This is a genomic window from Psychromonas sp. SP041, from assembly GCF_000470315.2.
Classification (GTDB): Bacteria; Pseudomonadota; Gammaproteobacteria; order Enterobacterales; family Psychromonadaceae; genus Psychromonas.
This window is the reverse complement of record NZ_CBRF02000024.1, coordinates 1-57,671: the sequence shown is the minus strand read 5'-3', so window position 1 is coordinate 57,671 and position 57,671 is coordinate 1. Positions and strand designations below refer to the sequence as shown.

At 36.3% G+C, this 57,671-nt stretch carries 48 protein-coding genes and 1 tRNA gene (1 of these 49 running past the window's edge); 28 read left to right on the top strand and 21 right to left on the bottom strand.

Going from position 1 to position 57,671, the window contains the following annotated elements:
* The 5 genes in view from SP041_RS13705 to SP041_RS13685 are tightly spaced (at most 20 nt apart) and all read left to right on the top strand, a layout consistent with a single transcriptional unit that may run on beyond the window.
* On the top strand, positions 1–1,885 hold the 3' portion of the coding sequence (locus tag SP041_RS13705; protein WP_037048644.1) for a TonB-dependent receptor. 311 nt of this gene lie to the left of the window's left edge; the window shows 1,885 of its 2,196 coding nt (coding positions 312–2,196); its start codon lies off the left edge, out of view; the stop codon is at positions 1,883–1,885.
* Between the two features lie 20 nt (positions 1,886–1,905).
* On the top strand, positions 1,906–2,781 hold the full coding sequence (locus tag SP041_RS13700) for an ABC transporter ATP-binding protein (RefSeq protein WP_170968555.1): 876 nt from the start codon (positions 1,906–1,908) through the stop codon (positions 2,779–2,781).
* Complete coding sequence (locus tag SP041_RS13695; RefSeq protein WP_025563887.1) at positions 2,781–3,824, top strand: iron-siderophore ABC transporter substrate-binding protein; 1,044 nt, start codon at positions 2,781–2,783, stop codon at positions 3,822–3,824. The genes SP041_RS13700 and SP041_RS13695 overlap by 1 nt, the downstream gene beginning before the upstream one ends.
* A complete protein-coding gene (locus SP041_RS13690) occupies positions 3,814–5,745 on the top strand; it encodes an iron ABC transporter permease (protein WP_025563889.1) in 1,932 nt (643 codons plus the stop codon). The genes SP041_RS13695 and SP041_RS13690 overlap by 11 nt, the downstream gene beginning before the upstream one ends.
* 2 nt (positions 5,746–5,747) lie before the next feature.
* A complete protein-coding gene (locus SP041_RS13685) occupies positions 5,748–6,362 on the top strand; it encodes a nitroreductase (protein ID WP_025563891.1) in 615 nt (204 codons plus the stop codon).
* A 370-nt stretch (positions 6,363–6,732) separates the two neighbouring features.
* Here SP041_RS13685 and SP041_RS13680 read toward each other — a convergent pair whose 3' ends face one another.
* Both SP041_RS13680 and SP041_RS13675 read right to left on the bottom strand, forming a co-directional pair.
* Entirely contained in the window at positions 6,733–8,544 is a 1,812-nt protein-coding gene (locus SP041_RS13680; protein WP_025564205.1) for a DUF3413 domain-containing protein, read from the bottom strand.
* A 4-nt stretch (positions 8,545–8,548) separates the two neighbouring features.
* Positions 8,549–8,773 (bottom strand): DUF1414 domain-containing protein, encoded by a 225-nt coding sequence (locus tag SP041_RS13675; RefSeq protein WP_025564207.1) that lies wholly within the window; start codon positions 8,771–8,773, stop codon positions 8,549–8,551.
* A 190-nt stretch (positions 8,774–8,963) separates the two neighbouring features.
* Between SP041_RS13675 and yejK the strand changes: the two genes are divergently transcribed.
* From yejK to SP041_RS13645, 6 genes are all read left to right on the top strand, one after another.
* Positions 8,964–10,040, top strand: a complete 1,077-nt coding sequence (gene yejK / locus SP041_RS13670) for a nucleoid-associated protein YejK (protein WP_025564209.1) — start codon at positions 8,964–8,966, stop codon at positions 10,038–10,040.
* A gap of 108 nt (positions 10,041–10,148) precedes the next feature.
* Positions 10,149–11,015, top strand: a complete 867-nt coding sequence (locus SP041_RS13665; RefSeq protein ID WP_025564211.1) for a 6-carboxytetrahydropterin synthase — start codon at positions 10,149–10,151, stop codon at positions 11,013–11,015.
* Positions 11,016–11,134: 119 nt separating this feature from the next.
* Positions 11,135–11,482 (top strand): HIT domain-containing protein, encoded by a 348-nt coding sequence (locus SP041_RS13660; protein WP_025564213.1) that lies wholly within the window; start codon positions 11,135–11,137, stop codon positions 11,480–11,482.
* Between the two features lie 139 nt (positions 11,483–11,621).
* Positions 11,622–12,221: a penicillin-binding protein activator LpoB gene (locus SP041_RS13655; protein WP_025564215.1), complete on the top strand. Its 600-nt coding sequence runs from the start codon at positions 11,622–11,624 to the stop codon at positions 12,219–12,221.
* Positions 12,222–12,303: 82 nt separating this feature from the next.
* Entirely contained in the window at positions 12,304–13,539 is a 1,236-nt protein-coding gene (locus tag SP041_RS13650) for a hypothetical protein (RefSeq protein ID WP_025564217.1), read from the top strand.
* Positions 13,540–13,625: 86 nt separating this feature from the next.
* Positions 13,626–14,636, top strand: a complete 1,011-nt coding sequence (locus SP041_RS13645; RefSeq protein WP_025564219.1) for an LPP20 family lipoprotein — start codon at positions 13,626–13,628, stop codon at positions 14,634–14,636.
* Here SP041_RS13645 and SP041_RS13640 read toward each other — a convergent pair.
* On the bottom strand, positions 14,614–15,585 hold the full coding sequence (locus tag SP041_RS13640) for a 2-dehydropantoate 2-reductase (protein ID WP_240791473.1): 972 nt from the start codon (positions 15,583–15,585) through the stop codon (positions 14,614–14,616). The genes SP041_RS13645 and SP041_RS13640 overlap by 23 nt on opposite strands.
* 171 nt (positions 15,586–15,756) lie before the next feature.
* On the opposite strand from SP041_RS13640, the gene SP041_RS13635 reads away from it, so the two are divergent.
* Positions 15,757–16,239: a YajQ family cyclic di-GMP-binding protein gene (locus tag SP041_RS13635; RefSeq protein WP_025564223.1), complete on the top strand. Its 483-nt coding sequence runs from the start codon at positions 15,757–15,759 to the stop codon at positions 16,237–16,239.
* Positions 16,240–16,418: 179 nt separating this feature from the next.
* On the opposite strand, the gene SP041_RS13630 is transcribed toward SP041_RS13635, so the two are convergent.
* The 11 genes from SP041_RS13630 to SP041_RS13580 form a co-directional block, all read right to left on the bottom strand.
* Positions 16,419–17,105 carry a M15 family metallopeptidase gene (locus SP041_RS13630; RefSeq protein WP_240791472.1) on the bottom strand — a complete coding sequence of 229 codons (687 nt, stop codon included), beginning with the start codon at positions 17,103–17,105 and terminating at the stop codon, positions 16,419–16,421.
* The gene (gene dapE / locus SP041_RS13625; protein ID WP_025564226.1) at positions 17,102–18,235 is read right to left on the bottom strand and encodes a succinyl-diaminopimelate desuccinylase; all 1,134 of its coding nucleotides are present in this window, start codon (positions 18,233–18,235) and stop codon (positions 17,102–17,104) included. The genes SP041_RS13630 and dapE overlap by 4 nt, the downstream gene beginning before the upstream one ends.
* A gap of 9 nt (positions 18,236–18,244) precedes the next feature.
* The gene (locus tag SP041_RS13620) at positions 18,245–18,595 is read right to left on the bottom strand and encodes an ArsC family reductase (RefSeq protein ID WP_025564228.1); all 351 of its coding nucleotides are present in this window, start codon (positions 18,593–18,595) and stop codon (positions 18,245–18,247) included.
* A gap of 149 nt (positions 18,596–18,744) precedes the next feature.
* A complete protein-coding gene (gene crr, locus SP041_RS13615; RefSeq protein WP_025564230.1) occupies positions 18,745–19,254 on the bottom strand; it encodes a PTS glucose transporter subunit IIA in 510 nt (169 codons plus the stop codon).
* Positions 19,255–19,332: 78 nt separating this feature from the next.
* A complete protein-coding gene (gene ptsI, locus SP041_RS13610; protein ID WP_025564232.1) occupies positions 19,333–21,054 on the bottom strand; it encodes a phosphoenolpyruvate-protein phosphotransferase PtsI in 1,722 nt (573 codons plus the stop codon).
* 47 nt (positions 21,055–21,101) lie between these two features.
* Positions 21,102–21,359, bottom strand: coding sequence for an HPr family phosphocarrier protein (locus tag SP041_RS13605; protein WP_025564234.1), 258 nt, complete (start codon positions 21,357–21,359; stop codon positions 21,102–21,104).
* Positions 21,360–21,756: 397 nt separating this feature from the next.
* A complete protein-coding gene (cysK, locus tag SP041_RS13600) occupies positions 21,757–22,722 on the bottom strand; it encodes a cysteine synthase A (RefSeq protein ID WP_025564236.1) in 966 nt (321 codons plus the stop codon).
* Between the two features lie 135 nt (positions 22,723–22,857).
* Positions 22,858–23,412: a hypothetical protein gene (locus SP041_RS13595; protein ID WP_137297884.1), complete on the bottom strand. Its 555-nt coding sequence runs from the start codon at positions 23,410–23,412 to the stop codon at positions 22,858–22,860.
* An 81-nt stretch (positions 23,413–23,493) separates the two neighbouring features.
* Positions 23,494–24,924 (bottom strand): exodeoxyribonuclease I, encoded by a 1,431-nt coding sequence (sbcB, locus tag SP041_RS13590; protein WP_025564239.1) that lies wholly within the window; start codon positions 24,922–24,924, stop codon positions 23,494–23,496.
* 1,039 nt (positions 24,925–25,963) lie between these two features.
* The gene (gene gap, locus SP041_RS13585; RefSeq protein WP_025563609.1) at positions 25,964–26,956 is read right to left on the bottom strand and encodes a type I glyceraldehyde-3-phosphate dehydrogenase; all 993 of its coding nucleotides are present in this window, start codon (positions 26,954–26,956) and stop codon (positions 25,964–25,966) included.
* A 357-nt stretch (positions 26,957–27,313) separates the two neighbouring features.
* A complete protein-coding gene (locus SP041_RS13580) occupies positions 27,314–28,207 on the bottom strand; it encodes a D-hexose-6-phosphate mutarotase (protein WP_025563610.1) in 894 nt (297 codons plus the stop codon).
* 296 nt (positions 28,208–28,503) lie between these two features.
* Between SP041_RS13580 and malQ the strand changes: the two genes are divergently transcribed.
* From malQ to SP041_RS13540, 9 genes are all read left to right on the top strand, one after another.
* Positions 28,504–30,696, top strand: a complete 2,193-nt coding sequence (malQ, locus tag SP041_RS13575) for a 4-alpha-glucanotransferase (protein ID WP_025563611.1) — start codon at positions 28,504–28,506, stop codon at positions 30,694–30,696.
* Between the two features lie 149 nt (positions 30,697–30,845).
* Positions 30,846–33,059 carry a 1,4-alpha-glucan branching protein GlgB gene (gene glgB, locus SP041_RS13570; protein ID WP_025563612.1) on the top strand — a complete coding sequence of 738 codons (2,214 nt, stop codon included), beginning with the start codon at positions 30,846–30,848 and terminating at the stop codon, positions 33,057–33,059.
* Positions 33,060–35,159 carry a glycogen debranching protein GlgX gene (gene glgX, locus SP041_RS13565; protein WP_081695358.1) on the top strand — a complete coding sequence of 700 codons (2,100 nt, stop codon included), beginning with the start codon at positions 33,060–33,062 and terminating at the stop codon, positions 35,157–35,159.
* 300 nt (positions 35,160–35,459) lie between these two features.
* The gene (locus SP041_RS13560) at positions 35,460–35,744 is read left to right on the top strand and encodes a DUF1315 family protein (RefSeq protein WP_025563614.1); all 285 of its coding nucleotides are present in this window, start codon (positions 35,460–35,462) and stop codon (positions 35,742–35,744) included.
* Between the two features lie 388 nt (positions 35,745–36,132).
* Positions 36,133–36,297, top strand: a complete 165-nt coding sequence (locus tag SP041_RS20880; protein ID WP_170968554.1) for a hypothetical protein — start codon at positions 36,133–36,135, stop codon at positions 36,295–36,297.
* A 271-nt stretch (positions 36,298–36,568) separates the two neighbouring features.
* Complete coding sequence (gene lpcA, locus SP041_RS13555; RefSeq protein ID WP_025563615.1) at positions 36,569–37,144, top strand: D-sedoheptulose 7-phosphate isomerase; 576 nt, start codon at positions 36,569–36,571, stop codon at positions 37,142–37,144.
* A 9-nt stretch (positions 37,145–37,153) separates the two neighbouring features.
* On the top strand, positions 37,154–37,921 hold the full coding sequence (locus SP041_RS13550) for a class II glutamine amidotransferase (protein ID WP_025563616.1): 768 nt from the start codon (positions 37,154–37,156) through the stop codon (positions 37,919–37,921).
* A 220-nt stretch (positions 37,922–38,141) separates the two neighbouring features.
* Complete coding sequence (locus SP041_RS13545; RefSeq protein ID WP_025563617.1) at positions 38,142–39,230, top strand: DNA alkylation repair protein; 1,089 nt, start codon at positions 38,142–38,144, stop codon at positions 39,228–39,230.
* 561 nt (positions 39,231–39,791) lie between these two features.
* Entirely contained in the window at positions 39,792–41,099 is a 1,308-nt protein-coding gene (locus SP041_RS13540; RefSeq protein ID WP_025565411.1) for a dicarboxylate/amino acid:cation symporter, read from the top strand.
* A gap of 303 nt (positions 41,100–41,402) precedes the next feature.
* Here SP041_RS13540 and cueR read toward each other — a convergent pair whose 3' ends face one another.
* Together cueR and SP041_RS13530 are read right to left on the bottom strand one after the other, a co-directional pair.
* Entirely contained in the window at positions 41,403–41,795 is a 393-nt protein-coding gene (gene cueR / locus SP041_RS13535; protein ID WP_025565412.1) for a Cu(I)-responsive transcriptional regulator, read from the bottom strand.
* A 60-nt stretch (positions 41,796–41,855) separates the two neighbouring features.
* Positions 41,856–44,237 carry a heavy metal translocating P-type ATPase gene (locus SP041_RS13530; RefSeq protein ID WP_025565413.1) on the bottom strand — a complete coding sequence of 794 codons (2,382 nt, stop codon included), beginning with the start codon at positions 44,235–44,237 and terminating at the stop codon, positions 41,856–41,858.
* 284 nt (positions 44,238–44,521) lie between these two features.
* On the opposite strand from SP041_RS13530, the gene dinB reads away from it, so the two are divergent.
* On the top strand, positions 44,522–45,628 hold the full coding sequence (gene dinB / locus SP041_RS13525; RefSeq protein WP_025565414.1) for a DNA polymerase IV: 1,107 nt from the start codon (positions 44,522–44,524) through the stop codon (positions 45,626–45,628).
* A gap of 177 nt (positions 45,629–45,805) precedes the next feature.
* Here dinB and SP041_RS13520 read toward each other — a convergent pair whose 3' ends face one another.
* The 3 genes from SP041_RS13520 to SP041_RS13510 form a co-directional block, all read right to left on the bottom strand.
* On the bottom strand, positions 45,806–46,237 hold the full coding sequence (locus SP041_RS13520) for a universal stress protein (protein WP_025565415.1): 432 nt from the start codon (positions 46,235–46,237) through the stop codon (positions 45,806–45,808).
* Positions 46,238–46,944: 707 nt separating this feature from the next.
* On the bottom strand, positions 46,945–47,544 hold the full coding sequence (locus SP041_RS13515) for a MarC family protein (RefSeq protein ID WP_025565540.1): 600 nt from the start codon (positions 47,542–47,544) through the stop codon (positions 46,945–46,947).
* A 236-nt stretch (positions 47,545–47,780) separates the two neighbouring features.
* Entirely contained in the window at positions 47,781–49,136 is a 1,356-nt protein-coding gene (locus tag SP041_RS13510) for a YjiH family protein (RefSeq protein ID WP_025565541.1), read from the bottom strand.
* Between the two features lie 357 nt (positions 49,137–49,493).
* Between SP041_RS13510 and SP041_RS13505 the strand changes: the two genes are divergently transcribed.
* Complete coding sequence (locus SP041_RS13505; RefSeq protein ID WP_025565542.1) at positions 49,494–50,513, top strand: GGDEF domain-containing protein; 1,020 nt, start codon at positions 49,494–49,496, stop codon at positions 50,511–50,513.
* Between the two features lie 173 nt (positions 50,514–50,686).
* On the top strand, positions 50,687–51,247 hold the full coding sequence (locus SP041_RS13500; RefSeq protein WP_025565544.1) for a glutathione S-transferase family protein: 561 nt from the start codon (positions 50,687–50,689) through the stop codon (positions 51,245–51,247).
* A gap of 364 nt (positions 51,248–51,611) precedes the next feature.
* Here SP041_RS13500 and pyk read toward each other — a convergent pair whose 3' ends face one another.
* Both pyk and SP041_RS13490 read right to left on the bottom strand, forming a co-directional pair.
* Positions 51,612–53,042 (bottom strand): pyruvate kinase, encoded by a 1,431-nt coding sequence (gene pyk, locus SP041_RS13495; protein ID WP_025565545.1) that lies wholly within the window; start codon positions 53,040–53,042, stop codon positions 51,612–51,614.
* A gap of 241 nt (positions 53,043–53,283) precedes the next feature.
* Positions 53,284–54,144, bottom strand: a complete 861-nt coding sequence (locus SP041_RS13490) for a MurR/RpiR family transcriptional regulator (RefSeq protein WP_025565546.1) — start codon at positions 54,142–54,144, stop codon at positions 53,284–53,286.
* Between the two features lie 260 nt (positions 54,145–54,404).
* Between SP041_RS13490 and SP041_RS13485 the strand changes: the two genes are divergently transcribed.
* The 4 genes from SP041_RS13485 to SP041_RS13470 all read left to right on the top strand — a co-directional run bounded on the left by SP041_RS13485 (position 54,405) and on the right by SP041_RS13470 (position 57,433).
* Positions 54,405–55,355, top strand: a complete 951-nt coding sequence (locus tag SP041_RS13485) for a glucokinase (protein ID WP_037049933.1) — start codon at positions 54,405–54,407, stop codon at positions 55,353–55,355.
* A 107-nt stretch (positions 55,356–55,462) separates the two neighbouring features.
* A tRNA-Ser gene (locus SP041_RS13480) sits at positions 55,463–55,550 on the top strand.
* A 504-nt stretch (positions 55,551–56,054) separates the two neighbouring features.
* A complete protein-coding gene (locus SP041_RS13475; RefSeq protein WP_025565547.1) occupies positions 56,055–56,498 on the top strand; it encodes a hypothetical protein in 444 nt (147 codons plus the stop codon).
* A gap of 2 nt (positions 56,499–56,500) precedes the next feature.
* Entirely contained in the window at positions 56,501–57,433 is a 933-nt protein-coding gene (locus SP041_RS13470) for a hypothetical protein (protein WP_025565548.1), read from the top strand.
* The last annotated feature ends 238 nt before the right edge of the window (positions 57,434–57,671 follow it).

The window sequence follows — 57,671 nt, the reverse complement described above, 5'->3', positions numbered from 1 at the left end:
AACAGCATTAGTGATGATTGACGGTATTTCATTAAATTCTTCACGTAGTATCAGCCGTCAATTCGATGCTATTAATCCATTTAATATAGCGCGAATTGAGGTTATATCAGGTGCTTCAGCAATGTATGGTGGTGGTAGTACCGGTGGTATTATCAATATTATTACTAAAAAAGGCAGTGATGAAGAGCTCGGCATTCATGGTGAAACTTGGGTAGGTGCAAAGTCTGGTTTTAATAAAAGAGAAGATATACAGTACCAAGTTGCACAATCGATTTCTAAAACAACAGAGAAAATGGATGCACGTTTAGCTATTTCTTATGATCAAGCTGAAGGTATGTATGATGCTGATGGCGACATGATCTTACATGATTTCGCTCAAACACCTTCTCAATTCGTTTCTCAATTAGATATTTTAGGTAATATTGGTTTTGACATTTCAGATACTAAACGTCTTGAGTTGATGGCGCAGTTTTACGATAGTGGTCAAGATAGTGATTATGGTATCGATTATGGCCCGAGTTATAGCTATTTATTCGACCCGAGCAGAGAATTAGAAATGGTTGATGGTTACGACCTGGATGATCAAGCACGAACTAAAAGAATAATGCTAGCTGCGAATTATAGTGACAGTCATTTCTTTAATCAGACGTTAAATGTGCAACTATATTACCGTGAAGAATCATTGCGTTTTAATCCAGCTCCTAACGGTGCTTTCACAAACGTAAGTGCGTCGGAACAAGAAACGTCGGTGATTGGTTCTAAAGTCGTATTGACTGCTCAACCAACGGAACAACTTAAATTAGTGTATGGCGCAGATTTAGAGTTCGAACAATTTGAGGCAACACAAAGTTATTATAATATTGGTACTGCCGCTGCGTCTAATGGATTAGTTTACGATTCAATTGGCGATGCTGGTCGCTATCCTGATATCGATACAACATCTATTGCTGCATTTTTACAAGCTGAATATGAACTCAATGAGTCATGGAATTTACATGCAGGTATTCGTTATCAATATACGCATATTAAAGTATCTGATTTTGTTGATTCAGAGCAGCAGTATGCAGGACTTATAGGTGATACGACTAATTACGATGACATCGAAGGCGGTAGTAATGATTATAGTAATACGTTACTTAATGCAGGTGTTTTATATAAAATAAATGAAAATCAACAAGTTTGGTTAAATTTATCACAAGGTTTCGAAATTCCTGATAGTGCTAAGTATTATGGCCAAGGCACTTATAATGCAGATGGTAGCGTTGCGAGTAGTGTAAACGTTTCTGATAGTCCTTTAGAGGGTGTTAAAACTAATGCTGTTGAATTAGGCTGGCGTTTAAATCAAGAATCGCTTTCTACCCAGTTAGCAGCATACTATTCAATTTCAGACAAAGAAATTGAGCTTCAAGATGACTTTTCAATTGACGTTATTGATAATGATGTACGCATTTATGGGTTAGAAGGGCAGCTTGATTATGCCTTAACGAATGCATTAAGTGTTGGTGGTAATTTTCAATACATAGTAAGCGAAAGCAAGACCGATGGTAAATGGCAAGACTTATCTGTTACGACGGCAAGTCCTTCAAAAGCGACTGCTTATATAAGTTGGGCTACAAATATAACCAATACACGTCTACAAACAACACAACTGTTCGATTATGAAGACGCAAATGATGAAGAAATCGATGGGTATAATACTGTTGATTTATTAACTAGCGTACGTTTACCAGTTGGTAGTATGCAATTAGGTGTCACAAACTTGTTCAATGAAGATTATGAAACACTTTGGTCACAACGTGCAGATGTATTCTACGGATTAACTAATTTAACTGAATATAAAGGCCAAGGCCGTACTTACTCAGTTAACTACAATGTGAAATTCTAACGTTGACTGAATTACTCACTGTGAATAAATTAACTTGTCGCTTAGGCGGCAAGTTAATTCTAGATAATATCTCCTGTGAATTCCAAGAGGGAAAAGTGACGGCGTTAATTGGCCCGAACGGCTCTGGCAAAAGTACACTACTAAAACTTATTGCTGGCTTGGAAAAAATTAACACTGGGGATATTCAATTATCTGGAAAAGGAATAATGCAGTATTCCCGTGCAGACCTAGCACTTAAACTTGCCATGTTACCACAACGACATAGTACGCCAGTTGGCTTAACTGTTGCTGATTTGGTTGAGTTTGGTCGTCACCCACATCGACGTTGGTTTGCACCATTAACTAAAAAAGATAAAGAAAAAATGCATTGGGCAATGCAAGAAGCTGGTGTGCTTGAGTTTGCAGATTTGGCCATTGAAACACTCTCTGGTGGCGAAGCTCAGCGCTGTTGGTTAGCAATGGTATTAGCACAAGATACCGATATTGTTTTACTCGATGAACCAACTTCTTGGTTAGATATTGGTCATCAAGTTGAATTGTTGCATATCGTTAAGCGTCTTAATGAGCAATACGGTAAAACGATTATTTGGGTGTTACATGACCTTAACCATGCACAAGAGTTTAGCCACCATGCAATTATGCTAGAGAAAGGTAAAGTAGTTGCATCAGGGGATATCGATTTAGTATTAACGGCAGAGCGTGTCTCTCAAGTTTATAATACATCAGTCGCGCGTGTTGAAGTGGAAGGGCAAACTTTACTGTGGCCAAGAACTAATGCGGTTAAATTGAATGATGCTAAATTTATTACTGATACCGAGTCTTCTACCAATCTCGATTTCACTACTAATACCAAATCAAGTGCAAAGACTGAGTCAAATGTAAAGAGGGTTGACTGATGTTACGTTGGTTTATGCCTATTGCAATGGCCAGTTTTTTTGTACTACCTCATAGCGCTTTTAGTGAAGAAGTGAAGCAGACGTTTGATCAATCTGTTAGTGAACAATCAGATGAAATAACAAACGTTAAAACGACAACTAAAGTTAAAAATTTTGAAACCATTGACGTTTCAGATGATGTGGCTTTACCTTTATCACTACCCACTACACTGATTAATACGCCTCGAACGGTTGCCTTAAATTGGTCAGCTGCTGAAATGTTATTGTCTTTAGGCATTAAGCCCGTTGGATTGACGTCAATTAATGGTTATCGAAAGTGGCAATCTAATCATCCTGCTCTACCTGAAGGTGTTGCTGAAGTCGGTAATCGTGCTTTTCCTAGCCTACCTGCCGTTATAGAACAAAAACCTGATCTTATTATTGGTTATCCATTCCGCCATGCCCGTTTATTAGATGAGTTAAATGCCATCGCTCCGACGTTATTACTTCAACAATTTTCACGTTTTGAGCAAACTGATTATCGCTATATGAATCAAATGCGAATCAACTATTTACAACTTGCAGAGCGTGTTGGCAAAACGGCATTAGCGAAACAACAGTTGTTGGAAATGGATGCCGAGTTAGCTCGTTTACGTTTGATATTAGCCAGCGAAGGTTTGCAAAATAAGAAAATAGCTTATGGGAAATTTGTGGGAATGGGTTATGGCTTACGTGTCTTTTCTAAACAAAGTTTAGCGGCATCTATTGCGGCACAGCTAGGGCTTGATTATCAATGGGATATTACGTTGCCAGGTAAGGACTTTACCCATTTACAACTAGAGCAAATTAAAATGTTACAAGATACGGCTCTTATTCTGGTGCAAGAAACGGCCGGTAAAGGTGAAAGAATGATGACATCACCATTATGGGCACAACATCAGTTCGTTAAAAATGATGATATTTATATGGTGTCTCCACTGTGGAGTTTCGGTGGTCCTGTTTCTGTTGTAAGAATGGCGCGAGCATTTACTCACACCTTGTTGGAGAAAAATCATGCTCGCTAAATACGCTGAATTAATGAAAGGACGAAGTACTGCTTGGTCACTTATCTCATTACTTATTATCGTTGTCGCTGTATTTAGCTGGCAACATTACCAGCAAACAGTATTGATTAACGATTATGAAATCACTTACTTTTATCAATTGTTACTACCTACTTTATTAATGGCTCTCTTATGCGGTGCTTTGCTGGCTCAATCAGGGGCGGTGGTCCAAACCGCTTTAGGTAATTCATTTGCTTCACCTTCAACCATCGGTATTAGTGCGGGTGCATTATTAGGTGCGATGGTTATTAATCTTTTTATTGATGACCCAAGTATTTGGGAAGTGTGGATCGCTGCTTTTTCTTTTGCTTTAGTTATTTCAATGTTGATTTTATTACTGTCGCAGATTATCGGTGGCGGCAAATTACAGCTTATCTTAATCGGTATGGCGATGAGCCTTGCCGTGGGCGCTTTGTCATCTGCCATTATGATTTATGCAGAACAACGTATGGATGGTTTATTTCTGTGGGGCAGTGGCAATATTGGTCAAAGCGATGGTCAATTAGTCAGCCTAATTTTTATCCCTTCTTTATTACTATTGGCATTACCTTTGTTATGCCACCGCCAATTAGATATGTTGAGTTTAGGTGATGATACAGCCAATGTTGTTGGCTTGTCTGTTAGACGTTGGCGTGCTGTGTTGTTATTGATTGCGGTATTACAAGCATCATTAGTGACAGCGATGGTGGGTGTATTGGGCTTTGTTGGTTTAATGGCACCTCATATTGCCCGTATGCTAGGGTTTAATAAATCACGTCAGCAGGTTATGTGTGCCAGTGTTTTTGGCGCTTTATTAGTGATTGTTGCTGAGCTCTTTTCGCGTTCATTACCTGTTTCAGGTTTCCGTTTACCGACGGGTGTATTAACCGTCTTAATCGGTATGCCATTCTTTTTGTATTTACTGACGCGCAAAAAAGGTGCGATGAGCATGGCGATGCAAGAAAGTGGATTTGGATTAGCGGCATTAATTAAGTTACCTAAATTCTTTGCCATTGCGATCCCTGCTTTTTTGTTGGTATTAACAGCGATGTATTTTTGGCCTAGTGATATTGGTTTTGAATTTACAGCATGGCGTATGGGTGTTGCTGTGATGGCGGGTATTGGTTTAGGAATGGCGGGTTGTACTTTACAAGCGTTGTTTAGAAACCCAATGGCAAGTCCAGATATCTCCGGTGCAACGTCGGCCTCAGTATTATGTATTATCTTAGCTTTACAGGTTTGGCCAGACGCTTCACGTGTTGATCTCTTTTTATGGGCGTTAGTTGGCGCCGCTATTGTGGTGTGTATTTTATTTATCGCAATGCGTTATCAATTACGTGTTTCTCAACTCGCGCTATTAGGGATTGCTATCTCTGCTTGGTGCGGCACCATTGCATCAATGGTACTAACGTTTGGTTCTGGCGCTGCTTCAGTGACCGTGCTTTGGCTAACAGGGACAACTTACGGCGCCGATGCTCAGATAGGTTGGTTACTCTTGGCGGTGACATTACCCTGTTGTTTAGCGTTATTAGCGCTGGCTCGCCAATTGGATCTATTTACCTTAGGTGAAGATTGGGGATTACACCTTGGTCAACCGTTAATGAAACTGCGTTTATTAATCATTTTATTAGTGGTCTTGTTAACCGCTGCTGCAGTGGCAGCAGTCGGTGCGATTGCGTTTGTTGGATTACTCTCTCCGCATATTTTACGTTTGATGGGGCAAACTCGTCATTGGGTATTATTACTTGGCAGTGGTTTGGTTGGCGCTTGGTTATTATTACTGGCTGACGGACTTGGGAGAACCTTAATTGCACCTTTTGAGATTGCCAGTGGTATTTTGGTGTCGATTATTGGCGGGTTGTATTTTATTTGTTTAATTTTATTAGGTTATAAAAGGAATTAAAAGTGTCTGCATTAGATCTTATTTATCAACGTAGTTCATGCCATGTACATGAAATGCAGCATCCTGCACCCGATAGTGAAAAACTAAAACGTATCTTTCAAGCGGTAATGAGCGCACCTGATCATGGCAATATTAAGCCATGGCATTTAGTGGTGGTTGATACAGAGCATGTTCCAAGTATGTGCGAGTCAATGTGCCATGCCTGGCTAGATAATGCGGGTCATATTGAACCTGCGCGCATTAGTCGATTAACTAATTATTTAAAAGATGCACCAATGGTGGTACTCGTTTCAGCTGATATCGTTGAACCTCATGCTGTATCACGACGAGATCAAGTGTTAGCAGCAGCGGCAGGGTGTCAAAATATTTTGTTAGCGGCAGAACAAGAAGGTGTCGCGGCTATTTGGTATAGCACTGATGCTGCAGAGCTAACGCAAGTTCATGAGTTATTTGGCCTAACTAAGCAGCAAGAGCCTGTTGCTTTTATTATGTTAGGGACGAAGAAAGAGCATCGTATTAAAAAACGTTCAGATGTTGCACCACACTGTTATAAATGGCTTGGTAATAACACATTAGCACCGTTATTCGAATCAACGAATGAAAGCCCTCGTCAATAAATAAGTGTTGAATATTTGTAGGTTGGTTTGCATATCGAATCGAAAGTAAAATCAGGTTGTACTAAGTACTGTAGACGTGAATGAGATTAGTTTGAATTGTTCTTAAACTGCTTATTAAATTAACTGATAAGTTATACCAATCACAATAAATAGCTTATCTATTTTACTTGTTAAAACAGCTCACTTCCTCGTTGTAAATTTCGTAAAGGGAACTGCCATTTACGCCTTAAATTAAACTGTTTTTCAAGCACAAAATTTGGAGAGCATATTTAATGTAATCGGTATTCATTTAATATCGTGTTTTAAATACAAAAAGTCGATAAAAAGTATGACTTATATCGGCTTTTTTATTACTTGTTTTTAAACTAAGTTAGTTTTGATTGAAGCGACGTAATGTTGATAACACATCAATTAATAAAGTGATGTTAAACTTATCGTTTTGTTCATTAGATTCGATATGTTGCCCTTGCCAATCAATACTATTGATATCCCCATTACCTGAGAATTGCGTTATTTTACGGTCTTCATAAATAATATAATTATTAATATCACCAGATAGGACATATTGACGGTCATTGTCTTTTAATAAATATTGTCCGCTACTGTATTGATTGCTTTCATTTTCAATACCGAAAACATCTTGCATAAGCGTTGGGATAATATCAACATGACTGGTCATTCTGTAAATATCTCGAGGTCCTTTATTAGGCCAAATCAAGACAAGTGGAACATTAGCACCACTAATTAAGGCATCATTTACATTTTGATCCTTGAACGATTGACCATGCGTACCAGTAATAACAATAACTGTATTTTCATACTGTTTCTGTTGTTTCAATTTATCAATTAAACGCGCTATTTGGTTATCAATAGTACTCACTTGTGACTGATATAAAGCTAAACGTTCCGTTTGTTGTGGGATCGATTTTTTACTGGGTTGATTAAATAAGTGATCATTTTTTTGTTCTAAATAAATATACCCAAACCAAGGGGCAGTATTACTTTGAGCCGTTATCCATTCACCCCATTGTTGAACCACTTGGTTGTTATTTTGGGCTTTTGAATAGTAAACATCATCGTTGTCTTGCAACTGACTAAAACTGCTTTGTAAAAATTTAGGATGTACAAAACCGATACTTGAGAAAAGACCAATACGACGGTTTTCTTCATTAATTTTAGTCATGAAAACAGGTGGAATATGGTTTTCAGTGACACCATACCAATATCGATTAGGTAATCCGTAAAACAGGCTGAATACACCTTGTTCATTATTATTTGCACCGCTGAAATGGTTCTTAAAATTAATGCCTTGATCAGCTAGTGCTTGTAAATTTGGCATGTTTTGAGGGTTTAGCATGTCAGCTCTTAAAGATTCTATATTAATAATTAATATATTCTTATTTGCGCTTGCCATTGGGCTCTTTGAGTAGACTAGTTTCTCAAGTGGATAATCTAGCTCTTGTTGGTTAGTACCTGCTGCCCCAAGCTCTCTTTTTTGTATTGCTTCATCATTTAACCAACCTTGTTTCTTTAAGAAAGTACGTGCGGTCATTGGATAAGAAAGGGGGTACAACGATCTTTGATGTGTTATTGGTCGGTATTGAGTTGCATCTGCCCAAATAAACACAAGATGGCTGGTCACAAAGCTTGCAAACAAGAGTAAAGCAATCGGTTTACCTATCTGCTTTGCTTGTATGTTACGTACTTTTTTCCACAATATTAATGAGAAAAATACTTCTAATGCAAAGGTTATGGGAATCGAAATATAATGCAGATTAATAGAATAAATTTCTTCAACCTGCTCTGGTTTTTGTAAAAACTGCCAGATCAATGGATTAAGATGAAACTCATAAAGCCGGAATATTTGCGTATCAACAATTAGGAAAGTGATCGCCGTGGTGGCGATCAAAATGGAGATTAACCGGTACAATAAATTATTCGAAATGATAAACGCTAAAGGAAATATTAGAATCCCAAACACAACAGCGGAAAGGAAACTAAAATGTCCTAATAAGCTGATGAATTGATAGGCAATACCTAAACCAGAGTCGGCTAATCCTGAATACACAATATAACGTAAGCTAATTAAAGCAATCGCGACGATATTGAAAAACGTAAACCAATGTGCCCATGCTACTTTTTTAGCAACATTATCGTGAAATTTATGACCTGTTTCAACCATCTGTTTATTTATCTTTTAAATTAATAGAGGCGCTTAATGCTTTTACAAACTTATCGCTAATTGCTTTTCGTTGAGAGGTAGGTACTTGACTGTTGATTACATGTGTAATGCTGTTACCCAAGATCATTAAGCTTAAATCAACTGATACTTCATTTTCATGTAATACTTCCATTACTTGATCAAGAATAGATTCGATTTTTTGGCTAGAGTACTTTGATTGAATTGGCATAATAAACTTCTAATGTAAGGAATAATAATTACGTTATGATACCGCACTCATATTATTATACCAATCACTTAACAACGCGAATTTTAAAAGTTGATCAGATAATTAACCTAATATTTCCTGTTTCAAGATGCTTTGCTGTGTGTATAATTTGTAAATTAAGTTCTCTCGCTTCCAACAAGGTCATTTTTCTATGAACGTTTCCGCTACTAACATTATTTTACACTCTTTGAATTACAACAGTGAAGGAGTCTTAAAATGTAAAATGCGCGAAGGTGAATTACCTATTTCTCCTTCTATTGAACAACTTGTGATGGACTTACACCGCAGTTATCAAAGTAAATCTAATAAAGCGTTTGCCTATTTTGCGAATGAAGGTGAAAAATCACAACTCTTCCAACGTGCATTAACTGAAGAATTAAATGGAGAGTTAGATTTCGTTGGCTTTTCTCAACAAGCAGCGGGTCGTTTTGTTGATGAATTAAAAGAGCATGATTTTGCAGAAGAAGGTGTATTACTGGTTAGTAAATATACTTGGACAACCAGTGACTATTTATTAATTGCATTATTACAAAATAATCAATCGATTAGTGTTAATGAAAATTTAGAGTTACAAGTTAGCCAACACATTGAAACAAGTAAAATTCAATTAGTGGCGCGTATTGATTTAACATTATTAAAGCGTGACCCTGAAGCTAATCGTTACATCTCATTTATTAAAGGACGTGTCGGTCGTAAGGTTTCTGACTTTTTCCTTGATTTCATGGGCGCAAAAGAAGGTTTTGACGCAAAAGTGCAAAATGAAGGTTTATTAAAAGCCGTAGAAGAGTTTTGTGAAAAGCAAGAATTGCCAACAGAGCAAAAGCAAACGGTACGAGAAGTCACTTCTAATTACTGTAAAGAGCAGTTAAAAGAAGGTGAGGATATTGATTTATCAACACTATCCGAAGAGTTTCAAAGTGCATCAAACCTAGAAGGTAGTTTTTATGATTTTGTTAGTGAAGATTATCAACTAGAAGAGAACTTTCCGGCTGATAGAACATTGATGCGTAAATTAACCAAGTATGTTGGATCGGGCGGCGGTATGAATATCAGTTTTGATCAAAAACACTTAGGTTCATCAATCAAATATGATGACGCTTCAGATACGCTGACGATTCAAGGTATACCGCCTAATTTACGTGAGCAGCTTAAACGTGATGCTTTAATTGAGTCTGGTGAACTCGTTATTACAGAAGCAATATCGGATGATGGCAAAGCGCCATTTTAATCAACCGATTTAATTCATTATTGTCGTTGAGCTACTTCATTCGCCTAAATAAGAAAGGTTAAGTAAGTAAGACTAAGTAGCTTAACTACAATCGATAAGAGATTTAAAATGAAATTATTTGTACGCGACTTAACGGTTATTGATTCAACTTACTTAGATGCAAAGCGTGGTTTTGTAGGGGAAAGTTATCAAGTTGATGTAGTCTTAGATGGCAACTTAAATGAACAATCTATGATTTTAGATTTCTCATTGGTTAAAAAGCAAATCAAAGCTATCATCGATTCAGAAGTTGACCATAAATTATTAGTGCCACAAATGGCAACTAACTGTACCGTGACATGTGAAGGCGATCGTACGCAAGTCGATTATGTGCTTGAAGACAAAAGTGTTATTCAACTAAAAAGTCCACATGAAGCTTATTGTTTATTAGAAAGTGAAGATATTACAACAAGTTTATTAGCCAATTATTTAGAAGGGGTTATATTAGCAAAGTTACCAGAAAACGTAACGGGGTTAACTATTAGCTTACACCCAGAAAACATTTCAACGCCGTACTATCACTATACACACGGGTTAAAAAAGCATAATGGTAATTGCCAACGCATTGCACATGGTCATCGTTCTAAAATTGATATTTTTATAAATGGTGAATATAGCGAGTTATGGGTTGAAAAGTGGGCTAAACGTTGGACTGACATTTACTTAGCAAGCACCAGTGATGTGATAGAACGCAGTGAGTTATCATTTATCACTGTTAAATCTAGTATACCGATGCATTGCTCTGCTTATCATGCTCCACAAGGCTACTTTGAGTTGTTAATGCCAGCAAGTCGTTGTGAAGTACTTGATAATGATACAACAGTAGAAGAATTAGCCCGTTTTATCTGTGAAACCATTAAACAAGAAGAAGGCGATAACAGCGTAATAGTTTATGCCTACGAAGGTATTGGCAAAGGTGCTATTGTAGAGCTTTAATCGTTTATGTTTTCATCACTTAAATATGGAATCGTGCTTGTGTTGTAGTGATTTGCTATGATGCTTTTATAAGACATTGCTTTACTTGCTAAAATTGAAATTAATACTGAGGTTTTAAAATGCCAGAAGAAACTGTTTTTAGAAAAATAATTGATAAAGAAATCCCATCAGATACACTTTATCAAGATCAATACGTCACTGCTTTTCGTGATATTTCACCACAAGCTCCAGTGCATATTTTAATTATCCCTAATAAACTGATTGCAACCGCGAACGATATTGAAGTTGAAGATGAGTTTTTAATTGGCAAAATGTATACCGTCGCTAAGCAGCTGGCTAAACAAGAAGGGATAGCGGAGTCTGGATACCGTTTAATTATGAATTGTAATAATGATGGTGGCCAAGAGGTTTACCATATTCATTTACATTTATTAGGTGGAAAAAACCTAGGTAAGCTGGTTGTCTAAGTTGATTAGCTAAATTAATTAGTTAAAATAATTACCTAAGTTAATGCACCTCAGCGAATAAGTTAAGTTTAATAGTTTCAGAAAATTTAGAGGAAGGTTAATGCCTTACTTTTATTATTTTTTATAAGTGGAGTTTACGATGAAAATACAATCTAGTTTTTGGCTCGCAGTCGCAGCGACTTTAATGTTGTCAGCTTGTTCTACATCAGTTGAACGTTTAGATGCACAAGAGCAAATTGATTTGAGTGGCGCATGGAATGATACCGATTCACAGCTTGTTGCTCGTGAAATGATTGAAGATTCTTTATCTCGAGCTTGGATCTCAAAATTTGTACAGAGTGAAGGTAAAGATCCGGTTGTGATAGTGGGGCGTGTTAAAAACTTAAGTCATGAACATATTAATACTAATACATTTGTTGCCAATATGGAGCGTGAGTTAATTAACTCAGGTGAAGTTCAATTTGTAGCCAGTGCTGCTAATCGTCAAGAGATTCGAGATGAACGCGCAGACCAAGATTTAAATGCAACAGAAGCAACGCGTAAAGAAGCAGGACAAGAGTATGGTGCAGATTATATAATGCAAGGTCAAATCAACACAATTGTTGATGTTGACGGCACAACACAAGTTCGTTATTACCAAGTTAACTTAGAGTTAATTAGCCTTAAAGATAATCGTAAAGTGTGGGTTGGTGAGAAGAAAATCAAAAAGCTGATTAAAAACAGTAAACTTCGTTTATAAGCATACAGCTAATGTGAAGTGTGTTTAAGCGCACCATCAATAGGCTCTAAAAGGGGCCTATTTTATTTAAAGTGGAATTATTATGCACAAATTGCTTATTGTTCTTTTATTATCATTAACGGGGTGTGTTTCCCAACAAAATAACAATAAACTGGCTAATGAGCTAAGACAAACAACTCCTGAACATATCCTTTCTATCCTACAAGAAAACAAACCTGATACGAGTGACATTGCTCAGTATTACCTTAACCTAGGTTATCTACAATTGTTGTCGGGTGAGTTTACATCTGCCATCGAATCTTTATCTACCGCTAATAATGAAATGCAATTACTGTCTGCTATTTCTATCACAGAAAATATTGCAGCAGGCACTGTCAATGAAACCTTAAGGCGTTATAGCGGCTACCCATTAGATCGTGTCATGGTCCATAATATGTTGGCATTAAGCTACTTATTCAACCAAGATATTGAAGGCGCGCGCATTGAAATGTTGCAAGCAGATGTTGAAATGAAAAAGTTGTCAGAAGGGGAAGAGCTGAGTGGTCAATTAGCAAGTACACATTTGTTATCCGCCATTATTTATGAGCTATTAGATGAACGATCAGACGCATTTATTAGCTATCAATTAACAGAAAATATACTTAATAAACGTCAAATAGTATTACCTGAAGGTCTAAAATTAGGTTTGCTTCGTTCAAGTAAAAAGATGGGAAATGATCAAGAATACGATCGTTATAGCAAATTATACCCTAGCCTTGCAAAGCAAACTCGCTTAGATAAACAAGTCTTTATATTATATTTTAATGGTGTGGTCTCGAATAAAGAGCAACGTAGCATCGTTGTGCCGAGCTTTAATGGTAGACAATTAATTAGGGTATCTGTGCCAGGTTACCCTAATACAAGACCATTACAGCAACAAGCAAGTATCAGTGACGGCTTACATCGAGTCAATAGTGCACTCATTGAGAATATAGATACATTAGCCAAAGAAGATTTAGATAAAGAATACCCTTCTATTTTATTATTGACCACCACTCGGGCTGTTGCAAAATATAAGTTAGTACAAGAAGCCCAGAAAAAAGATCCTTTACTCGGTGCTCTATTAAATTTAGCGACCCTCTTAAGTGAAGTCGCTGATTTACGTAGTTGGAATATGCTACCAGCAACCGTGCAGTTTGGCTATTTAGAAACAAACTTTGACAATATTGCTATTTCAACGAATAACCAAAACGAGAGCCCAGTTAATTTAAACCAAGGCAAACAACACGTTATTTTGGCAACTGGCTTATCTGATAAAATTTTTAATTATCAACAGTAACATTCCGTGTTAATTAATAAGTATTAAAAATTAACCAATAAAAAAGTATTAACGAATCTAAAAATTAAAAAAGCTAAGGAATCAGTATGAAAAAAATAACATTAGCATTGCCTATTTTATTGTCGTTGCTATTACTCAGTGCGTGTGCAGCGCCAACAAATGAAGAAAGAGCTGAAGCAGAGCGACCAGATTGGATTGACCATGCACAGAATAAGTACCCTAGCGAAGTTTATTTAACGGCTGTGGGAGAAGCGTCAAGTCGAACCCGCGCATCGAAGAATGCGATTGCTAACTTAGTTGAAATCTTCTCTGTTAGAGTGAAAGCAGAAACAAAAACACTAACTGAAGCTGTAAAGCAAGAAAGTGTATTAGGCGTGACATTAGAAAGCTCAAGTACTTTGCATAGAAATATTGAAACGGAAAGTGAGCAGGCAATTCAAGGTGTAGAAATAAAAGAAAGTTGGTTAAGCCCTACAGGTGAATATTATGCACTTGCTGTTTTACATCGCATTAGCGCTGCACAAAATTTAACGGAATCAATTATAGGTTTAGACGAGCAAACGGCTGAGTTAATTGATTATAGTATTAATGTTGCACCTAACTCGATTGTCGCAGTTAATGCGTTACGAACGGCTAGAGATATACAAATAACGCGTAAAATGGCGGACTTACAACTTAACTACATGAGTGGTAGCGGTATTCCGATTGATGTTTCAAGCGAGAAAATCGAACAATTAATTAGACAGCAATTGGCATCGTTACAAGTAAGTGTTGATTCAACTTCTTCAGAATCACATGCAGGAACAGTTAAAGCGGGATTATCTCGTTTAGGTGTGACAGTCGTAGAGGCATCGCCATTACAAATCTCTGCAATGATGGATATAACTAAACCTGCTTATATTGATGCTTGGTATTGGTTACGAGGTAGTTACGAGTTGACGATCACTGAAAATGGTCAAGCTATTAGCCGTAAAAGATGGTCTATTAAAGTGTCTGCTAAACAAAAAGAGTTATTAGCCCCTCGATTACAAGATAAAGTAAATAGTCGTATGAATGAATATTTACAACAATTAATTAGCGACTCTCCAACACTTTAATTTGCTGGTATAAGTCACTTAAAATAGGCGTTGCAATGTTATGTTGTTGCGCCTTTTTTATAAGATAACCATTGATATATTCAATTTCAGTCTCCCTACCGTAAAAAATATCCCTATTCATTGATGAATAATTCCCAGCTGTTGCTGTAATGACATTTGAAACAGTCTGTTGTAACTCTGCTAATTCAAAATCAATTCGTTCAGCTTCTGCAATACTAAATACCTCTAATACTAAAGGTTGAATTAAAGCCTCGTATTGCGGTGCTTGTAATTGACCGTTAGTCATTTGATTAATGGCGGTGAGTGGGTTGATAGCAGCATTAATAATTAATTTCAGCCAACATTTATTAAGGATAGATTCACTCCAATAAACATCCGCCATTGCTTTTTGTAAAGGCGCAATATATTCACTTAAATTAATGTTACTAGGATGGTTTTTATTGGCTGTTTGATAAGTGCCAAAGTAACTCGGTCCTAAGCCAGTATGAGTAATATTTAAAGGTTTATTTAATAAACTGGCATTAGCGGTCGTTGCACAAATAATAGGATTACTTGGAAAGTGTTGTTGTACCTCTTCTGCACAGCCGTAACCATTGTGCATCAGTATTATCACTTGATCAGTATTGATATGTTGCTGTTGATCGAGCAAAGCAGTCAGGACTTGTGGTGCCTTAACACAGACTAAAATAGTACTTTGTTGTTCAGCGATACTGGTTGTTAATAATTGATGGCTATGCGAAATAATAAATTGATGTTGCTGGCCTTGTAAGTCAGTAAAATCTAATGGTTGTTGAGGCTGTTTAGCACTCCCGCGAGAAACAATATGACATGGATATCCAGACTGATGTAGTTTTGCCAACCATAGACATCCAATTGCACCTGCGCCAATAATCTGAATCATATATTCCTCTGCACATTTGTTAACTGACTTATTCACTTGTTCGCTCATTTATTAGACCGTTTAGTGGGCTGTTTATGTATCGCGATTAACAAGTCTCTTCATTATGCTAATTTGTATTATAAGATACAAGCAACAAAGTAAGGCTTATGGATAGATGATTGAAGGGTTTTCTGGTAAATTCATCAATAATTATTTTAAACTGTTTATTAAGGAATAAAAATGCCTTCATTTGATATTGTTTCGGAAATTGATTTAGTAGAAGTTAAAAATGCGGTTGATAATACTAGCCGTGAATTGGGGACTCGTTATGACTTTCGTGGTGTAAAAGCATCTATCGCCCTTAACAAAGAAGTGGTGAAAATAGAAGCTGAAGCTGATATGCAAATTAATGCTTTACGTGACATGTTACGCGCAAACCTATCTAAACGTGGTGTTGATACACGTGCAATGGATGCAGAAAAATGCGATGCTTCAGGTAAGTTTTGGTCTCAAAATATTAAATTTAAAGTTGGTGTTGATCAACCAACAGCGAAAAAACTAGTAAAACAGATCAAAGATAGCAAAATTAAAGTGCAAGTTGCTATTCAAGGTGATCAACTACGTGTAACGGGTAAAAAACGTGACGACTTGCAACAAGCGATGCGTTTAGTGAAAGAATGTGATTTAGGAATGGGTTTTCAGTTTAATAACTTTAAAGACTAAAGCTAATTTTTTTGTTGATTGAGATGATTTTTTAATTCGCTTCCTGTCATTCTCATCATACTAATGTGTAGTGTAATGCTACACATTCATTTAGATACTAATCTGTCATGCCACTTTTTATTTTAACGATTGTGTTGAGTGACTGTGCTTTTTATTCAACTCATTATTTACTTCTTTATTTATCTCGCACTAAGGTTGCAAATATACTGATCATAAATAGTCGTTAATTGTGTCTTAATTAACTCTTTCCCTAATATAGGATGAGCTGTTATTGTTTGCTCAATAAGTTCGATCTTTAACTGCTTTAAAAAATCATCTGCCAACGGAAAATAACTAATATGCCAAGGTTCTTGTGCTACTCCACCTTGATCATGTTGGTAAGGACGATAAAAACCAAACTGTTGGATATTATTACCTAACCATTCTGTTAATTCTGAAAAATAACCACCATTTAAGTATTCACTTTTTTGTAATTGTAACGATTGGTTCAGTGGCAGTAATGTCGGATCATAAACATCAATATCCGTTCCCCAATGATGTCGACTTGCAGAGGGGAGGGCGGACCAGTGTAATAATTTATAAAGCTTATCAGTTTCGCTTATATTTTGAATATCGACAGGTTTCTCGTTTTTATCCAAAATAGCCGTGACGCCAGAATACTTATTATTCCAAATGTACATTTGACGCTCAAAGCTGCGAAATGCACTTGCAATATGCAGTGTGAAGCCTTGTTGTTTAGCGGCATGTTGAAGCGCAGTAAAATCAGCAATAACTTGTTTATGTAACAATCGATTTGGTGCAAACTCAACAAGATGAGTTTGCACTTGACCGGTTAATTGCATCGGCGTCATGGCAATCGAGGTCATGCAAGTAGATTCTTAAGGGTTAATTTAAAGATATCTACTAGTTCGTCTAATTGCGCGATATTAGTCGATTCATTCACTTTATGTATCGTGGCATTGATTGGTCCTAATTCAACGACCTGAGCACCTGTAGGCGCAATAAAACGTGCATCAGAAGTGCCACCACTTGTTGACAGTTCTGTTGTGATACCATTAGTCGATAAAATTGCTTGTGCTACTGCATCGGTTAACGAGCCTGGTTCGGTGATAAAAGGTTGACCGTTATAAGTCCACTTAATATCGTATTCAAATTCTGCTTTATTAAGAATGCTTTCAACTTTTTCAGTTAAAATGTCAGCCGTTAATTCCGTAGAGTAACGAAAGTTACATTGTACGATAGCATCACCAGGAACAACATTACTTGCACCAGTACCAGAATTGAAATTAGTAATTTGAAAGCTCGTTGCTGGGAAGTATTCATTTCCTTTATCCCATTCAGTTTGAAATAGTTCGGTCAATACTGGTGTCGCAAGATGAATAGGGTTGTTGACTAGATGAGGGTAAGCAACATGGCCTTGTGTGCCTTTAAAAATAATATCAGCAGTTAATGAGCCACGACGACCATTTTTAATGATATCACCAACATGGTTAGTGCTTGATGGTTCACCGACAATACAATAGTCAATTTTTTCATTTCTAGCTTCTAAAACATCAATAACACGTGTTGTACCATTAATAAATGGGCCTTCTTCATCACTTGTGATCAATAATGCAATAGAGCCTTTGTGATCTTTATGCTCTTCAATAAAGGCTTCCAAACCAATGATGAAAGCTGCAATGCCACTTTTCATATCGGCAGCACCACGACCATATAACATACCGTCAATGATAGTCGGTTCAAAAGGAGGCGTATCCCATTTGCTTTCTGGTCCTGTTGGTACAACATCTGTATGCCCTGCAAAACAGAATAAAGGAGCTTCAGTACCTTTTCTCGCCCATAGATTTAAAGTGTCTTCAAATTCCATGGTTTCACATACAAAACCTAGCTTTTCTAAACGAGCAATAAGTAAGTCTTGGCAACCGGCATCTTCAGGTGTTACCGAACGTCGGCTGATTAAGTCTTCTAATAATGTTACAACAGGCGAGTGAGTCATTGTACTTCCTTATACTGCAAAAAATTGTTGATAGTTTTTAATATTAAATCCGACGATAGCATTACCTTGATGAATAACAACAGGGCGTTTAATTAAAGTAGGGAATTCGATAAATAACGGACAAACAGCCGTTTCATTAAGTGTTTCTTTTTGTTGTTCAGTGAGCGCTCGGTAACTTGTACTGCGTTTATTGAGCAGTTGATCCCAACTTGATGTGACGAACAACTGTGCCAGTAATTCGTTATCTAAACCATTTTTACGGTAGTCATGGAAAGTAAATGGAATATTATTGTCGTTAAGCCATTTTTGGGCTTTTTTTATCGTATCGCAATTAGGGATACCGTACATGATAGTTGTCATAATAAGTGCTTACAAATTGAAATAGAAAGAATAATTAATTGTAGCAAAAAAAGGGACAAGAAGAAAAATTTAAGCGAGGTCTCTAAGCTTGGTCTTTATAAAGTAAAAGAGTCGCATAAGCGACTCTTCAATAACAATACAAGGTATTATTATTTAACGATTTTAAGAACAATATCAGTAGCAACTTCAACAGTGCCTGACATTTTTTGTAGTTCTTTAATTTCGTCCATATTTGAGATAACAACAGGTGTTAAAATTGATTTTGCTTTTTCAGTTAAAAATGCAAGATCAAATTCAATGATAGTATCACCAGCTTTAACTTTTTGTCCTTCTTGAGCAATACGAGTGAAACCTTCACCTTTTAACTCAACAGTATCAATACCAAAATGTACAAATAACTCAATACCAGAATCAGATTCTATTGAAAAGGCATGGTTTGTTTCAAATATTTTGCCTATTTCACCATCACAAGGAGCAACCATTTTGTTGCCTGTTGGACGAATGGCAATACCATCTCCAACAATTTTTTCTGCAAAAACCACATCTGGCACATCTTCAATTGCAATAATTTCACCAGAAAGAGGTGCAATAATATCAATGGTATTTGCTGTTGGTGTACTGCCTGTAACTGCTTTTTTTAGTGAATCAAAAAAACCCATATTAGTAAACTCCAAGTTTTTAATAGAATAAAATACAAAGGTAATATTAGGTTGCTATATTACCTTTGTATCAATTAGTTAACTAATACCTTTAGCATGATTGAAGTCGTTAACTAACGCTTCGATTTCTGCAGCTGTTGCTACAGAAAGTGCTTTGTCTGCTAATTCTTTCGCATCTGCAAAAGTGGTACTACGAATTATTTTCTTAACAGTTGGAATCGAGATTGCACTCATAGAGAACTCATCTAATCCCATGCCTAATAATAGTAATGTAGCATGTTCATCACCTGCTAATTCACCACACATACCAGTCCATTTACCTGCTGCATGAGAAGCATCAATCACTGATTTAATGATCGTTAATACAGACGGTGTTAATGGGTTATATAGGTCTGAAATTAATTCATTGCCACGGTCAACAGCAAGTGTGTACTGTGTTAAATCATTAGTACCAATACTAAAGAATTCTACTTCTTTAATTAAATGGTGTGCAATTGCAGCCGCTGCTGGTGTTTCAATCATAACACCAATTTCAATTTCTTTGTCGAAAGCAATATTTTCTTCAGTCAAATCTGCTTTTAATGTTTCTAAAATGTCTTTCAGCTTACGAATTTCTTCAACTGAAATGATCATTGGGAACATAATGCGAATTTTACCAAATGCTGAAGCGCGTAATAGTGCTCGCAATTGAGGATTCATTATTTCAGGACGGTCGAAACAAATACGGATCGCGCGCCATCCTAAAAATGGATTTAATTCTGTAGGCAAGTTTAAGTACGGTAGATCTTTATCTCCACCAATATCCATCGTACGGATAATACAAGATTTACCTTCCATCGCTTCAACTACATCTTTATAAGCAAGGAATTGCTCATCTTCTGTAGGCAATTGGTCTCTATCCATAAACAGGAACTCTGTGCGGTATAAACCAACACATTCAGCACCGTTACGTTTAGCGCCATCAGTATCTTTAACTGAGCCGACGTTTGAACCTATTTCAACTTGATGACCATCTAGCGTTGTTGCAGGAAGGTCTTTTAACTTAGCAAGTTCAGCTTTTTCATTTAAAAAGTCATCTCGAACTGATTTTGCTTCAGCTAATTGAATTTTAGTTGGATTAATAATTATCTTGTTATTGATTGCATCAAGAATAACCATATCACCATTTTTAACACATTTAGTAATATCATTAGTACCAACAATCGCTGGAATTTCTAATGAACGTGCCATTATTGATGTGTGAGAAGTACGACCACCAATATCAGTAATAAAGCCTAATACTTTATCAAGGTTAATTTGTGCTGTTTCAGAGGGTGTTAAGTCATTTGCAATTAAAATAACTTCTTCTGAGATGTCGCTTAAATTAACAAGTTCGATACCCAATACGTTTTTTAATAAACGGTTGCCGATATCACGGAAATCAGCAGCACGCTCACGTAAATAAGGGTCATCTAATTCTTGCAACATTTGTGCATTTTCTTCTACAACCGCATTGATAGCGAAGTCTGCAGTACACTTGTTGGCTTTCATATAGGTGATGATATCTTCTTCAAGCTCTTCATCTTCAAGCAGCATTATATGCCCTTCGAAGATAGCTTCTTTCTCTTCACCAAATGTCTCAAGAGCTTTTTGCTTGACTATTTCAAGTTGAGCTGAAGTTTTTGCTCTGCCATCAACAAATCGAGTTATTTCATGTTCAATATTGCTCACTTTCTCAGTATTGAGAGAAATTTCGTCTTCTTGTAATAACAACGCTTTTGCAAACGTAATACCAGGGGATGCCAGTATGCCAGATATCATAACCTATCCTTAAACTACTAAATTTAATCTAATAAAAGATATTTGAATTAAACTAATGTTGCCATTAACTCAACTAGCGTATCAACAGCTTTTTGCTCATCAGCGCCTTCGGCTTTGATGTTTACTGAAGTGCCTTGAGTTAAACCTAAAGTTTGTAGTTTGAAAAGACTTTTAGCGCTTGCAGATTTAGTGCCAACTTCAACTGAGATGTCAGATGCAAATGATTTTGCTTCTTTTACGAATTGAGCTGCAGGACGAGTATGAAGGCCGTTTGGAGCTGTGATAGTTACTGTTTTTTGATACATGGTAACACCTTAAATAAAATTGAATTTTTAATGATAGCGATTTTAATTGATATAGATAAAAATTGCTATTGAGTGACATTGGAATTGTCAAAACCAACAATAATAAACACTAAAAATGAGAGGTAGAAATAACATCTAAATGATAATGCTTATTAACTAAAACATTATGCTTCAACTCAAGTAAATCCGTGTTTAACGTGCCTTTTTTGAAAAGCCCAAAATCATATTTAATGATCCTAAATAAGGAGAGGTAGGTCAACGATTTTCTCCTCTTTGAAGGCTAAAACTACGTATTATTGTTGTTTTTGTGCGTTTTTTGACCTTAGCTTAATTTCGACTTTCATTTTATATAAAAAAAGGTACTAAAAAGTACCTTTCTTAAGCCGTTTTTTAGACGTTATGCGAAGTTTTCACCTTCAAAAACACCAGCAAAAAGCGCGGTTGATAAATAACGCTCACCAGAACTTGGCAAGATTACAACAATATTTTTATCTTTGAATTCAGGTTCTGCTGCTAAACGCGCTGCTGCTACAACTGCTGCACCTGAAGAAATACCCGCTAAAATACCTTCTTCTTCCATTAAACGACGAGCCATATTAATTGAATCTTCGTTACTAACTTGCTCAGCTCGATCAATTAATGACATATCTAAGTTTTTAGGAATGAAACCAGCACCGATACCTTGGATTTTATGTGGGCCAGGTTTAATGTCTTCGCCTGCTAATGTTTGTGAAATAACAGGTGAATCTGTTGGTTCAACAGCAACACTGATAATTTTCTTACCTTGAATTTCTTTAATGTAACGACTTACACCAGAAATTGTACCACCAGTACCAACACCAGCTACAAAAACATCGATTTCACCGTCAGTATCATTCCAGATTTCAGGGCCTGTTGTTTCAACATGGATTTGCGGGTTTGCAGGGTTTTCGAATTGACGTAATACTAGGTATTTACCAGTTGTAGAAGCACCAAGTTCTTCTGCTTTGTTGATAGCGCCTTTCATGCCTAATGCACCATCTGTTAGTACTAAGTTAGCACCTAATGCTTTCAATAATTTACGACGCTCAACACTCATTGTATTTGGCATTGTTAATGTGATTTTATATCCACGAGCAGCGGCTACAAATGCAAGTGCAATACCTGTATTGCCACTTGTTGCTTCAACTAATTCAACATCTTTTGTTAAAGTGCCATCTTTTTCTGCTGCTGTAATCATGTTAGCACCAATACGACATTTCACACTGAAGCTTGGATTACGACTTTCAATTTTTGCAAATACATTACCCGTCGTTACATTGTTTAAACGTACTAATGGTGTATTGCCAATTGCTTGTGAATTATCGCTAAAAATCTTACTCATAATATTGTTCCTATCAGTTGGGTGTTTGAATTGTTAATGGATAGTAGCATATCCAATGTGTGTAAATGGGGAAGTGAAATTTTGTTATACCATATAGGTTTTTGAGCTATGTATAGTTTGCAGTGTAGTGAGCCTTTAAAATTGAGACTCAAATCCAATTAATGCCTGGCTATTACCATATCCGGGTAAACTTTCATTAGAAAATAGCACTTTAACTTTACTAAATGGGGATGTTTTAAAGCTAAAGCCTGCACCTAATGCAATTGTACTGTTATAAATATCTAACACATCAGAATTTTCGTTGTATTGATAAAGAACATTATTTTTAGTCATTTCACTTTGAACACTGTATTCGGAGTCAGTTAGTTTACCAAAGACTTCAAACTGAAAATATTCACTATTAGTGGCAATAAAAGGAATTGAAATGATTTCATATTGATTACTTTTCACAAATGTACTGTCTTTAATAGACGTATTGAAAGTAACCGTTCGATAAAAACGACTAAAAGCAGAATTAAGATAATCATAAGTTGCTTCTGGGATTTGGTATACAGTCAAAAAAGGATAATCCAGAAAATCGATGCCCGTCAGACTATTTTGGTAATCAATTTGTAATTGATTTTTAGGTGAATCTTTAGCAAAGCTTGAAGTCATTAACGAGCTTAGTAATATAAAAAAAAATAATCGCAATACAAGTAAACTCCTCATCAGACATTCATGCTCTATTAATAATTAAATAATCGATTAATAATAAAGCATTTATGATGTCTCTTATGTATTCCCTGTCAAAAACTCTAAGTAATGTCCCAGTTTTTGCAATACTTCGATCTTTTCTGGGCTATGTTGATGCTCAATCACTAGCATTTCTAAGCGTGCAACATAATTATCTACATGTTCAATAAGATAAGCTTCTCTGTGTCTACCCCATTTTTGTTGCTCTTCAAGTGATAACATTTGCGGATAATTTCTTGCTTTGTATCGCCACCATAAATTATCAAAATTAGGATCATCAAAAGTAACTTGGTAATTAGCAATTTGTTGTGGCGACAAACTGGTGATCGCTTTTGCTTGATTTTTGTCGTTAGCAGTAGGGAAACCGCCAGAATACAATTTTTGTTCTGGTTGTTGTTCCTTGCTGCTTTTGGATTCAGTGTCAAACACTGCAATCAGTTTCTCAACCAAATGTTTATTTTCTGAGAACGTATCCATTGATTGACGGCATTGTTTTGCATCAACCCCTAATTCTTTTGCTCTCTCTGCACTTAATGTTTTTGCACTTGCTACGATAGGGCATTTATTAATATGGATTAATTTAATAGGGGGTCTATTAATACCCTCTGGTAAATTATCCGTAGCGGTATATAAGTAAGATTGGATATCTTCAACACTCAACGATAAAAGTTGTGAAATATCTTTATTTAAATCAAGCACTATCACTGCATTATTGTTACTTGGGTGTTGTGCGATAGGTAAAATATAAGAACAACAGCCTTGCATCGCAGAAAACATACCAGAGATATGAACTAAAGGTTTAAATGTACCAAGCTTCAGTTCGTTTAATACTTTATTTTTTTGTCTCAAACTATAACAATAGTCATATAGCTTTGGATGTGCTGTCTTAATTAGTTTTGCCATGGCGATAGTGGCATAAACATCCGACATCGCATCATGTGCTTGCTGATGAACAATGTCATTAGCTTTAGTTAATAACTCAAGTTTAAAACTTGGCGCATCATTTTCATCAAATACCCATTCAATACCTTCTGGTCTGAGTGCATAGCAAGCGCGAACCATGTCAATAATGTCCCAGCGAGAGCAGCCATTTTGCCATTCTCTTTGATAAGGGTCATGAAAATTACGATACAAAGTAAAGCGTGTGACTTCATCATCAAAGCGAATATTGTTATACCCAACAACGCACGTGTTTTGCTGTTGGAATTGCTGCAATATATTAAATATAAATTGGTTTTCAAATTCACCATGTTGCAACGCATATTGTGGTGTTATTCCCGTTACTAAACACGCTTCAGGAGCAGGTAAATAATCGTTGGGTGGTCTGCAGTACCATTGATAAGGCTCAGAAATGATATTTAAATCAAGATCAGTACGAATGCCTGCAAACTGAGAAGGGCGATCCGTTCCTGGGTTTAACCCGAAGGTTTCATAATCGTGCCAAAGAAGGCTTGGGGATTCTTGATTCATATTTTTGTACCTATTGCTTGAGTCGTTATATTGTGGCTAATTTGATCATAAAAAGCGAATCAATTGGTATAAATGCCTTTGAAATTAAGCAGATTTTACCAAGTTAGCTTCTTAAACCCTTTAAATATTGTTTACGTCTTCTTTTGACGTTGGTTATTTGGCGTTTGAAGTGGTAGTTACAAGATTGTGAAATTAAAGTTATTATTTTTGATGGGTTGTAACAGCGGTTGTTTCATTTTTTAACTTATAAGAAAGGGAAGGCCAATGTTGCGGCTTTAAATTTAAATAGCTTACCTTTCAGCAGGTTTGAAGGGTTTTAAGTCATAAAGGGCTGTTAAATTAAACCACTTATTTTAAATGTTTTTCTATAAACAATAGTGGAATGATCTTTTTTGTTTTATTGGGAAACATTAATTCATTTTTCTAATAGATAATAACAACTTTACGTTTGTTTAGGTTTTCTAGCACTGCATCATTTTAATTTAGTTAAATTTCGTGTGTTAACTTGGTTCGATTTCGTTGTTTTATCTACCATGCCATCTCATTAAACTTATTTAGAAATAAGGGTTAGTAGATCTAGCACTTTATTTCGTGTGTTAACTTAGTTCGATTTCGTTGTTCTATCTGCCACGCCATTTAATGTATTTAATTTAATGTATTTTATTGCAGGCATAAAAAAGCCTGCACAAGGCAGGCTTCAAATATTCTATTTAATTAAACTTATTTAGAAATAAGTGCAACTAGGTCTAGAACTTTATTTCGGGAGTTAACTTAGTTCGATTTCGTTGTTCTTCTACCATTTAATGTATTTTATTGCAGGCATAAAAAAGCCTGCACAAGGCAGGCTTCAAATATTCTATTTAATTAAACTTATTTAGAAATAAGTGCAACTAGGTCTAGCACTTTATTTCGTGTGTTAACTTAGTTCGATTTCGTTGTTCTTCTGCTATGCCATTTAATGTATTTAATTTAATGTATTTTATTACAGGCACAAAAAAGCCCGCGTATAGCAGGCTTTATAAATTCTATTTAATTAAACTTATTTAGAAATAAGTGCAACTAGGTCTAGAACTTTATTAGAGTAACCGATTTCGTTGTCGTACCAAGATACAACTTTAACGAATTTGTCAGTTAGTGACAAACCAGCTTTTGAATCGAATACAGAAGTTTGAGTTTCACCGATGAAATCTTGTGATACTACGTCATCTTCAGTGTAACCAAGAACGCCAGCCATTTCATTTTCAGAAGCGCGTTTCATTTCTGCACAAATTTCTTCGTATGTAGCAGCAGTTTTAAGGTTAACTGTTAAGTCAACAACTGAAACATCAGCAGTTGGTACACGGAAAGCCATACCAGTTAGTAGACCGTTAAGTGCAGGAATAACTTTACCTACTGCTTTAGCAGCACCAGTTGAAGATGGGATGATGTTTTGAGAAGCACCACGACCACCGCGCCAATCTTTAACAGATGGACCGTCAACAGTTTTTTGTGTAGCTGTAGTTGCATGAACAGTCGTCATTAGACCAGACTCAATGCCCCATTTATCGTTAAGTACTTTAGCGATAGGTGCTAGACAGTTAGTAGTACAAGAAGCGTTAGAAACGATATCTTGACCAGCGTATTCAGAGAAGTTAACGCCGTTTACGAACATTGGAACGTCACCAGAAGGACCAGTTAAAACAACTTTTTTAGCGCCAGCAGTGATGTGCTTACGAGCTGTTTCGTCAGTAAGGAAGAAACCAGTTGCTTCAGCTACTACGTCTACGCCTACTGCATCCCATTTAAGGTCAGCTGGATCACGTTCAGCAGTTACACGTACAGTTTTGCCGTTTACGATTAGGTTACCGTCTTTAACTTCAACAGTACCGTTGAAACGACCGTGCGTTGAGTCATATTTAAGCATGTAAGCCATGTATTCAACGTCGATTAAGTCATTGATTGCAACAACTTCGAAATCAGCACGTTCACATGCTGCACGGAATACGAAACGGCCGATGCGACCGAAGCCGTTAATACCTACTTTAATTGTCATTTTATTGTTCCTTATGGAGGTTTGATTTTTTAAACTTGTCATCATTATAGACGCCAAATGCGCCTAAGACTTGATGTTAGTCAAGTTATAAGCTCACAAAAAACTTTCTTAATTATTTTCTAAAAAAAGATAATGTTTTTTTGAACTAATATCACAGTAATTAAATTACTAAGGCATATTAAGGGCTATTCTTGATAAAATAAAGAAAAACCATCATTAAACTGCTATTTCTCGTTCTATTTTAGCTTTTTACTTAAGTCAATAGCTAACTGTAACTAGTTCCATAACCTTATTTCATAAAATAGATTTTTTTTGTTCGTTTTTTGTGAGTTTTTTTATATTTATGAAAGTTATTGTTTATTTTATAACTGTTTTTAGTGTGTGTGATTGTCCCGCTTTAATCAATACACCTTGTTTTGAGGTAATTGCAGACTCTATACATAGCATTGTTTTATAACCATCATCTGGCATATCAACGAATTTTTTTGCTATTTCTACCCATGGATTCCAGACCACAACAGAATCATTTCCCTCATTATTAATCGTTATTGTTCGTTGGTTACTTTTGTCATTAACTCTAATTTGTTGTTCACCTGCATCATAAATAGAATCAACCGACTCACTAATATTTAAAATCTGATCGCTACTTTTACGTTTACCGTTATCCAGAGAATCTTTATAACTAGGAGCAAGCCCTTCAACTGAACAATGACCGCTGTCAGCTACATGTAAATAAGTATGGAGTGCACCACCATAACTGAAATCTTCATTACTTGTATTATTAGTTATCAAGCTTAATTCAATTTGATCTGATAAAGAGGCGTTAAGTGTTAATGAAAAGTCGTGATCCCAAATCGCTTTGGTTTCAGCGTTAGCAGTCAGTGAGAATTCAATATCAACACCAACTCCTGTTTCATTAATGTTAGCTAATGTCCATTGGCTAATACGAGCCAATCCATGCGAAGGTAAATTTTTACTTTTACTTTCTTCTGTATTACCAAACCATGGCCAACAAATAGGGACGCCACCTCTGATTGCTTTACTATGATTGTAAGGTGTCGATTTACTGAGATAAATCAGAGGTGCTTGCTGTTTTGTTTGGAAATGAACTAAATGAGCGCCATGAAGTGAAAAAGCAGCATCGAAGTTTTTATGATTAATAACCACAAATTCAAAACCATTATCATCTACTTGCATGCAAATGCTTGGGCTTAATGTTTTTGTCGTTTTAAGTCGCAAATGTGAAATCATTTTTATTCCCTATGTCATGAATTGTATTTACTGCTGTTATCTTATTCCACATATTCTACTATATTGTTGATTAAAAATAATAAAACCTATTATTTCTCAATTTTAAAGGCGTGTATAAAAAGAGGTAAGGCTAATTGCTATGTGATTATAAATAGTGTTTAATTTTATTTAGTAAAAAAAACATCTTATTGCAAAGGCGTTTATTGATTAAATCATTGCAAATATTCTCTATTAGTTAAATACTCATTTTTAAGATTGTAAAACTGTAATAAATTAACCATATAGATAGGTGTATTATGAGTAGTTCAGCATTAGATTCATTTATGCAATTAAAAGGTATCGACCTTAACTTCGTTGATGCTTGGGGTAAACCAACCACAGTTCTTGATGAAAACGTTAAGACACTTATTAACCATATGGGGTTTGATGCATCAGATGATGCTGCATTAACTGCTTATTATGAACAGGAAGAGTTACAACATTGGTTATCTTTGTTAGCACCTGTTTCAGTTTTACAGCAAGATCGCGAATATCAACTTGAAGTTCACCTGCCTATCGACTTTGTTACAGACCCATTAATTTATAGAATAACAACAGAAGACGGTTTGCAAATTGATAAAACTATTACGGCGACTGATTTTCCTTTATTAGGCTGCAAAGATATTTCTGACGTCGAATTTCAATTATATGAAGTGACTATCGAAGTGCCTTTAAATATTGGTTATCATCAATTAACTTTACTCGAAAAAGGCAATGAAGAACCATTAGCTGAAATGTCCTTAATCATCACTCCAGATGCTTGTTTTACCCCAATGGCTATTCAAGAGGGTAAAAAACTGTGGGGGACAAGTGTTCAACTATATTGTTTGAAAAGCCAAAGCAATTGGGGAATTGGCGATTTCTCCGATTTAAAACAGTTACTCATTAAAACAGCGGAAAATGGTGGAGACTTCATTGGTTTAAATCCAATTCATGCACTCAACCCATCCCAACCACAGAATGCAAGCCCCTATAGTCCTTCATCGCGTAAATGGTTAAATATACTGTATACCGATATCACTGCTGTACCTGAGTTTACACATTGCGATAGTTTACAAGCTGAATTAGCAACATCTGAATTCCAACAACAACTATCAAGCCTGAGAGAGTCGGAATGGGTTGATTATGTTAATGTCACCACAGTTAAATTGAAGGCACTTAGGTCACTGTTTGATACCCTAATAAATGGAAAAAAAGAAAATCAAACGCGTTTAGATTCCCTGCATGAGTTTGTTAAACAGAAAGGTGATTCATTAACGCAACAAGCTGCTTATGATGCTTTGCAATTTAAATTTTTAGCTGAAAATGAGCACGCTTGGGGCTGGCCATCATGGCCTGAAAGCTTTCAATCATTCTCTAGCGACAGTACACAAGATTGGATAACTGAAAATAAACAGGAAATCTTGTTCTGGAGTTATTGCCAATGGGTTACTGATACGCAATTAGCTGAAGCAGATGAACTTGCTCGTTCATTAGGCATGACGTTAGGCTTGTATAGAGATTTAGCGGTTGGTGTGGGAAAAAGCAGTAGCGAAATTTGGGCAAATCATGATTTGTATTGTGAAAATGTCAGTATTGGTGCGCCACCTGATGTCTTAGGGCCGCTAGGGCAAAGTTGGGGATTACCTCCGCTTTCACCAGACCAACTTTACAAATCGCGTTACCAACCTTTCATTGAATTATTACAGTCTAACATGAGCCATTGTGGTGCCTTACGTATCGACCATGTGATGGCCTTATTACGATTATGGTGGGTACCAGAAGGTTCTACTGCCGACGCAGGGGCTTATATTTATTACAATATTTACGATATGTTGAATATATTAGCGCTAGAAAGCACACGTAACCAATGCTTAGTGATCGGTGAAGACTTAGGCACAGTACCTGAAGGTATGGATGTGCTATTAAAAGAGGCTGGCGTTTATTCTTATAAAGTCTTCTTTTTTGAACAAGCACCCGATGGCGGTTTTATCTCCCCTTCGCATTATATACAACAGGCGATGGCAACATTGTCGACACATGATATGCCGACGATTAAAGGGTATTGGCACTGTGAAGATCTGTATTTAGGTAGAACGTTAGGTTTATACCCAGATGATGAAGTATTTCACCGATTACTGGCAGACCGAGTTGAAAGCAAACAACAAATTCTAAATAGTTTACATGGTCATAACAGTGTACCGGATGATCTTTATCTGGATGCCAATACAACAGGGATGGATAAAGCTTTAAGTTTTGACTTACAAAAGCATCTTGCGACGGGCAGTGCTTCGTTATTGAGTTTACAACTTGAAGATTTCTTAGAAATGGACCAACCCGTTAATGTGCCAGGCACAAGCGATGAGTATAGAAATTGGCAACGTAAGTTAACGCATAATGTAGAGGCTATTTTTGCTGATAGCGACATTCTGCATTTAATGAAAGCGTTAACAGAAGCTCGTTCTAAATAATGTAAGTTCAGGCTAAATAAACTTCGAATTAGGTATTTAATATGACTAAAAAACCAACGACAAAGAAAGTAGCTACAAAAGAAAAAGCTGTAAAGAAGACCGCAGTGAAGAAGGTAGTTACTCCTAAAGTAGGGACAGAAATCAAAACAATGCCATTAAAATTAACGTTACTTAATCAACTAGAAAAAGCAACATTAGCTAATCCTTTTGAACAATTAGGGTTAATCAAAAATGCTAATGGAGTCGGTTTTTTATTACGAGTCTGGTTGCCAGAAGCTAAAGCGGTTTCTTTCTCTGCGCTTGATGGGTCACACCTTTCTGGTGAGTTAACTCAAATTTATGATGCCGGATTGTTTGAAGTTAATTTACCGTCTGTCAGTGAGAAGTTTATTTATCAATTAAGTGCTGAGTATACAAATGATGCGCATGAGTTTATAGACCCTTATCAATTTCATGATATTGCCTTTGAAGGACTGTCGACGTTACATGAAGCCCCGCAAAATGTGTATCACACACTGGGTGCACAATTAAGAACAATAACCAACAATGACGTAAAAATTAGTGGTGTACGCTTTATTGTTTACGCACCGAATGCAAGTAGCGTTAGCTTGATTTCTGCTTACAATCATTGGAATGGTCAAATTCATCCGATGCAGCGAAGTTGGTGTGGTCATTGGGTGATCTTCATTCCAGGCTTATCCGCTGGTTGTGCTTATAAGTTTGAATTAAAAGATGCGATGGGTAATCGTTTACCGCATAAAGCCGATCCTGTTGGTTTTCAAGCGGAGTTATATCCATCACATTCATCAATCGTGGTTGATCATGATGCTTACCAGTGGAATGACCAAGCATGGCAAGATGCTAATACTGGTGACAAACGCTTCACGGCGATGAGTATTTATGAAGTCCATTTAGGCTCATGGAAACGTAAAAATGAGAACGGTGTAGAGCGAATGCTTAGCTACCGTGAACTTGCTGAAGAGCTATTACCTTATTTAGTTGAAATGGGCTACACACATTTAGAAGTACTGCCTATTTCAGAATTTCCCTTTGATGGATCTTGGGGCTATCAACCCGTTGGTTTATTTGCTGCAACCAGTCGTTTTGGTGATGCTGATGACTTAAAGTATTTCATTGATCAATGTCATCAAGCAGGTATTGGTATTATCGTTGATTGGGTCCCTGCACATTTCCCTGCTGACCCACACGGTTTAGCGCGCTTTGATGGTACACCTTTATATGAGTATGAAGATCCTAAGCGTGGTTGGCATCCTGATTGGAACTCTTACATTTATGACTTTGGACGTGACAATGTCCGTCAATTTCTCGTGGCCAGTGCACTCATCTGGCTAGATAAATTCCACGTTGATGGACTACGAGTCGATGCAGTTGCCTCTATGCTGTATTGGGATTACTCACGTGAAGAAGGTGAGTGGGTCCCTAATGTTGATGGTGGTAATCACAACTATGAAGCGATTAGCTTATTAAAATGGTTTAACGAAGAAGTGTATAGCCAATACCCTAATGCCATGACTATCGCTGAAGAATCAACCGCATTTAGTGGCGTTTCAAAACCGACCTTTGAAGGCGGTTTAGGCTTTGGCTTTAAATGGAACATGGGCTGGATGCATGACACGTTAAGTTATATTCAACAAGATCCGATGTACCGTAAATACCATCACCATGAAATGACCTTTGCGATGGTTTATCACTATAACGAACATTTTGTTTTACCTATTTCACATGACGAAGTGGTACACGGTAAAAAAAGTATGTTGAATAAAATGCCAGGTGACGAATGGCAAGCTGCTGCTAATTTACGTGCTTATATGGGGTATATGTATGCGCACCCGGGTAAAAAATTAAACTTCATGGGCGGCGAGTTCGGACAAAGTCGTGAGTGGAATCATAATCAAAGTTTAGATTGGGGTTTATTAGCTTTCGATAAACATAAAGGCCAACAAAAATTAATTGCTGATTTGAATCATTTTTACAAAGATAACAGCGCAATGTACGAGTCTGATTATGAGCCAACAGGTTTTGAATGGTTAGATCATAGCGATGGAGTGAACAGCATTATTTCATTTATTCGCTATAATTTAGATAAAAGTGAGTATGTCATTTGCCTTTCTAATTTCACACCAATGCCACGCGAGAAGTATCGTGTTGCTGTTGAAGAGGCCGGTCAATATGAAGTCGTTATCAATACTGACAGTGAATATTATTGGGGAAGTAACTATTCAATGGGTGATTTTATGGGCGTGTTTGTTAGCGAAGCTTACCCTTGGCAAGGGAAAGGCCATTCAATCGTTGTTAATTTACCTCCATTATCATCAGTTTACTTGAAGAAAAAGGGAGTCTAAGTGTCAAAACAAGATATCGAAATAGACCTAACCACTATTGATGCTAAACACCTATTTACAGCCTCTTCAGGAAGTTCGCTTCCTTTAGGTGCAACGTTAGATCAACAAGGCTGTAATTTTTCAGTGCATAGTCAGGGTGGGGAAAGTGTGGAGTTATGTCTTTTTGATAAGCATGATAATCAAATAGACAGTTATTTTTTAACGGCTTCCCATTCACATCTTTGGCATGTGCATTTACAAGGTGTGCAAGCAGGACAAAAATACGGTTACCGAGTTGATGGTGATTATCAGCCTAAGAAAGGGCTGTTATTTAATAAAAAACATTTATTAATTGATCCTTATGCAAAACGCCTGAGCAAGATACAACATAGTTTTGTGCAAGCTCAGAGTGATGTAGATGATCTCTATGTTGCCAAATCAGTTGTCGTTGATGACAGTTTTGAATGGCAAGGCAGTGAAAAACCTAATATAGATGACCAAGATCGTATCCTATATGAAGTGCATACTAAAGGATTCACTCAAACCAATCCGAATATCCCTTTACCCATGCGCGGTAAATACTTAGGTCTGTCGCATCCTGAAAGTATTAAACATTATCAATCATTAGGTGTAACGAGTTTACAAATAATGCCTGTTTTTAGTTTTGTCAGTGAATCTCGTTTAAGTGGTTTAGGGTTAACTAATTATTGGGGATATAACCCGATTAACTTTTTTGCTCCTGAAACGCGTTACGCTCAATATGATGCGATTGCTGAATTTAAAACCATGGTGCGAGAGTTACACGCTGCTAATATCGAAGTGATCTTAGATGTTGTCTTTAACCATACTGCTGAATCAGGAAATGATGGGTTAGTCCTAAGTTTCAAAGGGTTTGATAATAGACAGTATTATACTTTTGAAAGTAATAAGCAGGGAATTGATTTTCAACGTTATAGCAATCATTCTGGTTGTGGTAATACGGTTAATTTAGATTTTTCATGGTCATTAAAAATAACATTAGATGCTTTACGTTATTGGGTCACTGAAATGCAAGTTGATGGTTTTAGGTTTGACCTCGCAGTGACGTTAGCGCGTGAAGCACAAGGATTTACTGAAAGAAGTGCTTTTTTTAAAGCCTTACTGCAAGACCCTATTTTAAGCGATGTTGTGTTAATCGCTGAGCCTTGGGATATTGGGCCTGGTGGCTATCGTTTAGGGGCTTTCCCTGAACAGTGGAAAGAATGTAATGACCGTTATCGTGACACAATGCGTTCTTTCTGGCGAGGTGATACAGGTAAAGTGTCTGAAGTGGCAACACGCTTGTTAGGGTCTCATGACTTTTTTCCATTAGATCATCGAAGTAATACTACCAGTGTTAATTATATCTGTTATCACGATGGTTTTACCTTGGATGACATGGTGTCTTTTCAAGATCGACATAACCAAGCTAATGGGGAAGATAATCGTGATGGTCACGGGCATAACCTTTCCGCAAATTATGGCTGTGAAGGACCGACTAAAGACAAACGTATTAATTGTTTAAGACAACAGCAAAAACGTAACATGATTGCGACCTTGTTCTTGTCTCAAGGTACTCCGCATTTTTTAGCGGGTGATGAAATGGGTAACCATCAATCAGGTAACAATAATGCGTATTGCCAAGATAACCAAATTAGTTGGATTAATTGGGATAGGTCAGAAGCGGACTTCGCACTGTTTGAATTTACCTCTAAATTAATTGAGTTACGTAAACAGTCACGTTTATTTGGTGATTTACTGCTTGATGATAACGATGTGAATAGCGATAAAGTGACCTGGTATCATCCTGATGGTTATTTAATGGAAGAGGTTGATTGGCATGCCTCTAATTCACAGGCTATTGCAGTTGAGTTAAGTGAAGTGGATCCTGAAGGTGAACATTGGTATTTGATTTTGAATGCATCGACTTATCAAATTGCTTGTGAGTTGCCTGCATTAACGGATAACAAAGATTGGTTTATGGCATTGGATACCCGTTGTGCGACAGGTGATTTAGTTGAAGATACCAGTAAAGTAGAGATTCCAGTCCATGCTAAAGCACATTCAATCTTGTTATTTAAAGCAGTTAACCATAAATCATAGTTTGTGTTCTTTTATATATGTAGGCATGACTGATTGCGATTTTTATCTGTAATTTTGGCATGTGATTTATTACCTAATACTTAATACAAAAGCTGCTTAGCAATAAGTGGCTTTTTCTTTTTAAGGATGAAATAAGATAATGGTCGCTAACATTAAGAGAGTGATAGCCAAAATTAAAATTAAAGATAAAAAGTAGACCAACAGCAAAAAATCATTGCTTAACAAAAACATCACTAGATAATTTCAAACAAATAAATATACTTCATTACATTCAAATTAAAGTAGTAAAAGGCAAAAACAGTGGCAAATATAAATGAGTATGCAAAAAATATCACTCCAGCGCTTTATCAGAAGCTAGCAACTGCTGTTGAAACAGGAAAATGGCTAGACGGAGCCCCGTTAAGTGAAGAACAAAAAGCACATTCTCTACAGCTAGTTATGGCTTATCAAAAAGAATTTAATATAGAACCTGATCATTTTACTATTGCTCAAAATGGTGAAATTTACATGGAGTCTAAAAAGGTATTAAAACAACAGTTTGCCGATCCTGATGATAACTCTGAAGTGCATCTTATTAACTTATAAATATTGAATGCCTATTGTTATGGCTAAGCTAGGACTAAGCGTCAATCAGTATCGGCGCTCAATACATATGTTAGTACTTTACACATGCCTAGTGCATAAATGATCTGGTTAAAAGCTAACTCATTTATGTACTAATGATTCAAATACGTTTATCCACTATGTTTCTGCTTAAACTTCCTCCATTATTTATTGTCTTTAAGTTACTCTTCTATTAAACGATTTTATGAATGGCTTAAAATCATCATAAAAGTTAAAAATATAACGATAATTTACATCATTAGTACCTTAATAAGTTATATTAACGACGATAGAATTTTTCTTTTTTAAGTTTGATTAATGAACTTAAAAAGCACAAAGGATAACTTTCGTGACTATTTAATGCAGAAAAATGTCTGTGAATAATGAGAATAATGAGAATAATGATGAAAATGATGAAAATGATGAAAATGATGAAAATGATGAAAATGATGAAAATGATGAAAATGATGAAAATGATGAAAATGATGAAAATGATGAAAATGATGAAAATGATGAAAATGATGAAAGTTTATAAATATTAGGTTTGTTTGTAATAAACTTTATTCACTGAGTGTTATTAATAAAGTTTAATCAATAGATCTTAAGCAATGGAATGTATTTATAGTCGAAAGTGGCGCTAATAAACGCTGTGTTGTTAGGCTCTTTTAAAAGAATAGTTTAGAAAAATTCTTTAGATGAATTGTTTAGATGAGTAGTTTAGAAGAATAAAATATTCGCCACCAGTATCAAGCTGCTGGTGGATAGTTATACCCAAGGTATTAATCTCAATTATGTAAGTAGGTATTATGAATTTATCATTAATTAAAGATGAGCTGTTAGAAGCTCAAACGGTTTTATCTGCATTCTTATCAGATCAACAAAATTTACAGCATATCGAAGATGCTGCCTCGTTATTAGCTGAGTCTTTCAAAAATGAAGGCAAAGTATTAGCCTGTGGTAATGGCGGTTCTCATTGTGATGCAATGCATTTCGCTGAAGAGTTAACGGGTCGTTACCGTGAACATCGTCCGTCGTATCCTGCGATCGCTATTTCAGATGCGAGCCATATCTCTTGTGTTGGTAATGATTATGGTTTTGAGTACATCTTTGCGCGTTATCTTGAAGGTGTTGGTCGCAGTGGTGATGTATTGTTTTGTTTATCAACCAGTGGTAACTCAGGCAATATTTTAAAAGCGATTGATGTTGCTAAATCTAAAGGCATCAAAGTCATTGCCTTAACAGGTAAAGACGGCGGTAAAATGGCTGGACTCGCGGATGTTGAAATTCGTGTGCCGCATTTCGGTTTTGCCGATCGTATTCAAGAAGTACATATTAAGATCATTCATATATTGATCTATTTAATTGAAAAAAAAATGGCTTAGGTTTAAACAATGTGTGAATTATTAGGCATGAGTGCCAATGTCCCAACTGATATCTGTTTTAGTTTCAGTGGATTAGTAAAACGCGGTGGTGGTACTGGCCCTCATAAAGATGGTTGGGGTATTACTTTTTACGAAGGTAAAGGCTGTCGTAGCTTTAAAGATCCTAGCCCAAGCTGTGATTCTAAAATTGCGGAGTTAGTTAAAAGTTACCCTATTAAAAGCAAATCGGTTATCAGCCATATTCGTCAAGCGAACCGTGGTGGCGTTAATTTAGAGAACACACATCCTTTTATTAGAGAATTGTGGGGACGTAATTGGACTTATGCTCATAATGGCCAACTAACAGGCTATGAAGACCTAAAAATGGGCTATGCGAATCCTGTTGGGCAAACGGATAGTGAACGTGCCTTTTGTTGGATCATTGATAAATTACACAAAGAGTTTAAACAACCACCAGAAGACATGTTAGACATGTTTAGATTGGTGGCTCGTTATGCCGATCAATTAAAAGCACTAGGTGTTTTTAACATGTTATTAAGCGATGGTGAATATGTTATGTGCTACTGCACTAATAACTTACATTGGATAACCCGTCGTGCACCGTTTGGTAAAGCACAGTTGATTGATGAAGATATGACGGTTGATTTCCAAGAAGAAACCTCAGCAACGGATGTGGTAACCGTCATTGCAACTCGTCCGTTAACTAAAGATGAAGCGTGGACGAAAATGGAAGAAGGGCAGTTCTGTGTTTTCCATTTTGGTGAACGAGTATTGTAATTAATTCACTCGTTATTGATCGTTTTTGTTTATAGCTTTTACTCATAGCTTTTATTCATAACTTCTATCAATCGTTTCTATTTGCTGTTTTTATTTGTGGTGAGTTTGTTCAAAACAATAAGCTAAATAGAAGCTGTTAATGACAAATGTAAACATTGATAAACATTTATTAACTAAGCCTATCAATAGTGCTGTTAAATATAAATAAGGTAGTACAGAAATGGCTGATTTATTAAAAGATGTCTATAACCATGACTACCTTACTCATGTCGCAAATGCAGTCGCGCAATGTTACCCAGCCTTTCAGAAAAATGATTTCATTACCGCTGTTTTTAACGATGATTGGAAGAATAAAGAGTTAAAAGCGCGTACAGAACATATCGCAGATCAGCTAAATACTTTTATAGAACTCGATTACTTACAAACACTCGCTGTTATTAAACAAGTTTCATTACATTTTACTAGCTACAAAGGCATGTTTATTCCCGCTTTTGTCGAGTTATTTGGTTTAGATGAATTAACCGATTCAATTGACGCACTGGCTCATATTACACAATTCGCTAGTGCAGAATTCGCCGTTAGACCTTTCATTGAACAATACCCTGAACAGATGCACTGTAGATTATTAGCTTGGACAGAAAGTGATAATCATCATATACGTCGCTTGGCTTCAGAGGGATCTCGTCCGCGTTTACCTTGGGCAATGGCATTACCATTATTCAAAAAAGATCCAAGTTACTTATTACCTATTCTAGAATCCTTAAAAAATGACGAGAGTGAATACGTTCGTCGTAGCGTTGCAAATAATCTCAATGATATTGCCAAAGATCATCCTGACGTGGTGATTGATATTGCTCAACGTTGGTTAACAGAAAGTGATTCGATACACACTAAACGTCTTGTTAAACATGCTTGCCGAAGCTTATTAAAACAAGCCCATCCTGATGCGTTAAGTTTATTTGGATTTTTACCACCAAAAGACATAAATGTTATCGATTTAATGGCCGATTCAAGCGTACAACTTGGTGAGGTTTTGCATTTTTCTTGTCAGATACAACATCAAAAAGGTTTACCTCTTAATAAATGTCGTATTGAATTCGCCATTGATTTTATGAAAAAAAATGGCAAGCAAGCACGTAAAATATTCCAACTTTCTGAAGCGATTATCCCTCAACATAATAAAATGATTTCAAAATCGTTTAGCTTCAAAAAAATATCTACAAGACAATATTATGGTGGACAACATACTGTTGCAATCCTTGTTAACGGCGTGCAATTAGCCTCTACCGACTTTTTTTTGATAAATTAATATTTCCTTATCTGCCTGTTATTATGGTATATACCCGTTACCGTTCAATGTACTTTGTTCAGTCGTTAGCTTGGGTTCCAAATCAAGGCGCAACATGATGACAAGGGCGAGCCCTTATCGAAGGCTGCAACGCTGAGTTGGTTTTCAAGCTAACGACCCAGAGAGCAAGCGGTGAAGTAATACCGATTACATTAAATAAGTTATTTTAACAAGTAAAATAGATCAGTTAATGAGTGTGATTGGTATAAACACCTTCGTTGTTAAAAAGTGTCGATTTAACCCGTTAGATCTTCCTCTTTCTGCCTAGCATCTGTTCACTTCACCGCTTGCTGAATGTTGTACCTTGAATGATAACGGGTATAGATACTGCCATTTTAAGCATTAGCCCCTTTGTTTTTATAAATATGTCGCACTAATTTAGATATTAGCATTAAGAAAACACGAGAAATTCGACTTGTTTGTAATGGATTACGAGAAAGGTTTAATACTCATATTCCTAGTGCGATATCGTAATATTTAAAAAAATTTAAAGGGTGATTTTATGAAATATAAGGAATTACTATGACAACAGTAAAAAATAAAATGTCATTGACCAAGAAAGTCTTAATCGGCATGGGGATTGGTATATTTACAGGATTCTTAATTAGAACAATGTTTGCTGACGTTGCATTTGTTCAAGATTATATTGTTAATGGGCTATTTTATGTGGGTGGTAAAATCTTTATTGCTACGCTTAAAATGTTAGTCGTTCCACTTATTTTTGTTTCTTTAGTGTGTGGTACAAGTAGTTTAAAAGATATGTCGACATTAGGGCGTTTAGGCGGAAAAACCCTGTCTTTTTATATGGTGACGACGGCTATCGCTATTTCACTCGCTATCTTAATGGCTAATATCTTTGAACCTGGTGTGGGTGTTGATTTAGCACAAGCAACGACTTTTGCTGCTAAAGAAGCACCGTCGTTAGGTGATGTTATTATTAACATGTTCCCAACAAATCCAATCAGCTCAATGGCTGAAGGTAATACCTTACAAATTATTGTGTTTGCAATATTGTTTGGTGTTGCTATTAGTTCATCTGGTAGTGCGGGCGAGCGTGTTGCGGCAATGTTTTTTGACTTTAACAAAGTGATCATGAAATTAGTGGTGATGTTAATGAATATTGCGCCTTACGGTGTGTTCTTCTTAATGGCTAAGCTTTTTAGTGAAATTGGTTTAGATGCGATTATTAATCTGATCAATTACTTTTTAGTCTTAAGCGCGACATTGATTTTACATGCATTAATTACCTACAGTACCTTCTTGAAAGTGTTTACAGGGCTAAGTCCTATTAAATTCTTCAAGAAAATGGAAACAGCCATCTCTTTTGCTTTTTCTACTGCGTCGTCAAATGCAACAATCCCAGTGACATTAGAAACAGCGACTAAATACCTAGGTGTTAATAATAAAGTTGCTTCATTTACTGTTCCTTTGGGTGCAACAATCAACATGGATGGTACTGCCATCATGCAAGGTGTTGCGACGGTATTCATTGCACAAGCGTTTAATATCGATTTAACCTTATCTGACTATGCTGCTGTGATCATGACAGCGACATTAGCTTCTGTCGGTACTGCTGGTGTACCTGGCGTTGGTTTAATCATGCTAGCGATGGTATTGAACCAAGTGGGTTTACCGGTTGAAGGCATTGCAATGATCATTGGTGTTGATAGATTGCTCGATATGATTCGTACTGCCGTTAATATTACTGGTGATAGTGTTGTAACGTGTATCGTTGCTAAATCTGAAGGTGAGATGGATGTTGATATATTCAATGATCCTAATGCGGGTAGAAATGAAGAACGTGTTTCATTAAAAGGGACGAAAAGTTAAGTTTGTTTGACTTTATTCAACCTGACTGTATTTAAGTAAACGTTATTTAACTAAACGTCATTTAACGTAGATGTATTTAAATTAAACACATCTTTAGCACAATAAAAAACCCAGTTGATGACTGGGTTTTTTATGCGTATTGATTTTTTTATGTGCCATTTACGCCTTGAATTGAACGGTTTTTCTAGCTCGAAATTTAGATGACATATTTAATGTAATCGGTATTATTTACGCTGTTTTTTATGACAAACTACCTTTTTAATACAACGTTAACGCACAAGTTAATACTGAATAGTTTGTTGCTTAAGAGCGACTAAAAGCATCGATGATACTGCAGTCTGAATGTTCATCACCCGGACACTGCTGAGTTATTTTAGTTAACTGATCGACTATTGCTTGTTGCTGCTTAATACGCTCTTCGATTTCTTTAATTTTCTCTAACGCTATTTTCTTAACATCGGCGCTGTTTCTATCTTCATTTTCACATAACAACAACAACGCTTTGCACTCTTTTAACGTAAAGCCAGCTTGCTTTGTTTTATAAATAAAATGCAACTGCTGAACAATTTCTGTGGTGTAAAATCGGTAATCATTCTCTTCTCTTGGTGGAGGGCTAATCAAACCGATAGATTCATAGTGTCGAATCGATTTTACTGATAACCCTGTTTCTTGGGCCACTTGGCTGATTGATAACATGTAAATTCTCCAATATTAAAATAAGTTCGATAATGAATTCACTAACGAACTTTAATTTGTTTATTTAAGACGCGTGCGTTTCAATAATAATGAGTTACTTAATACCGTTAAGCTCGATATCGTCATTGCTATCGCCGCAATCGTTGGGTTGAGATAACCAAATGCTGCTGCAGGAATCGCTAATGTATTAAATATAAATGCCCAAAATAAGTTCTGACGAATCGTAGACCAAGTTGCTCGTGAAAGCTTAATTGCAACCGCTATCAATCGCGGGTCATCACGCATTAAAGTCATCGCGGCAGTTTGTTTTGCAACATCACTGCCGCCACCCATTGCAATACTCACATCTGCTTTAGCTAAAGCTGGCGCATCATTTACGCCATCTCCGACCATTGCAACTAATGAATCCTGTTGTAAGTCCGATAACTGTTGTAATTTTTGCTCTGGTGTCTGCTCGGCATAAAAGGTTTTAATACCTAACTGCTTACTCATCGCCTGTACAACACTATGTTTATCGCCGCTAAGTAAAATAGTCGATAAACCTAATTTATGAAGATCTTCAATCGCTTCTTTGCTTTCTGGGCGAAGTTGATCTGCAATGACAAAGTAACCAATTAAAGTCTGTTGATAACAAACATAAATGATATTTTGATCTTGATCTACATTCACCGCATGTATGGCAAGTTGCTCTATTAAATCAATATTAAAGCGTGCTAATAATTTACTGTTACCTGCAATAAGGTCGGCATTATTAAAGCGGCCGTGGATGCCTTCACCATGAATGCTTTGTATATCACTTACCTCTACGGCTTTAGTATCAAGCGACTGTGTATGCTCAATGACAGCCTTAGCGATAGGGTGCTTACTTGCTTGTTGTAAACCTAACAATAACGAGAAGAAGTCCTGATGAAACGACGTAATATTATCTAAACTGACTTGTCCTTTCGTTAATGTACCTGTTTTATCAAATGCAATATGGTTAAGTTTATGGGCAAGTTGTAAGGTGTTAATGTCTTTTATTAAAATACCTTTTTGAGCCGCTAGACCGGTACCAACGACCATTGCTGTTGGCGTTGCTAAACCTAATGCACAAGGACAAGCAATGACTAATACAGCAACACTGTGCATCAAGGCTTGTTCAAAATCGCCACCGACGTACCACCAAGCAGCAAATGTAATAACTGCAATCCCTAAAACGATCGGTACAAAAATAGAACTTATTTTATCGACTAATTGTAAAATCGGGGCTTTACTCATTTGAGCTGACTCAACGAGTTGGATTATTTGATGCAGTTTAGTTTGCTCGTTAACAGCCGTACTTTTTATTAACAACACGCCATCACCGTTAAGTGTTCCAGCAAAAACATCGTCGTCAATATCTTTAAGAATAGGGCGACTTTCACCGGTTAATAACGCTTCATCTAAGTAACTGCTACCTTCTACAATCACACCATCAACAGGCACTTTATCACCTGCTGCAATTTGTATTAGGTCGTTCACTTGTACGTGTTCAATCAATACACGTTTAAACTCTTTACCTTTTTTAACTAACGCATCAATCGCTTGTAATTCACTTAAAGCGCTTACTGCTTTACTGCTGGCTTGCTTAGCACGAAACTCTAAGTATTTACCAAATCGAATCAAGACAATCACTAATGCACTTGTTTCAAAATAAAGATGGGCAGTATTACCTTTAAAGATCATATAAAGACTAAAGAAGTAAGCGGCTGAGGTGCCTAATACAACTAATACATCCATATTCGCTGAGAAGTTTTTAATGCTGTTCCAAGCGCCTTTATAAAAACGAGCCCCAACAATAAACTGCAGCGGTGTTGCTAATGCTAACTCTACCCAAGGCGTTAATAGTGGTGTGTCACTGAATACCATGTTGATCATCGCGAACCAAAATGGCAGGCTTAATACAACAGCGAACCCTAAACTTAGTTTCTCTTGTTGTTGTTTCTTTTGTTCTTTTTGTTGTTTTTTTAGTAATTGCTGTTGAGAGGTGATCGCAATTTTGTGTGTTAACTTATAAGGACTTAACGCAATTAACTGTTCAATAAACTGATCATTAATAAAGCTTTCCAAGGTTTCAATGTAAACCATTTGTGTTGCAAAGTTTGATTTTACATCTAACACTAACGGATGTTTTTTTAATGCCTTCAAGGTGGTTTCTACACAACTTGAACATGACCATTCCGCTTCAAAACTGATTTGTTGATAATCAGTTTGGTAGCCTTTTTTTTGTAATACCGATACAACTTCAGTTGCTATCGGAGTGGCTAATGCTTTTTCATCGATAGAGAGTGTCGCTTTTTCTAAAGTGATATTAACATTGGCTTCAATGCCGTCAATATCATTAAAAGCAGTGGTTAATTTGCTCGCACATGATGCGCAGTTCATTCCATAAACGGGAAATGTTACTTGTTGTAGTGCTGTCATTGAAGTTACCTCCGGCTTAATGTCTATTCAGAAATTGCTGAATAGTTATTTGATATACAAAGCCTAACCCTTCCCCTAAGGGTAATGTCAAACGTATCACAGAATTTTAATTTGTACTTGTAATTTTTAGTGATTACCTTAAAATTAACTGGATATAAAAACAGTTATAAGTCAGTGTCAATACCGCTAATTTACTAAGACACTGGTTTAGCAATTACTTATGTTACTAAATCGCTACTTTACTAAACAGTTATCTTACTTTTGTGTATTAAGGTTACCCTAATATGTGTGCTGATGTGATCCTCAAAAATAAGATAACTGATAACGAACAGGTACAACGAAAAATTGTACATATTGACATGGATTCGTTTTTTGCTTCCGTTGAGATGCGCGATGAACCCAGTTACAGAGGGATCCCATTGGCAGTAGGCGGCAGTACGCTTCAACGTGGTGTCATCAGTACATGTAACTATGATGCTCGTAAATATGGCGTGCATTCAGCAATGCCTACCTCCCAAGCGTTAAAGTTATGCCCTCACTTAACGGTGGTGCCAGGGCGTATGCAAGTTTATAAAGATGTTTCTAAGCAGATTCGAGCTATTTTCCTACGTTACACACAAATTATCGAACCTTTATCGTTAGACGAAGCTTTTCTAGACGTAACAGATTGCAAGCAATTGCACGGTTCAGCGACATTAATTGCAGAAGCCATTAGAAATGATATTCGTAATGAATTGAACCTAACAGCTTCAGCAGGTGTTGCACCGATTAAATTCTTGGCAAAAGTGGCATCAGATATGAATAAACCTGATGGACAATTTGTGATCCCGCCGAATGAAGTTCAAGGGGTTATTGATATGTTGCCATTAGAGAAAATCCCAGGGGTCGGTAAAGTGAGTTTAAAGAAACTTCATCAAGGTAATTTCTATCTTTGTGAGGATATTAAAAATACTGATTATCGTGAATTACTGAGAAAGTATGGTCGAATGGGCTTGTCATTGTGGAACTACAGTCATGGTATGGATAATCGAGAAGTGATCACCGAACGTGAACGTAAATCAGTCGGCGTGGAGCGTACCTTTTCCACTAATATTTCTACTTTCGATCAATGTTGGGAGTTCATTGAACAAAAGCTTTACTATGAATTAGAGAAACGATTAGAACGCGCTTCATCAACAAAAGAGATCACTAAGCAGGGCATTAAAGTAAAGTTTGCTGACTTTCAACTAACGACGATTGAACATGGACAAACGCAGTTAGATCTTGCGCATTTTCGTGAACTTTTGCATGAAATCCTTTTGAGGCAAAAAGGCAGAGAGATTCGATTGCTTGGGCTCAGTGTCATGTTAAAACCTGATGTAAAAGAACAGCAACTTCATTTAGACTTTTAATTTTGGATAAACAATACGATCAGCCCTTAAGCTTTGTTGAATATTCTCGATGGTACTTTCAAATAAAACAGATGGTATTTTTAAATACAATAGACAAGGTAAAGGAGGCTAGGTAGCTTTTTATTATGAAAATAAAAGCTAACCAAGCCGTATTAATTCAGCATTAACTAAGCTGGATTAATTTAATCTAATCACTAAGGTTGATGCCGGTGATTTACGTACAATGCGAGATGCGTTAGGCCCAATCAATCTATCAATAACGTTAGGCTTATGTGCGCCTAGTACAACTAAATCGATTTTTAATTTTTTAATGTTATTTAATACTTGTTCATAAACTACGCCTATTTCAACAATACACTTAACATTCTCTTGAGCAGGCAACGTCGTTTTGACGAGCTCACGAAGTTGTTCACTTGCTGCTAATGCTGCTTTACGTAGCGTACCTTCTTTAAAAAATGACCCCACCCAAGACGACCTATAATCAGGAATGACGGTAATAACGGTGAGCTTTGCATTATCTAGACCCGCTTGTTTTTCTGCTTCAACTAATATAGCAGCCGCTTCTTTTGTATAAGCTAAATCGATAGAGCAAAGAATGTGTTTTTTCATGTGAAAATCCTTCTAATGTTGAGTCTTATTGTCGGCTTATGTTGCATGCGCAACTGAATTTATTATTTTATTATTCAACTGTTTTTTTGAAGTAGCGTTGAAATAGCCTTTCAAATTTATCTTTTAAACTCATTCTTTACATTGAGCCTTGAAAGAAAAGTTGATAGATCTATTTTGAATGATCTCATTTAGTGTCTTATTGATATTAAGCAATAACATAGTGTTGAATGATTGATTATTTAAACAGTTTATACCTGTTATACCAATGGAATTAAATAAGTGATCAGAAATTGCGCAGGAAAAATTAACACTAATAAGGCGTGAGTTGTAGAAGATAGTTGTTCTCACTTAAAAACTCAGAACGCAGTTAGAGGGGATTTTAACCAGCAAGAATGATCACCTTATTAATTCTTTTGGTATTACCTTGAATGGTAACGGGTATAGAGTATGCATGATTTAATTATTTTTACTTTTAAGTTGCTAGAAAAGTTGTAATAAATGCTATGGAAGTGTTGATAAGCAATAACGATAACTTTTTTTAACAAACAACGATAACTTCAGTTAACAAATAACTGTTAACAAGCAATGACAACCTCTGTTAACAAACCCCGTTTCATCTACTAAAAAACAACCCCAATAAACAAGCTGCTTATTGGGGTTAAAATCAATTTTCATCCAACGTTTATCTTCGCTTTAAAAGCTATTAGCTACATCGAAATATTACGAATACCTTCATAAATAAACTGAATGGCTAATGCAGCAAGAATAACACCTAAGAAGCGACGTAATATTTCATCGCCTGTTTTACCAATAATCTTCTTAAGGTATTTTGATGCAACCATAGCGAATAACGTGATGATTAAGACACTTACAATAGCTGCACTCACTGAAAGAACTGAATCATGCCCTTCGGTATTTTGTGAGAATAAAAGGATCGCCAAAGTTAATGTACCTGGACCTGCTAATAAAGGAATCGACATTGGGAAGACCGAAATGTCAGAGTTCTTTCCTGTATTCGCAAACTTCAACTCCTGCGTTATCATAATGAACGCCGTGTAAAACAGTAATAAACCACCTGATATACGTAGCGAATTGATATTAATCCCCAACTGTGAAAATAACGCCTCACCGTAATTACCAAACAAAATGAGGGTAATACCACTGATAATAACGGACTTTATCGCCATTAAATTACGGTGTTTTTGGTCACTACTCGCGGTTAATGAGTTAAAAATTAGTGCAGAACCGATAGGATCGATGATAACTAATAACCCCGTCATTGCGTGAAGATATAATGCAATATCCATGTTGCTTTCCCTTTGCTTGTTAATCTAACTATGAGCACGTTTAAAGCTATTAATTTAAAGCGTTTAAACTTTTAAATTCGAGTATTCAGTGCATCCATTTTATGATGAAAAAGCGAATGATAACTGGTCTGTCATCATTCGCTTTTATCTTTTACTATCAATCTGTTTCTATTTTTTTACTTTACTTCATATTGCGTTAGATAGCATAAATTTTACGTTTTTATCTTCGCAATTATTTAAAATATAAGATGTGCGATAGCAGTAATCACTGGCAAAGTGACTAGAGTACGTAAAATAAATATAATAAACAGTTCACCAATGCTCACTGGAATTTTACTACCTAACAACAATGCACCCACTTCACTCATGTAAATTAATTGTGTGACAGACATCGCCGCAATAATAAAACGTGTCATATCAGACTCAATAGACGCAGCTAAAATTGATGGAAGGAACATATCTGCAAACCCAACTACAATAGTGGTTGATGCTTGTGCTGCTTCCGGTATTTGTAACAATTCAAGTAATGGAATAAATGGCATACCAAGGTAATTGAAGATGGGCGTGTATTCAGCAATCATCAACGCAACCGTACCGATCGCCATCACAACAGGAATCACGCCAAATACCATATCAATAACGTTTTTTAGACCATCTTGTAATGTTGATTTTATACCGCTAGATTGCTCTGCACGGGTTAACGCTTGATGGAATCCCCATGATAAAACATGATGACCTTCAGGCGTTTTTTCATCGTTTTCTTGGCGAGCAGAACCATCAATATAAAGGTCTTTTTTATTACGTAGAGGAGGCAATTTTGGCACAACAATCGCCGCAACAATACCTGCTGCACAGACCGCTAAATAGAAGGGTAAAAATAAATACTCTAATTTAACTTGTGAGATAACCACTAATGAAAAGGTAATTGAAACCGCTGAGAACGTCGTACCAATAACCGCCGCTTCACGTTGAGTATAAAAACGTGACTCATACTGTTTGCTAGTCATTAAAATACCGACACTGCCGTCACCTAACCAAGAGGCCATACAGTCAATGGCACTACGACCTGGTAAGTTAAATACTGGGCGCATCACTTTCGTTAATAACGTACCAAATAACTCTAATAAACCAAAATTCAGTAATAGCGGTAACAATAAACCTGCAAAAATGAATACACATAGCAATACAGGTAATAAATCATTTAATACCAATGAACCCGTATTTGAAGAGTAGATCATTTCAGAACCAAAATGCCAATAAGTAGCGGCAATGAAAAAGGCACCTAATAATCGAATCACTAACCAAACAGGGCTGACATTTAATAATTCATGAATAAATTTAGATTGTTGTAAAATCACAGGATTAAATAACTTACATATTAAACTCAATAGCGCAGTGATTAACACGACTAACGTCACGATGAACGTTATCGAATCACCTAAAAAAACTTGTAATGCTTTTGAAATGATAGCAATTGGGATAGTCAGTGCGTTATCGTATTGAATTGGCATCATAAATAATATCAACCCAATCAATGATGGGATGATAAAAGTTAATATTGTACCTAGCGTAAATGATTTTCTTTCTGTCACTCTGTTTACCTTCACTTAAAATTAAGTTGCATAATTAGCAGGAATAAGTAGCGCTGTGATGCGCAGGGGCGCAAGAATACTTGCTTTATAATGTCTTGTAAATCGACATGTCGTAACAATTATTGAGCAAGATCAGGGAAAACAAAATTTATCTTTTTTATATTAAAAATCATAAAGTTAAAAAGTATTTTCAAACAAGTATTAAATGCTCATGATTCATATTACTTTTGCGCCAAGTCTAATTATTAACTTATAACTTCATTTATTGATTCGTAATAAATTATTTTTATACATAGATACCTCTTTAGGGTTTATAATTTTAAGCAATGAATTCATGGATAGATAAGAAACAGACCGATGAGCAAAGAACTAATTGTAGAATCTGCTAATAACTTAAAAAAAGCACTGCCATTAATGATGAAATATTCAGTGCCTACTACACCGAGTAATTATGCACTTTGGTATCATTATGTTGCTGAAAAAAACTTAGCCTTAAAAGAATCCATGGATCATCTTTTAGCCTCTTCTAGTATTTGTCCGCCAATTCAAGCTGAATCATTATATAGAGAACATGTTAGCTCTCCTTTAGAAGTCGATACTTGGGCGTTTCGTTCAACCATTGAAAAAGTCATGACACAACTTGATCAACTGATAATCGATACTCACTCCGATACCAATCAATTCAGTCAATCCTTTGAAAAAAATGTTGCTAACATTAGTAAGGTTGAAGAAGAAGGGTGGTCACTTGATGAAGTGGTTGGCTTATTAAAAAGTTTAGAAAAAGATGCAAAACAAATGCGCGGTGCAACACAGTTTTTTGGCAATAGTTTAGCATCTGCAACAAAAGAGATAGGCAACCTAAAAGTACAATTAGCTGAAAGTAAAAATGCGGCCATGTATGACTCTTTAACGGGACTATTTAATCGCTATGCATTTGACACTGAATTATCCGCTTACCTGCAAGGGGGTACAAAAGGGTTATGCCTTATTCTTTGCGATATCGATCACTTCAAAAAATTCAATGATACTTGGGGGCATTTATTAGGCGACCAAGTATTAAAAGCAGTGGGCCGAAAAATCAATGAAAGCATGAGAGATGAAAGCACAGCCTATCGTTTTGGGGGGGAAGAGTTTGTGATGTTATTACCTAACACAAATATTCGTATTGCCCGCCATTTTGCAGAAACAATACGTAAAAAACTAGAAAAGCTCTCATTAAAAGATAAACGCTCAGGACAAACCATCAATAATATTACCGCGTCATTCGGTGTTGTTGAAAGTAAACCCAATGAAACGCTGACTGATTTAATTGCCCGTGCGGACGATTATCTTTATAAAGCTAAAAGTCTGGGACGTAATAGGGTACTGCCTATCTAAATCCACTTGATAACCTGTCGCGACCTCTAAAGCTGAATCTTTAGTCGCGATTAATAGATCTAGCTAGTTGACTAATAATAATTATGCCCATAAAGTAAGTTTCTTTTACAGTGTTAGTCGTTATACATTGTTGTTTATCATCATAAATTGTCATTTTAAATGTAAGGTCTCCTATGGAATTATACGGTAGCTACACTTCACCTTTTGTTCGCCATTGTCGTATTGCTTTGTTACAAACAAAGCTTGATTGTGATTTCATTGAAATAGATGCAGCGCAAAGTGCTGAATTATCACCGACTAAAAAAGTACCGTTATTAATTGACTGTGAATTAAAATTAACGGACTCAACATCAATCTTAACGCATATTTATGAAGTAGCTGGTGAAGACTTTTTAACAGACGTTGAAGAAGTTGAGTTATACCATATGACTAATACGGTGCTTGATGCTTGCGTTAACTTGGTCATGTTAGGTAAGTTTGACGGGATCACACCTGAAAAAAGTGTTTACTTAACTCGCCAACAAAAACGTATTGAATCTGCATTAGCTGCGATTAATGAAAAAAGCTTTAGTGATGAATTACCACTAACTGATGCAGAAACTAGATTAGCTATTTTTCTAGATTGGGGTTTATTTAGAAATCTAATTTCATTAGATACTTACCTTGAATTACAGAAAGTGTTAGATCTTGCGAACACCGATCCAATGTTTGCTGAAACAGCACCTAAAGAATAAGTTTTACGTTGTTAGCCATAAAAGGTTATTAACTATAAAAACGATTAATTATAAAAATGATTAATTATAAAACGTTATTATAATAAAAAGTAAAAAAGCCCCATTATTGATATCAATAATGGGGCTTTTTTGATGCGTTAGAGCATTTTTTTAGTCAGTTATTATCTACTTACTTATTACTAAGCTATTTATTACTAAGCAACTTATTATTAAGTGATTTTTTGACTAAGTTACTAAGTGACTAAGTGATTAAGTTACTAAGCCACCAAGTGATTAAGCCACTAAACTACTTATTGTTTAACTACCTAATAAATCACTTAACTAAATCTAATGTTGGGCAGATTCAAGTCTTAATCGTCATCTCTTAAATTTTAATGATTTTACAAGTATTGGTAGAACCTTGCTCATTATCATCGCCGTGAGTTAACAATATTAAATCACCTGCTTTAATTAAGTTAGCCGCTTTTAGCGTATCTAAAGCGTTAGCAATAAACTCAACACTATTCGATGTTGTCGATTCAAACTTAACCGGTGTCACACCACGGTATAATGCACAGTAGTTTAATGTTTGTTGATGGCTAGACAATGCATAAATAGGTAAGCCAGAGCTTAAACGAGACATTAATAGTGGTGTTGAACCTGATGCAGTCAAGGCAACAATCGCCGTTACACCATTGGTATGATTCGCCGCATACATAGTGGTCATCGCTAATGCTTCACCCGGATCATCAAAAGTATGGTTAATACGATGATTTGAAACATTAATGCTTGGGTGTTTTTCAGCCCCAATACAAACATCACTCATCGCTTTAACGGTTTCAACAGGGTAGTCACCAGCTGCTGTTTCACCTGATAACATCACCGCGTCCGTACCATCAAGTACCGCATTCGCAACGTCCATAACTTCAGCACGTGTAGGCATTGGTGCACTGATCATTGATTCCATCATTTGTGTTGCCGTAATAACAACACGATTCAAACGACGAGCAGTACGGATCATATCTTTTTGAACACCGACTAAACGTGCATCGCCGATTTCAACACCGAGATCACCACGCGCGACCATCACAACGTCAGACGCTAATATAATATCTTCAAGAGCTTCTTTTGTTTCAACGGCTTCTGCTCGTTCAACTTTTGCGACTATTTTAGCAAAACAACCTGCTTCTTGAGCTAATTTACGTGCGTAATGAATATCTGCACCGTTGCGAGGGAAAGAAACGGCTAAGTAATCACAACCAATTTCAGCGGCTGTAAAAATGTCTCTTTTATCTTTATCAGTTAATGCAGCAGCAGATAAACCACCGCCTTGTTTATTAATCCCTTTATTATTAGATAAAGGACCGCCGATAGTGACAACAGTATGAACTTGGTTACCGTTTACGGATTCAACTTTAAGTTGCACTCGACCGTCGTCTAATAATAAGACATCGCCAGCTTCTACTTCTTGTGGCAATGTTTTGTAGTCAAGACCCACTTCTTGTTGATTACCCTGGCCTTTTGCAATATCACTATCCAGTGTGAATTTATCACCTACTGCTAATTGGATTTTATTATTTTCAAAAGTAGATACACGAATTTTTGGGCCTTGTAAGTCACCCATGATCGCCACTTCTTTGCCTAACCTAACTGCAATTTCTCTTACTTGCTGTGCGCGTTTTACATGATCCGCTGCTTCTCCATGAGAGAAATTCATACGCACCATATTAGCGCCAGCTGCAATGATTTTTTCTAAATTATTATCGCGATCGGTTGCAGGGCCTAAAGTGGTTACTATTTTCGTACGTCTTGCCATGTTAACTCCTGTTACATATAAAAAAATATAAGGTTAAAGGGGGTTAATTAACTTTGTTAAGTACTTTTATTACTCTAATACATGGCTGCTTTAATACATTGTTAATTAACAGCGCGAATATTTAAAACATTCATATTGAGAACATTATCATTTATAAGCATTACAACTTTAACGCATTAATACTCTAATACATTACTATATTAGTACACCTCTAATTTTACTATTAGTGCTTTTTATCTGGTTAGAAATCTTCATCATTGGTTTTTTCAAAACGAGAGTCTTGAATATCAACCTTCACTTTCTTTAAATTATCTCTAAATTTTGCGCCACGACGTAGCGTGAAACCAGTGGTCAGTACATCAATCAATACCAGTTGTGCAATACGTGACGACATTGGCATATAGACATCAGTATCTTCCGGTACGCCTAAAGAAAGTACCAAGTTACTTTGTTCTGCTAAGGGAGAGTTAGCTTCTGTTAAGGCAATAACAAAGGCATCATTTTCTCGTGCAAGTTGCGCTACTTCAACTAACAGTTTAGTACGTCCTGTATGAGAAATTAAAACAATCACGTCACCTTCACTACTATTAATACAACTCATACGTTGCATTACGATGTCATCAAAGCAAGAAACAGGAATATTAAAACGAAAGAATTTATTAAGCGCGTCATGTGCAACAGAAGAGGAAGCACCTAAACCGAAAAAAGAGATCTTATTCGCTTGTGTTAACACATCAACAGCGCGGTTAATGAGGTTAGTATCTAGCCCATTTTTAGCGGTATTTAAACAAGCCATTGTCGATTCAAAAATTTTCGACGTATATGCTTCAGGACCATCATCTTCATTTACATTACGGTTCACATAAGGCGTGCCATTGGCTAAACTTTGTGCTAAATGTAGTTTAAAATCAGGGAAACCCTTAGTATCTAAACGACGACAAAAACGGTTTACCGTAGGTTCACTCACTTCAGCCATTTTAGCTAAATTTGCAATGCTAGAGTGAATAGCCGTTTCAGGAGAAGCCAGAATCGCTTCTGCTACTTTGCGTTCTGATTTACTAAAAGTATCAAGGTTTTTTTTAATTAGCTCTAACGTGTTCATTTTATTTTTCACTCGGTAGTAATAAGTTGGCGGCTAGTAATATTAGAAAATTGTAACTGAAAATTTGTAACTGAAAATGAAATAAAACTACATAAAAGAACATTTTCTAGCACAAAGTATAATAGATTAGTGACTGATTTATGTCATTTTATTACAGGCTAACAATGTTTCAGATCAAAAAATTAAAATTTAACTTAAAGAATTGAGAAATCGATCAGTCTCTTTATCAAACAATACGTTGAACAAGCAGGAGTAGTGATATGTTATCAGTGATTGCAGATGTAGGCGGTACCAATATACGGTTAGCGGTTTTAGATATAGCGACAACAGAAATATCCAAAGTAAGAGAATACCCATGTGCACAGTTCATTACCCTTGAAGCGGCTATTGCGCAATATTTTACTACCTTAACGGAACCTGTCATTAACCTCTGTATTGGGATTGCTTGCCCCGTAGAAAATGATCTGGTCACCATGACTAACCTTAATTGGCAGTTTTCAAAAAATGCGTTAAAGCATAAGTTTTCACTACAAGCATTACATGTGATTAACGACTACACGGCAATCTCGCTTGCTGTTCCTTTTGTTTCAGATAGCCAAAAAGTTAAAATTGGCACTGGTAAAGAAGTTACCGATGGTGTGAAGGCAATATTTGGTCCCGGTACTGGCTTAGGCGTTTCACATCTCATCAAACAAGATGAAAAATGGGTTAGCTTAGACGGAGAAGGCGGCCATACCAGCTTTGCCCCTAATACCTCACAACAAGCGGACGTTTTACTGTTACTACAAGCACAGTTTGGTCATGTTTCTGCAGAACGCTTTTTATCAGGGCAGGGCTTAGTGAATATTTATCACGCACTTTGTCGATTAGCAGGTAAACAACCCGAGTTTTTTGAAGCGGCAGACATTACACAGGCGGCACTAAATAGTGAATGTGCATTAGCCACACAAACCTTAACCTTATTCTGTCAAGCAATGGGCGGGTTTGCTGGTAATTTAGCACTCAGTTTAGACTGTAAAGGCGGCGTTTATATTGCGGGCGGCATCGTGCCTCGTTTTGTAGAGTTTTTTGAAAATAGTGAGTTCAGAACCTTCTTTGAAGCAAAAGGGCGTTTCAAAGACTATTTACAAACTATCCCAACCTATTTAATCACCCATGAAAATCCTGGATTATTAGGCGCATCAGTCTATCTAAGACAAGAATTGTTATAAATCACTGAATTATGAATGTTAACGGTTGATTTAAAGCACTGAGTTAATTATCATGCGTTCGCTTCATTGATACATCTTAAGTGATAGATTAATTAATGAACATTTACGGAGAATTGGCCGAGTGGCTGAAGGCGCACGCCTGGAAAGTGTGTAAGGGGCAACCCTTCGAGAGTTCGAATCTCTTGTTCTCCGCCACATTAAGTACCGACAAGGTACGAGAAAACCCGCAATGCTTTTTACAATATAAGCTTGCGGGTTTTTTTATGTCTGAAAAGCGCTTTGTTGTGGCTAACTCAGAAAGAGGCAAAGAGAATTACTTCTTTCTATTGAGTTTCTATATCGTTATGAGGTACATAGCACCTTAGACTTTGATATTTTCAGGCTTCTCTCGCTTGTATCTTCATCAACTGCATTTAAAAAATAATGTATGTTTTTTCTTTTTATATACTTATACCAATTACATGCATTTTTTGACATTGCCGTATTTCCACCGTAATTATTGCAGATTGTCGTGTTTCTGCATGATGTAAACTTTATCTTTCAATTGTAATTTCTTGTTTTACCGTCGAATTAACGTAATATAAATCTATTTTTAATATGTTAATTGATGCCATATTTCCTCCTGAAATATGACATTTTGTAAGCTAATATGCTGTTAGGGCTATTTTACAGTGTGCCGTCATTCATAAAGAGAAGTTAATGGAATATCCAGCATTACTAGAAGCAGGGATGCACAATATGACACTATCAGATTTAAGAAGTGTTTTTGTTGACCCTTTTAAAAAAATAGAACGTAGAGCAGAGCTGTTAGGTAGATTTGAAGCATTTGTGTCACGTTTAAATGACGTCCCTATAAATATGGAAGTATGGATAGATGGGTCTTTTGCAACGACAAAAGATTACCCTGGGGATATTGATTTAGTTGTAGTCTGCGACAAAGATGAAGTGAACCGTCTTCCTCAAGATAAGCAAAAAATTCTGGAAGAGCTATTTAAAGACCAGAAAACAACTAAACTCAGATATGAATGTGATGCATACTTTGTTTTTGATGACATACATGATAAAAGTTACTGGCGGGGTTTATTTGGTTTTGACCGAGAAGAGAATCCGAAAGGTATTGCAAGAATTATGGTGGAGGCATAAATATGAATATTAAAAATTTAGAAGCCAAAATCATTCAAGCAGAAACTCTCCTTGATAGTAAAATTGAACAACTATCGCAAGGTAGTGACTTTGCTTTAGAGCTTAGTGTTAGTTCTTTAAAAGCACATGTTGGAGATCTATCTTTTCAGTTAAAAACAGCAAAAGAACAACGAAAAAAAGAAGTAATTGAATTACGTTTAATTGGCTATGACGTTGATAACGGGTCAGTTCCATTGGAGCTATTAGCTAACTTATCGAAGTATTTTTCCGGTCTTATTACTTCTGCTTCAGCCAAGTTAAAAATAGGTCAAGATGTTTCTGGTGTAATCCCCTCTGAAATAACCTACCCATTAAATTTAAGGTTTGCCGATATTGCACAGGGTTCTTCTAGGTTATTCATTACAGGAGATACTTCACCTGATTTATTTGGTGAAAGTTTACTAGAGAATAGCTTAAATGGTTTATTTGAACTTTTAAATTCAGATTTCAATGAAGGGGTAAGCGATCAAGTTCACTTTATGGGGTTACGCAGTACTCATAATTTAGCCGAGTTTTTAAAGGTATTAAGAAAGAGAAGTATTGAGCTTGAATTAAGTTGGTCAGCTCCTAATGAGACTAAACATTTTTGGAAAGGACGTAGGGATAAAATTGAAATCCTTGAAAAGCTATTAGATGGTTTTAGTGCGAGTGAACCTGTAAATACAACAGTCTCAGGTATTGTTGAACTAATCAGCAGGTCAGGAAAACTGGATATTCGACAAGCCGGTGATGAATTAGTAAAAGTTACTTATTCAAAAAAACTATTTGAAGATGTTCGGAAATTGCGACTTGGTGATGTAGTTCGCTTAGATTGTAAAGAAACAACAGTCTTTAATAGTTCAACAGAAGAAGAGAAGAAAAAATATAGTCTATCCCGTGTTCTGTGGGAACAATAGCCCTAACAAGCGCTTGCAGACCGACAGCTGGTATTACGCGATTTTTGCGTTACTCGCTAGCGCTCAAACAATAACACAAAAATGGCTCCATATCAGCTGCGGCTGAAGCGAGCGTTGAGGCTGTAGAATTTCTCCGAAAAGAACGTTTTCACGTTCTTTTTTTATAATATCTCATTGTACAAAAAACAACCTTGATTGAACTGTCCCTCTGTGATCTAATAGTTATTATTCGCTCAGA

Coding starts and splice junctions, on each gene's coding strand:
- SP041_RS13695 (WP_025563887.1), top strand. CDS start 2,781: ATGTTACGTTGGTTTATGCCTATTGCAATGGCCAGTTTTTTTGTACTA.
- SP041_RS13690 (WP_025563889.1), top strand. CDS start 3,814: ATGCTCGCTAAATACGCTGAATTAATGAAAGGACGAAGTACTGCTTGG.
- SP041_RS13680 (WP_025564205.1), bottom strand. CDS start 8,544: ATGGTTGAAACAGGTCATAAATTTCACGATAATGTTGCTAAAAAAGTA.
- SP041_RS13675 (WP_025564207.1), bottom strand. CDS start 8,773: ATGCCAATTCAATCAAAGTACTCTAGCCAAAAAATCGAATCTATTCTT.
- yejK (WP_025564209.1), top strand. CDS start 8,964: ATGAACGTTTCCGCTACTAACATTATTTTACACTCTTTGAATTACAAC.
- SP041_RS13665 (WP_025564211.1), top strand. CDS start 10,149: ATGAAATTATTTGTACGCGACTTAACGGTTATTGATTCAACTTACTTA.
- SP041_RS13660 (WP_025564213.1), top strand. CDS start 11,135: ATGCCAGAAGAAACTGTTTTTAGAAAAATAATTGATAAAGAAATCCCA.
- SP041_RS13655 (WP_025564215.1), top strand. CDS start 11,622: ATGAAAATACAATCTAGTTTTTGGCTCGCAGTCGCAGCGACTTTAATG.
- SP041_RS13650 (WP_025564217.1), top strand. CDS start 12,304: ATGCACAAATTGCTTATTGTTCTTTTATTATCATTAACGGGGTGTGTT.
- SP041_RS13645 (WP_025564219.1), top strand. CDS start 13,626: ATGAAAAAAATAACATTAGCATTGCCTATTTTATTGTCGTTGCTATTA.
- SP041_RS13640 (WP_240791473.1), bottom strand. CDS start 15,585: ATGAGCGAACAAGTGAATAAGTCAGTTAACAAATGTGCAGAGGAATAT.
- SP041_RS13635 (WP_025564223.1), top strand. CDS start 15,757: ATGCCTTCATTTGATATTGTTTCGGAAATTGATTTAGTAGAAGTTAAA.
- SP041_RS13630 (WP_240791472.1), bottom strand. CDS start 17,105: ATGACCTCGATTGCCATGACGCCGATGCAATTAACCGGTCAAGTGCAA.
- dapE (WP_025564226.1), bottom strand. CDS start 18,235: ATGACTCACTCGCCTGTTGTAACATTATTAGAAGACTTAATCAGCCGA.
- SP041_RS13620 (WP_025564228.1), bottom strand. CDS start 18,595: ATGACAACTATCATGTACGGTATCCCTAATTGCGATACGATAAAAAAA.
- crr (WP_025564230.1), bottom strand. CDS start 19,254: ATGGGTTTTTTTGATTCACTAAAAAAAGCAGTTACAGGCAGTACACCA.
- ptsI (WP_025564232.1), bottom strand. CDS start 21,054: ATGATATCTGGCATACTGGCATCCCCTGGTATTACGTTTGCAAAAGCG.
- SP041_RS13605 (WP_025564234.1), bottom strand. CDS start 21,359: ATGTATCAAAAAACAGTAACTATCACAGCTCCAAACGGCCTTCATACT.
- cysK (WP_025564236.1), bottom strand. CDS start 22,722: ATGAGTAAGATTTTTAGCGATAATTCACAAGCAATTGGCAATACACCA.
- sbcB (WP_025564239.1), bottom strand. CDS start 24,924: ATGAATCAAGAATCCCCAAGCCTTCTTTGGCACGATTATGAAACCTTC.
- gap (WP_025563609.1), bottom strand. CDS start 26,956: ATGACAATTAAAGTAGGTATTAACGGCTTCGGTCGCATCGGCCGTTTC.
- SP041_RS13580 (WP_025563610.1), bottom strand. CDS start 28,207: ATGATTTCACATTTGCGACTTAAAACGACAAAAACATTAAGCCCAAGC.
- malQ (WP_025563611.1), top strand. CDS start 28,504: ATGAGTAGTTCAGCATTAGATTCATTTATGCAATTAAAAGGTATCGAC.
- glgB (WP_025563612.1), top strand. CDS start 30,846: ATGCCATTAAAATTAACGTTACTTAATCAACTAGAAAAAGCAACATTA.
- SP041_RS20880 (WP_170968554.1), top strand. CDS start 36,133: ATGTCTGTGAATAATGAGAATAATGAGAATAATGATGAAAATGATGAA.
- lpcA (WP_025563615.1), top strand. CDS start 36,569: ATGAATTTATCATTAATTAAAGATGAGCTGTTAGAAGCTCAAACGGTT.
- SP041_RS13550 (WP_025563616.1), top strand. CDS start 37,154: ATGTGTGAATTATTAGGCATGAGTGCCAATGTCCCAACTGATATCTGT.
- SP041_RS13545 (WP_025563617.1), top strand. CDS start 38,142: ATGGCTGATTTATTAAAAGATGTCTATAACCATGACTACCTTACTCAT.
- SP041_RS13540 (WP_025565411.1), top strand. CDS start 39,792: ATGACAACAGTAAAAAATAAAATGTCATTGACCAAGAAAGTCTTAATC.
- cueR (WP_025565412.1), bottom strand. CDS start 41,795: ATGTTATCAATCAGCCAAGTGGCCCAAGAAACAGGGTTATCAGTAAAA.
- SP041_RS13530 (WP_025565413.1), bottom strand. CDS start 44,237: ATGACAGCACTACAACAAGTAACATTTCCCGTTTATGGAATGAACTGC.
- dinB (WP_025565414.1), top strand. CDS start 44,522: ATGTGTGCTGATGTGATCCTCAAAAATAAGATAACTGATAACGAACAG.
- SP041_RS13520 (WP_025565415.1), bottom strand. CDS start 46,237: ATGAAAAAACACATTCTTTGCTCTATCGATTTAGCTTATACAAAAGAA.
- SP041_RS13515 (WP_025565540.1), bottom strand. CDS start 47,544: ATGGATATTGCATTATATCTTCACGCAATGACGGGGTTATTAGTTATC.
- SP041_RS13505 (WP_025565542.1), top strand. CDS start 49,494: ATGAGCAAAGAACTAATTGTAGAATCTGCTAATAACTTAAAAAAAGCA.
- SP041_RS13500 (WP_025565544.1), top strand. CDS start 50,687: ATGGAATTATACGGTAGCTACACTTCACCTTTTGTTCGCCATTGTCGT.
- pyk (WP_025565545.1), bottom strand. CDS start 53,042: ATGGCAAGACGTACGAAAATAGTAACCACTTTAGGCCCTGCAACCGAT.
- SP041_RS13490 (WP_025565546.1), bottom strand. CDS start 54,144: ATGAACACGTTAGAGCTAATTAAAAAAAACCTTGATACTTTTAGTAAA.
- SP041_RS13485 (WP_037049933.1), top strand. CDS start 54,405: ATGTTATCAGTGATTGCAGATGTAGGCGGTACCAATATACGGTTAGCG.
- SP041_RS13475 (WP_025565547.1), top strand. CDS start 56,055: ATGGAATATCCAGCATTACTAGAAGCAGGGATGCACAATATGACACTA.
- SP041_RS13470 (WP_025565548.1), top strand. CDS start 56,501: ATGAATATTAAAAATTTAGAAGCCAAAATCATTCAAGCAGAAACTCTC.